Annotated in this window: 62 protein-coding genes, 2 other RNA genes and 2 pseudogenes (1 of these 66 only partly in view); 27 read left to right on the forward strand and 39 right to left on the reverse strand. The window is 68.1% G+C overall.

Annotation, left to right across the window (positions count from 1 at the left end; translation table 11 throughout):
* The 3 genes and pseudogenes from VFQ64_RS03075 to carA all read right to left on the reverse strand — a co-directional run.
* Positions 1–577 (reverse strand): annotated as a pseudogene (locus tag VFQ64_RS03075) (carbamoyl phosphate synthase large subunit); the annotation flags it as partial.
* Positions 577–999, reverse strand: a complete 423-nt coding sequence (locus VFQ64_RS03080) for a hypothetical protein (RefSeq protein WP_325101834.1) — start codon at positions 997–999, stop codon at positions 577–579. The pseudogene VFQ64_RS03075 and the gene VFQ64_RS03080, both read right to left, overlap by 1 nt.
* Entirely contained in the window at positions 996–2,306 is a 1,311-nt protein-coding gene (gene carA / locus VFQ64_RS03085) for a glutamine-hydrolyzing carbamoyl-phosphate synthase small subunit (RefSeq protein ID WP_325101835.1), read from the reverse strand. The genes VFQ64_RS03080 and carA overlap by 4 nt, the downstream gene beginning before the upstream one ends.
* 97 nt (positions 2,307–2,403) lie before the next feature.
* Between carA and VFQ64_RS03090 the strand changes: the two genes are divergently transcribed.
* The 5 genes from VFQ64_RS03090 (at position 2,404) to VFQ64_RS03110 (ending at position 9,031) form a co-directional block, all read left to right on the forward strand.
* Positions 2,404–2,856 (forward strand): GatB/YqeY domain-containing protein, encoded by a 453-nt coding sequence (locus tag VFQ64_RS03090; RefSeq protein WP_325101836.1) that lies wholly within the window; start codon positions 2,404–2,406, stop codon positions 2,854–2,856.
* Between the two features lie 219 nt (positions 2,857–3,075).
* The gene (dnaG, locus tag VFQ64_RS03095) at positions 3,076–4,947 is read left to right on the forward strand and encodes a DNA primase (protein ID WP_325101837.1); all 1,872 of its coding nucleotides are present in this window, start codon (positions 3,076–3,078) and stop codon (positions 4,945–4,947) included.
* Positions 4,947–6,977, forward strand: a complete 2,031-nt coding sequence (gene rpoD, locus VFQ64_RS03100; protein WP_325101838.1) for an RNA polymerase sigma factor RpoD — start codon at positions 4,947–4,949, stop codon at positions 6,975–6,977. Before dnaG ends, rpoD begins: the two co-directional genes overlap by 1 nt.
* 116 nt (positions 6,978–7,093) lie before the next feature.
* Positions 7,094–7,264 carry a hypothetical protein gene (locus VFQ64_RS03105; protein WP_325101839.1) on the forward strand — a complete coding sequence of 57 codons (171 nt, stop codon included), beginning with the start codon at positions 7,094–7,096 and terminating at the stop codon, positions 7,262–7,264.
* 408 nt (positions 7,265–7,672) lie between these two features.
* Positions 7,673–9,031 carry a DUF418 domain-containing protein gene (locus tag VFQ64_RS03110; RefSeq protein ID WP_325101840.1) on the forward strand — a complete coding sequence of 453 codons (1,359 nt, stop codon included), beginning with the start codon at positions 7,673–7,675 and terminating at the stop codon, positions 9,029–9,031.
* Positions 9,032–9,108: 77 nt separating this feature from the next.
* On the opposite strand, the gene rplS is transcribed toward VFQ64_RS03110, so the two are convergent.
* The 6 genes and pseudogenes from rplS to VFQ64_RS03140 all read right to left on the reverse strand — a co-directional run bounded on the left by rplS (position 9,109) and on the right by VFQ64_RS03140 (position 12,474).
* A complete protein-coding gene (gene rplS / locus VFQ64_RS03115; protein ID WP_325102107.1) occupies positions 9,109–9,501 on the reverse strand; it encodes a 50S ribosomal protein L19 in 393 nt (130 codons plus the stop codon).
* A 5-nt stretch (positions 9,502–9,506) separates the two neighbouring features.
* Positions 9,507–10,235 carry a tRNA (guanosine(37)-N1)-methyltransferase TrmD gene (gene trmD, locus VFQ64_RS03120; RefSeq protein ID WP_325101841.1) on the reverse strand — a complete coding sequence of 243 codons (729 nt, stop codon included), beginning with the start codon at positions 10,233–10,235 and terminating at the stop codon, positions 9,507–9,509.
* 7 nt (positions 10,236–10,242) lie between these two features.
* Complete coding sequence (locus VFQ64_RS03125) at positions 10,243–11,076, reverse strand: serine hydrolase (RefSeq protein WP_325102108.1); 834 nt, start codon at positions 11,074–11,076, stop codon at positions 10,243–10,245.
* A pseudogene (locus VFQ64_RS03130) lies at positions 11,027–11,764 on the reverse strand (serine hydrolase domain-containing protein); the annotation flags it as partial. The gene VFQ64_RS03125 and the pseudogene VFQ64_RS03130, both read right to left, overlap by 50 nt.
* Positions 11,765–11,827: 63 nt before the next feature.
* Positions 11,828–12,202 carry a type II toxin-antitoxin system VapC family toxin gene (locus VFQ64_RS03135; RefSeq protein WP_325101842.1) on the reverse strand — a complete coding sequence of 125 codons (375 nt, stop codon included), beginning with the start codon at positions 12,200–12,202 and terminating at the stop codon, positions 11,828–11,830.
* A complete protein-coding gene (locus VFQ64_RS03140; protein WP_325101843.1) occupies positions 12,199–12,474 on the reverse strand; it encodes an AbrB/MazE/SpoVT family DNA-binding domain-containing protein in 276 nt (91 codons plus the stop codon). Before VFQ64_RS03140 ends, VFQ64_RS03135 begins: the two co-directional genes overlap by 4 nt.
* A gap of 86 nt (positions 12,475–12,560) precedes the next feature.
* Here VFQ64_RS03140 and VFQ64_RS03145 point away from each other — a divergent pair, with 86 nt between their 5' ends.
* On the forward strand, positions 12,561–13,469 hold the full coding sequence (locus VFQ64_RS03145) for an NAD(P)/FAD-dependent oxidoreductase (RefSeq protein ID WP_325101844.1): 909 nt from the start codon (positions 12,561–12,563) through the stop codon (positions 13,467–13,469).
* 41 nt (positions 13,470–13,510) lie between these two features.
* Here the strand turns inward: VFQ64_RS03145 and rimM are convergent, their stop codons facing one another.
* The 4 genes from rimM to ffh form a co-directional block, all read right to left on the reverse strand.
* Complete coding sequence (gene rimM / locus VFQ64_RS03150; RefSeq protein WP_325101845.1) at positions 13,511–13,951, reverse strand: ribosome maturation factor RimM; 441 nt, start codon at positions 13,949–13,951, stop codon at positions 13,511–13,513.
* A gap of 76 nt (positions 13,952–14,027) precedes the next feature.
* Positions 14,028–14,180, reverse strand: a complete 153-nt coding sequence (locus tag VFQ64_RS03155) for a hypothetical protein (protein ID WP_325101846.1) — start codon at positions 14,178–14,180, stop codon at positions 14,028–14,030.
* 51 nt (positions 14,181–14,231) lie between these two features.
* Entirely contained in the window at positions 14,232–14,690 is a 459-nt protein-coding gene (gene rpsP, locus VFQ64_RS03160) for a 30S ribosomal protein S16 (protein WP_325101847.1), read from the reverse strand.
* Between the two features lie 31 nt (positions 14,691–14,721).
* Positions 14,722–16,215, reverse strand: coding sequence for a signal recognition particle protein (gene ffh / locus VFQ64_RS03165; protein ID WP_325101848.1), 1,494 nt, complete (start codon positions 16,213–16,215; stop codon positions 14,722–14,724).
* A gap of 297 nt (positions 16,216–16,512) precedes the next feature.
* On the opposite strand from ffh, the gene VFQ64_RS03170 reads away from it, so the two are divergent.
* The 3 genes from VFQ64_RS03170 to VFQ64_RS03180 all read left to right on the forward strand — a co-directional run bounded on the left by VFQ64_RS03170 (position 16,513) and on the right by VFQ64_RS03180 (position 19,398).
* Entirely contained in the window at positions 16,513–17,679 is a 1,167-nt protein-coding gene (locus tag VFQ64_RS03170; protein WP_325101849.1) for a MiaB/RimO family radical SAM methylthiotransferase, read from the forward strand.
* Positions 17,679–18,614 carry a signal recognition particle-docking protein FtsY gene (gene ftsY / locus VFQ64_RS03175; protein ID WP_325101850.1) on the forward strand — a complete coding sequence of 312 codons (936 nt, stop codon included), beginning with the start codon at positions 17,679–17,681 and terminating at the stop codon, positions 18,612–18,614. The genes VFQ64_RS03170 and ftsY overlap by 1 nt, the downstream gene beginning before the upstream one ends.
* A gap of 106 nt (positions 18,615–18,720) precedes the next feature.
* On the forward strand, positions 18,721–19,398 hold the full coding sequence (locus tag VFQ64_RS03180) for a septation protein A (RefSeq protein ID WP_325101851.1): 678 nt from the start codon (positions 18,721–18,723) through the stop codon (positions 19,396–19,398).
* Between the two features lie 169 nt (positions 19,399–19,567).
* Here the strand turns inward: VFQ64_RS03180 and VFQ64_RS03185 are convergent, their stop codons facing one another.
* Both VFQ64_RS03185 and pspF read right to left on the reverse strand, forming a co-directional pair.
* Complete coding sequence (locus VFQ64_RS03185; protein ID WP_325101852.1) at positions 19,568–20,173, reverse strand: superoxide dismutase; 606 nt, start codon at positions 20,171–20,173, stop codon at positions 19,568–19,570.
* 42 nt (positions 20,174–20,215) lie between these two features.
* On the reverse strand, positions 20,216–21,232 hold the full coding sequence (gene pspF, locus VFQ64_RS03190; RefSeq protein WP_325101853.1) for a phage shock protein operon transcriptional activator: 1,017 nt from the start codon (positions 21,230–21,232) through the stop codon (positions 20,216–20,218).
* Positions 21,233–21,401: 169 nt separating this feature from the next.
* On the opposite strand from pspF, the gene VFQ64_RS03195 reads away from it, so the two are divergent.
* From VFQ64_RS03195 to VFQ64_RS03235, 9 genes are all read left to right on the forward strand, one after another.
* Entirely contained in the window at positions 21,402–21,539 is a 138-nt protein-coding gene (locus tag VFQ64_RS03195; protein ID WP_325101854.1) for a hypothetical protein, read from the forward strand.
* Positions 21,540–21,610: 71 nt separating this feature from the next.
* On the forward strand, positions 21,611–22,282 hold the full coding sequence (gene pspA, locus VFQ64_RS03200; protein ID WP_325101855.1) for a phage shock protein PspA: 672 nt from the start codon (positions 21,611–21,613) through the stop codon (positions 22,280–22,282).
* Positions 22,283–22,286: 4 nt separating this feature from the next.
* On the forward strand, positions 22,287–22,586 hold the full coding sequence (gene pspB, locus VFQ64_RS03205) for an envelope stress response membrane protein PspB (RefSeq protein WP_325101856.1): 300 nt from the start codon (positions 22,287–22,289) through the stop codon (positions 22,584–22,586).
* Position 22,587: 1 nt separating this feature from the next.
* Positions 22,588–22,965: an envelope stress response membrane protein PspC gene (gene pspC / locus VFQ64_RS03210; RefSeq protein WP_325101857.1), complete on the forward strand. Its 378-nt coding sequence runs from the start codon at positions 22,588–22,590 to the stop codon at positions 22,963–22,965.
* Positions 22,966–22,991: 26 nt separating this feature from the next.
* A complete protein-coding gene (locus VFQ64_RS03215) occupies positions 22,992–23,303 on the forward strand; it encodes a hypothetical protein (protein WP_325101858.1) in 312 nt (103 codons plus the stop codon).
* A 28-nt stretch (positions 23,304–23,331) separates the two neighbouring features.
* The gene (locus VFQ64_RS03220; protein ID WP_325101859.1) at positions 23,332–23,661 is read left to right on the forward strand and encodes a hypothetical protein; all 330 of its coding nucleotides are present in this window, start codon (positions 23,332–23,334) and stop codon (positions 23,659–23,661) included.
* A gap of 8 nt (positions 23,662–23,669) precedes the next feature.
* Positions 23,670–23,975 (forward strand): hypothetical protein, encoded by a 306-nt coding sequence (locus tag VFQ64_RS03225; protein WP_325101860.1) that lies wholly within the window; start codon positions 23,670–23,672, stop codon positions 23,973–23,975.
* Complete coding sequence (locus tag VFQ64_RS03230) at positions 23,975–24,214, forward strand: hypothetical protein (RefSeq protein WP_325102109.1); 240 nt, start codon at positions 23,975–23,977, stop codon at positions 24,212–24,214. The genes VFQ64_RS03225 and VFQ64_RS03230 overlap by 1 nt, the downstream gene beginning before the upstream one ends.
* Positions 24,215–24,419: 205 nt before the next feature.
* Positions 24,420–24,821: a SufE family protein gene (locus VFQ64_RS03235; RefSeq protein ID WP_325101861.1), complete on the forward strand. Its 402-nt coding sequence runs from the start codon at positions 24,420–24,422 to the stop codon at positions 24,819–24,821.
* 191 nt (positions 24,822–25,012) lie between these two features.
* Here the strand turns inward: VFQ64_RS03235 and VFQ64_RS03240 are convergent, their stop codons facing one another.
* From VFQ64_RS03240 to VFQ64_RS03285, 10 genes are all read right to left on the reverse strand, one after another.
* A complete protein-coding gene (locus VFQ64_RS03240) occupies positions 25,013–25,543 on the reverse strand; it encodes a J domain-containing protein (protein WP_325101862.1) in 531 nt (176 codons plus the stop codon).
* Between the two features lie 47 nt (positions 25,544–25,590).
* Positions 25,591–25,951: RNase P RNA component class A (rnpB, locus tag VFQ64_RS03245), an RNA gene on the reverse strand.
* Positions 25,952–25,962: 11 nt separating this feature from the next.
* A complete protein-coding gene (locus VFQ64_RS03250) occupies positions 25,963–26,646 on the reverse strand; it encodes an N-acetylmuramoyl-L-alanine amidase (RefSeq protein WP_325101863.1) in 684 nt (227 codons plus the stop codon).
* Positions 26,647–26,684: 38 nt separating this feature from the next.
* Positions 26,685–27,524 carry a protein-glutamate O-methyltransferase CheR gene (locus VFQ64_RS03255; RefSeq protein ID WP_325101864.1) on the reverse strand — a complete coding sequence of 280 codons (840 nt, stop codon included), beginning with the start codon at positions 27,522–27,524 and terminating at the stop codon, positions 26,685–26,687.
* Positions 27,521–28,573 carry a chemotaxis protein CheB gene (locus tag VFQ64_RS03260; protein WP_325101865.1) on the reverse strand — a complete coding sequence of 351 codons (1,053 nt, stop codon included), beginning with the start codon at positions 28,571–28,573 and terminating at the stop codon, positions 27,521–27,523. The genes VFQ64_RS03255 and VFQ64_RS03260 overlap by 4 nt, the downstream gene beginning before the upstream one ends.
* A 9-nt stretch (positions 28,574–28,582) precedes the next feature.
* Positions 28,583–28,945 carry a response regulator gene (locus tag VFQ64_RS03265; protein ID WP_325101866.1) on the reverse strand — a complete coding sequence of 121 codons (363 nt, stop codon included), beginning with the start codon at positions 28,943–28,945 and terminating at the stop codon, positions 28,583–28,585.
* Positions 28,946–29,005: 60 nt separating this feature from the next.
* On the reverse strand, positions 29,006–29,446 hold the full coding sequence (locus VFQ64_RS03270; protein WP_325101867.1) for a chemotaxis protein CheW: 441 nt from the start codon (positions 29,444–29,446) through the stop codon (positions 29,006–29,008).
* 4 nt (positions 29,447–29,450) lie between these two features.
* Positions 29,451–31,727, reverse strand: coding sequence for a chemotaxis protein CheA (locus VFQ64_RS03275; RefSeq protein WP_325101868.1), 2,277 nt, complete (start codon positions 31,725–31,727; stop codon positions 29,451–29,453).
* 54 nt (positions 31,728–31,781) lie between these two features.
* Positions 31,782–32,426, reverse strand: a complete 645-nt coding sequence (locus VFQ64_RS03280; protein WP_325101869.1) for a histidine phosphotransferase family protein — start codon at positions 32,424–32,426, stop codon at positions 31,782–31,784.
* 178 nt (positions 32,427–32,604) lie between these two features.
* The gene (locus VFQ64_RS03285; RefSeq protein WP_325101870.1) at positions 32,605–33,006 is read right to left on the reverse strand and encodes a M67 family metallopeptidase; all 402 of its coding nucleotides are present in this window, start codon (positions 33,004–33,006) and stop codon (positions 32,605–32,607) included.
* 19 nt (positions 33,007–33,025) lie between these two features.
* On the opposite strand from VFQ64_RS03285, the gene VFQ64_RS03290 reads away from it, so the two are divergent.
* From VFQ64_RS03290 to mtgA, 3 genes are all read left to right on the forward strand, one after another.
* Positions 33,026–33,961, forward strand: coding sequence for an RluA family pseudouridine synthase (locus VFQ64_RS03290; protein ID WP_325101871.1), 936 nt, complete (start codon positions 33,026–33,028; stop codon positions 33,959–33,961).
* A 68-nt stretch (positions 33,962–34,029) separates the two neighbouring features.
* Positions 34,030–34,935, forward strand: coding sequence for an RNA polymerase sigma factor RpoH (gene rpoH, locus VFQ64_RS03295; RefSeq protein ID WP_325101872.1), 906 nt, complete (start codon positions 34,030–34,032; stop codon positions 34,933–34,935).
* A gap of 110 nt (positions 34,936–35,045) precedes the next feature.
* Positions 35,046–35,720, forward strand: coding sequence for a monofunctional biosynthetic peptidoglycan transglycosylase (gene mtgA / locus VFQ64_RS03300; RefSeq protein WP_325101873.1), 675 nt, complete (start codon positions 35,046–35,048; stop codon positions 35,718–35,720).
* A 146-nt stretch (positions 35,721–35,866) separates the two neighbouring features.
* On the opposite strand, the gene VFQ64_RS03305 is transcribed toward mtgA, so the two are convergent.
* The 7 genes from VFQ64_RS03305 to VFQ64_RS03335 all read right to left on the reverse strand — a co-directional run bounded on the left by VFQ64_RS03305 (position 35,867) and on the right by VFQ64_RS03335 (position 41,472).
* Entirely contained in the window at positions 35,867–36,196 is a 330-nt protein-coding gene (locus VFQ64_RS03305; RefSeq protein WP_325101874.1) for a YbaB/EbfC family nucleoid-associated protein, read from the reverse strand.
* A 21-nt stretch (positions 36,197–36,217) separates the two neighbouring features.
* Positions 36,218–37,831 (reverse strand): DNA polymerase III subunit gamma/tau, encoded by a 1,614-nt coding sequence (locus VFQ64_RS03310; protein WP_325101875.1) that lies wholly within the window; start codon positions 37,829–37,831, stop codon positions 36,218–36,220.
* Positions 37,832–38,105: 274 nt separating this feature from the next.
* An RNA gene (gene ffs, locus VFQ64_RS03315) (signal recognition particle sRNA small type) lies at positions 38,106–38,199 on the reverse strand.
* A 182-nt stretch (positions 38,200–38,381) separates the two neighbouring features.
* The gene (locus VFQ64_RS03320) at positions 38,382–38,657 is read right to left on the reverse strand and encodes a hypothetical protein (protein ID WP_325101876.1); all 276 of its coding nucleotides are present in this window, start codon (positions 38,655–38,657) and stop codon (positions 38,382–38,384) included.
* 108 nt (positions 38,658–38,765) lie between these two features.
* Positions 38,766–39,053, reverse strand: coding sequence for a 2Fe-2S iron-sulfur cluster-binding protein (locus VFQ64_RS03325; RefSeq protein WP_325101877.1), 288 nt, complete (start codon positions 39,051–39,053; stop codon positions 38,766–38,768).
* Positions 39,050–40,276 carry a cysteine desulfurase family protein gene (locus VFQ64_RS03330; protein ID WP_325102110.1) on the reverse strand — a complete coding sequence of 409 codons (1,227 nt, stop codon included), beginning with the start codon at positions 40,274–40,276 and terminating at the stop codon, positions 39,050–39,052. Before VFQ64_RS03330 ends, VFQ64_RS03325 begins: the two co-directional genes overlap by 4 nt.
* An 11-nt stretch (positions 40,277–40,287) precedes the next feature.
* Positions 40,288–41,472, reverse strand: a complete 1,185-nt coding sequence (locus VFQ64_RS03335; protein ID WP_325101878.1) for an aminotransferase class V-fold PLP-dependent enzyme — start codon at positions 41,470–41,472, stop codon at positions 40,288–40,290.
* A gap of 79 nt (positions 41,473–41,551) precedes the next feature.
* On the opposite strand from VFQ64_RS03335, the gene VFQ64_RS03340 reads away from it, so the two are divergent.
* The gene (locus VFQ64_RS03340) at positions 41,552–42,208 is read left to right on the forward strand and encodes an alpha/beta hydrolase (RefSeq protein ID WP_325101879.1); all 657 of its coding nucleotides are present in this window, start codon (positions 41,552–41,554) and stop codon (positions 42,206–42,208) included.
* 100 nt (positions 42,209–42,308) lie between these two features.
* On the opposite strand, the gene VFQ64_RS03345 is transcribed toward VFQ64_RS03340, so the two are convergent.
* From VFQ64_RS03345 to VFQ64_RS03355, 3 genes are read right to left on the reverse strand one after another with little or no spacing between them, the layout of a single operon-like run.
* Positions 42,309–42,467 (reverse strand): hypothetical protein, encoded by a 159-nt coding sequence (locus VFQ64_RS03345; RefSeq protein ID WP_325101880.1) that lies wholly within the window; start codon positions 42,465–42,467, stop codon positions 42,309–42,311.
* The gene (locus VFQ64_RS03350) at positions 42,467–42,859 is read right to left on the reverse strand and encodes an endonuclease domain-containing protein (RefSeq protein WP_325101881.1); all 393 of its coding nucleotides are present in this window, start codon (positions 42,857–42,859) and stop codon (positions 42,467–42,469) included. The genes VFQ64_RS03345 and VFQ64_RS03350 overlap by 1 nt, the downstream gene beginning before the upstream one ends.
* A complete protein-coding gene (locus VFQ64_RS03355) occupies positions 42,859–43,869 on the reverse strand; it encodes a threonine/serine dehydratase (protein WP_325101882.1) in 1,011 nt (336 codons plus the stop codon). The genes VFQ64_RS03350 and VFQ64_RS03355 overlap by 1 nt, the downstream gene beginning before the upstream one ends.
* 136 nt (positions 43,870–44,005) lie before the next feature.
* Between VFQ64_RS03355 and VFQ64_RS03360 the strand changes: the two genes are divergently transcribed.
* The 5 genes from VFQ64_RS03360 to VFQ64_RS03380 all read left to right on the forward strand — a co-directional run bounded on the left by VFQ64_RS03360 (position 44,006) and on the right by VFQ64_RS03380 (position 48,091).
* Positions 44,006–45,241 carry a type III PLP-dependent enzyme gene (locus tag VFQ64_RS03360; RefSeq protein ID WP_325101883.1) on the forward strand — a complete coding sequence of 412 codons (1,236 nt, stop codon included), beginning with the start codon at positions 44,006–44,008 and terminating at the stop codon, positions 45,239–45,241.
* Between the two features lie 174 nt (positions 45,242–45,415).
* Positions 45,416–46,471, forward strand: a complete 1,056-nt coding sequence (locus VFQ64_RS03365) for a 1,9-bis(guanidino)-5-aza-nonane synthase (RefSeq protein ID WP_325101884.1) — start codon at positions 45,416–45,418, stop codon at positions 46,469–46,471.
* 97 nt (positions 46,472–46,568) lie between these two features.
* Entirely contained in the window at positions 46,569–47,015 is a 447-nt protein-coding gene (locus VFQ64_RS03370) for an MAPEG family protein (RefSeq protein WP_325101885.1), read from the forward strand.
* Complete coding sequence (locus VFQ64_RS03375) at positions 47,015–47,197, forward strand: hypothetical protein (RefSeq protein WP_325101886.1); 183 nt, start codon at positions 47,015–47,017, stop codon at positions 47,195–47,197. The genes VFQ64_RS03370 and VFQ64_RS03375 overlap by 1 nt, the downstream gene beginning before the upstream one ends.
* On the forward strand, positions 47,198–48,091 hold the full coding sequence (locus VFQ64_RS03380) for a hypothetical protein (protein WP_325101887.1): 894 nt from the start codon (positions 47,198–47,200) through the stop codon (positions 48,089–48,091). It abuts the gene before it with no gap.
* Positions 48,092–48,232: 141 nt separating this feature from the next.
* Here VFQ64_RS03380 and VFQ64_RS03385 read toward each other — a convergent pair whose 3' ends face one another.
* The 4 genes from VFQ64_RS03385 to VFQ64_RS03400 all read right to left on the reverse strand — a co-directional run.
* A complete protein-coding gene (locus VFQ64_RS03385; RefSeq protein WP_325101888.1) occupies positions 48,233–50,116 on the reverse strand; it encodes an XrtA/PEP-CTERM system amidotransferase in 1,884 nt (627 codons plus the stop codon).
* Between the two features lie 151 nt (positions 50,117–50,267).
* Positions 50,268–51,869: an exosortase A gene (xrtA, locus tag VFQ64_RS03390; protein WP_325101889.1), complete on the reverse strand. Its 1,602-nt coding sequence runs from the start codon at positions 51,867–51,869 to the stop codon at positions 50,268–50,270.
* A complete protein-coding gene (locus VFQ64_RS03395; protein ID WP_325101890.1) occupies positions 51,866–53,041 on the reverse strand; it encodes a TIGR03087 family PEP-CTERM/XrtA system glycosyltransferase in 1,176 nt (391 codons plus the stop codon). The genes xrtA and VFQ64_RS03395 overlap by 4 nt, the downstream gene beginning before the upstream one ends.
* A protein-coding gene (locus tag VFQ64_RS03400; RefSeq protein ID WP_414712855.1) for a FemAB family XrtA/PEP-CTERM system-associated protein crosses the window boundary here: on the reverse strand, positions 53,038–53,532 show its final stretch. Its footprint extends 552 nt past the window's final position; only the last 495 of its 1,047 coding nucleotides appear in the window; its start codon lies off the right edge, out of view; the stop codon is at positions 53,038–53,040. The genes VFQ64_RS03395 and VFQ64_RS03400 overlap by 4 nt, the downstream gene beginning before the upstream one ends.

Below are 53,532 nucleotides of genomic sequence, written 5' to 3' on the forward strand. Positions count from 1 at the left end.
ACTCGGTGCGATTGTAGGCGATGCCGCCGCCGGTGCCGGCCAGCGTGAAGGACGGCCGGATGATGGAAGGCAGGCCGATGAAGGCGATCGCCTCGCGCGCCTCGTCCAGGTTCCGCACCACGCGGCTGCGCGGGCTGGTGAGGCCGAGCTTGTCCATGGCGTTGCGGAACAGCTGCCGATCCTCGGCCTTGGCGATGGCCTCGCGGTTGGCGCCGATCAGCTCGATGCCGAGACGCTCCAACGTTCCATTGTCGGCCAGCGCCATCGCGGTGTTCAGCGCCGTCTGCCCGCCCATGGTCGGCAGAAGCGCGAAGCCCTCGGCGCGGTCGCCGCGTTCCTTCTCGATGATCTTCGCCACGATCTCCGGCGTGATCGGCTCGACATAGGTCGCGTCCGCTAAGTCCGGGTCGGTCATGATCGTCGCCGGGTTCGAATTGACCAGGACGACGCGGTAGCCTTCTTCACGCAGCGCCTTGGCCGCCTGCGTCCCCGAATAATCGAACTCCGCCGCCTGCCCGATGACGATCGGGCCGGCACCGATGATGAGGATGGAGGAAATGTCGGTGCGTTTTGGCATTACTCTTCTTTCACGAGCCGAAGGCCGGGGCGCTCCATTGAACGGACGCAACCAGATTGCTGCGCAGTTAACCCGGGCGAACCGATCCAGAGCATGGCCTGACCGTCAGTTGCACTTTGCAGAAAGGCTTTGCCCAACCTGCACCGCGACACGATCACATCGAGCACCTGACCCGCATCAGGCAAAAAGATGTGAGCTCCGGGCATACCTGGTGGGCCGGGTCCAATCGATACTTCAATCCGCCAGTTCTTAGCCTCGCCGAAGATGCACTCGTTGATCTTCTCCTCGGCGCGTTTGCGCATGCACGATCGACCATGCTGGGAATCTAGAGTATCCACCACGATGATATGGCTGGCGCTCACCGTGCTGCCGCATCCTTGCAGGATAAAGAAGAAGACCGTCAGGGCGACGGCGATCCTCACCCCATCATCCCCACAAACCGTTGGAACAGATACATACTGTCCTGTGGCCCCGGGCTCGCCTCCGGATGATATTGGACGCTGAACGCCCGGCCGCCGTCCAGCTCCAGCCCCGCGTTGCTGCCGTCGAACAGCGACACATGCGTCTCCGTCACCCCCGCCGGCAGCGACTGCCGCTCGACCGCGAAGCCGTGGTTCATGCTGGTGATCTCGACCCCGCCGTCACTCAGCCGCTTGACCGGGTGGTTGGCGCCGCGATGGCCCTGGAACATCTTGGTCGTGGTCGCGCCCACCGCCAGCCCGAGCAGCTGATGCCCCAGGCAGATGCCGAACAGCGGCAGCTGCGTGCGCAGCATGTCGCGGATCACCGGCACCGCATACTCGCCGGTCGCCGCCGGATCGCCCGGCCCATTGGACAGGAAGAACCCGTCCGGCGCCAGCGCCATCACGTCCTCGAACGAAGCCGTCGCCGGCACCACCGACACCCGCGCGCCGGCCAGCGCCAGGTTGCGGAAGATGTTGTGCTTGGAGCCATAGTCGATCGCTACGACGTGGGGCTTGTCGCTCGCCGCCGCGGCGCTCCCCTCCCGCTCGCGGGAGGGGTTGCCTTCTGCTCCCCTCCCGCTTGCGGGAGGGGTTGGGGGAGGGAATGTCACGGGGGCGTCGCTCGCGGACATCCCCTCCCCTAGCCCCTCCCGCAAGCGGGAGGGGGACTCCTCTGCGGCAGGAGCATACCCAAACCCCAGCCGCCAGACGCCGCCCTCCCAGCCGTAATGGGTCGCGGTCGACACCTCCCTGGCGAGGTCCATGCCCTCCAGCCCAGGCCAGCTTCGCGCCATCGCTAGCAGCGCGGCCACGTCGAACTCACCGGTACCCGAATGCGCCACGACCCCGTTGGGCGCACCCCCACCCCGAATGCGGCGCGTCAGCGCCCGCGTATCCACACCCGCCAGCCCGATCCGCGAATGCCGCGCCATCCACCCATCCAGCCGTTCCACCGCCCGAAAATTGCTCGGCGCGGTCACGTCCTCGCGCACGATCATCCCCAGCGCATGCGGCCGGTCCGCCTCGATATCGTCCGGGTTGGCGCCGACATTGCCGATATGCGGAAAGGTGAAGGTGATGATCTGCCCGGCAAAGCTCGGGTCGGTCATGATCTCCTGATAGCCGGTCATGGCGGTGTGAAAGCACACCTCGCCCACCGCCTCGCCTTCCGCGCCGAAGCCACGCCCCCACACGACCTCGCCGCTCGCGAGCACGAGCACGCCGGTGGCTCCATCGGGCGCGCGAAAAGAGGCGGCGTCGGCCATGATCGGGCGGGCACTCCGGTTTGAACAGCGATGTCGCTAGGCCACGTCGGCTAGAGACGACCCCCGGCCGCGTCAATCCATGCTATCGGCTCCGCGCATGATTCGAGACCAGATCAAAGCCGCCCAGATCGCCGCCATGAAGGCCGGCGACAAGGACACCCGCAACGCCGTCAGCCTGATCCAGGCGGCGGTGAAGAACCGCGACATCGAGGCGCGCACGCAGGCCAATGCCCCTGATGACGACGCGCTCGTCGTTGAAGTGCTGCAGAAGATGGTCAAGCAGCGCCGCGAGTCGATCGCCATGTACCGCCAGGGCGGCCGCGAGGAACTCGCCCGCGCCGAGGAGACCGAGGTCGCGGTGATCGAACGCTTCCTGCCGCAGCAGATGACCGAGGACGAGACCCGCGCCGCGATCGAGACGATCAAGGCGGAACTCGGTGCCACCGCCATGAAGGACATGGGCCGCGTCATGGCGGAGCTCAAGGCGCGCCATGCCAGCGAACTGGACATGTCAAAGGCGAGCGCGCTGGTGAAGGCGGCGCTGAGCTAAGGGCTGTCCTACAAGGAGCGGGCGGTGCTACCCGATCGTCACCCGGCTTTCAGCCGCGGAAGGCCGACCGCATTCTCATTGGCGGGGCCTGCGAACAGACGTGAATGCCGGCAACTTCGACAACTTCCGCGGTGCGAACTACCGTGAATTGCAGCAACTTCGGCAACTTCGCCATTCCGCGCTTGCCCGCTATGGCCGGGTGATGAGCGAATCGGCGCCATGACCCTCACCCCCCAATTCCTCGACGAGCTCCGCGCCCGCACCTCGCTCTCGGCGTTGATTGCCAAGACGACCAAGCTGCAAAAGGCCGGCCGCGAGATGCGCGGCTGCTGCCCGTTCCACAACGAGAAGACGCCCAGCTTCTACGTCAACGACGACAAAGGCTTCTACCACTGCTTCGGCTGTTCCGCGCATGGCGACGCGATCCGCTGGATGACCGACCAGCGCGGCCTGCCCTTCATCGATGCGGTCAAGGAGCTCGCCCAGGCGGCCGGGCTGGAGATGCCCGCGATGGACGCCCGCGCGGCCGAGAGGCAGGAGCGCGCGAAGTCGCTGCACGACGTCATGCAAGCCGCCGCCGACTGGTTCGAGCAGCAACTCGGCGGCCTCGACGGCGGTGAGGCGCAGGAACTGCTCAAGCGCCGTGGCGTCGACGACCGGACCCGGCGCGCTTTCGGCATCGGCTACGCCCCCGATGCGCGCGGCAAGCTCCGCACCGCGCTCCGCGACTTCGGCGACGTCATGCTGGTCGAGGCCGGTCTGCTCATCCAGGTCGAGGGGAAGGAGCCGTACGACCGCTTTCGCGGCCGCCTGATGATCCCGATTAAGGACGCGCGCGGCCGCGTCGTCGCGTTCGGCGGCCGGGTGATCGGGGACGGCGAGCCGAAGTACCTCAACTCGCCGGACACCCCCCTCTTCGACAAGGGCCGCACCCTCTACAATCTGGACAAGGCCGCCTCCGCGGCCCGCAAAACTGCCCGCGTGATCGTCGTCGAGGGCTATATGGACACCATCGCCCTCACCCGCGCCGGCATCGCGGAGGTGGTCGCCCCGCTGGGCACCGCGCTGACCGAGGCGCAGCTGGAGCGTCTCTGGCGCATGGTCGACGTGCCCATCTTGTGCTTCGACGGCGACACCGCCGGGCAAAAGGCGAGCCTGCGCGCCGCCCACCGCGCCCTCCCCCTGCTCCAGCCCGGTTGCTCGCTCCAATTCGCGATCCTCCCGCCCGGCCAGGACCCCGACGACCTGATCCGCGCGGGCGGCCCGCAAGCGATCGAGCCTGTGCTCCGCGCCGCGGAGCCGCTCGTCCAGCGCCTGTGGACCAGCGAACTGGCGGCTGAACCGCTCGACACCCCCGAACAGCGCGCAGGTCTGCGCCATCGCCTGACCGAGCTCGCGCAAGGCATCCAGCACCCCGGCGTCCGCACCGAATATCTCGCCGATTTCCGCCGCCGTTTCGACGCCCAGTTCGCGCCGCAGCGCCGCCCCTTCATGCCGCGAGCACCCTACAAGAAGGGGGCTAAGAGCAACTGGAAGGAACCGATCGCCCCCGCCACGGCCGAGGCCAAGGCGGTCCGTGCCGCCGGTATCGACCGCGTCCTTGCCAAGGCCGTGCTCGCCGGCCTGATCCGCCACCCGGCAGAGATCGCCCGCCACATGGAGGTGCTGGGCAGTCTCAAGCTCGCGGACGGCGCGCTCGGCCGCCTGTTCGAAGCAGTGGTCGATGTCGGGATCGAGGATCAGGCGGTTGATAGCGCTGCGCTTCGCACCATATTGGCGAAGTCCGGGTTCGACGGCATCGCCGCCGATCTGCTGCGGGCCGACACCATGCCCTACTCCTTCACCCAGGCCGATGGTGACCCGCTGCGGGCCAGCGCCGATCTGGACGAGGCGATCGCGATCATGGTCGCGGGCCCGGAGGTGGACGCGGCGCTGGCGGAGGCGACGAACGCGATGCGCCAGCGTTTCGATGACGAGGCGTTCGAGCGGCAAGTGGCGCTGGTAAAAGAGAAAGGGGCGTTGGAATTGCGCCTTGCAAACCTATGTCAGGCGAACGAAGACGCCCGGCAAGCTGTAATCGAGGGAAGTTAATGGCGGCGAAGGCTATGGCGACCGAGACGGCCGAGGCTCCCGACACGGGCGACCAGCCCTTGCTCGACCTCAACGACGCGACGATCAAGAAGGTCATCGCGCGCGCCAAGAAGCGCGGCTACATCACCTATGACCAGCTCAACGAAGCCCTGCCCCAGGGCGAGATGACCTCCGATCAGATCGAGGATGTCAGCGCGGCTCTGTCCGACATGGGCATCAACATCGTCGAGAACGACGAGGCCGGCGAGGACGGCGACGAGCCCGATCAGCCCGAGGACGAGGTCGAGACCGTCGACGTCGAGCAGGACAATTCGCCTGCGCCCGAAAAGAAGAAGGAGGTCGTCGACCGCACCGACGATCCTGTCCGCATGTACCTGCGCGAGATGGGAGCGGTCGAGCTGCTGTCGCGCGAGGGCGAGATCGCGATCGCCAAGCGCATCGAGGCCGGCCGGGATACGATGATCCTGGGGCTGTGCGAATCTCCCATCACCTTCAACGCGATCATCGACTGGTCGACGCAGTTGAATGAAGGCACCATGCAGTTGCGCGAGATCCTCGATCTCGACGCCATGCTGTCCAAGGGTCCGTCCGCCGAGCAGGTCGAGGGCGCCGAGGACGACACCGGCGAGATTAGCGAAAAGACCGCGGGCGCGACCTTCAAGGAGGAGGCCGAGCCCGAGGAGGTCGCCGTCGCCGACGAGGACGAGGAGGAGCTGACCGAGCGCCGCGCTCCGCGTCCATCCGACGACGAGGACGAGGACAACACGCTCAGTCTCGCGCAGATGGAGGAGCAGCTCAAGCCGCAGGCGCTGGAGCGCTTCGCCAACATCACCGCGCTCTACAAGAAGTTCTCCAAGGTCCAGCAGAGCCGCCTGTCGGCGATGTCCGCCGGCGGCGAGTTGTCGGGCGGCGACGAGCGCAAGTACCAGAAGCTGCGCGAGGAGCTGACCGCCGAAGTCGAGAGCGTCCAGTTCCACAACGGCAAGATCGAGTATCTCGTCGACCAGCTCTATGCCTATAACCGCCGCCTGACCGCGCTGGGCGGGCAGATGCTGCGCCTGGCCGAGCGCCACAAGGTGCCGCGCAAGGACTTCCTCGACCGCTATGTCGGCCACGAGATGGACGACACCTGGCTGCAATCGACCGCCAAGCTCGACAAGAAGTGGACCGCCTTCGCCACCAACGAGGCCGATGCGGTGGACCGCATCCGCGTCGAGATCAGCGAGATCGGCCAGCAGACCGGCATGGCGCTGGTCGAGTTCCGCCGCATCGTCAACACGGTGCAGAAGGCGGAGCGCGAGGCACGGATCGCCAAGAAGGAAATGGTCGAGGCGAACCTGCGCCTCGTCATCTCGATCGCCAAGAAATACACCAACCGCGGGCTGCAGTTCCTGGACCTGATCCAGGAAGGCAACATCGGCCTGATGAAGGCGGTGGACAAGTTCGAGTATCGGCGCGGCTACAAGTTCAGCACCTATGCGACGTGGTGGATCCGTCAGGCGATCACCCGCTCGATTGCCGACCAGGCGCGCACAATCCGCATCCCGGTCCACATGATCGAGACGATCAACAAGCTGGTGCGGACCAGCCGACAGTTCCTCCACGAGCAGGGCCGCGAGCCGACGCCGGAGGAGATGGCCGAGCGGCTTTCGATGCCGCTCGAGAAGGTCCGGAAGGTGATGAAGATCGCCAAGGAGCCGATCAGCCTCGAAACGCCGATCGGCGACGAGGAGGATTCGCATCTCGGCGACTTCATCGAGGACAAGAACGCGGTCATCCCGGTCGATGCCGCGATTCAGGCCAACTTGAAGGAAACCGTCACCCGCGTGTTGGCGTCGCTGACGCCACGAGAAGAGCGCGTGCTGCGGATGCGGTTCGGGATCGGGATGAACACCGACCACACGCTGGAGGAGGTCGGGCAGCAGTTCTCGGTCACCCGCGAGCGTATCCGCCAGATCGAGGCGAAGGCTTTGCGGAAGCTCAAGCATCCGAGCCGCAGCCGAAAGATGCGGAGCTTCCTGGACCAGTGACGGCGGCGCGACCGCCTCACGGTCAGCCGTTAATCTGATCGCGGGCTTTGGGTGCTAGCGCTACCTTGACCCCCCGAGCGAGTTGGAAGGACACGCCCGGCGACAGGAGACCAGCCATGAAGTTTGTCGAACTCAGATCGTTCGGAGGCGACTACCGGGTCGTGGCGGCCAACGTGGCCTATCTGCGTAACGAGGAGAATGGGCAGACCAAGGTTGGCCTGGTCGGAGGGGACTCGCTGCTCGTCGTGGGCACCATGGACGAGGTCGCCGCCCAGCTCGAGGGCTGACAACCTGCACCGACGTGGCGCAAGGGTGCGCCACCCCGCAGCCGCCAACCGCTCCTAAAAAAAGAGCCCCGCCGTGACGGCGGGGCTCAGTTTCTGTTCGGGAGAACAGCGACCGTCGTCACCGAGGCCGAACGAGGCGAACCGACGCGCCGGAGCAGTGTTCCACGAACAGCTTAATAACCCTGTTTGCCGACGAGTTGGTCGATAGGCGGGCCTATTTCGCCGGCGTCTGCTGTCGTTGATCCTCCCGGTTCGGCCGGATGGCGACGGCGACCTTCGCTATGATCTCGATCGCAGACTCAATCGATTCGCCGGCCGAAGGCAACATCAACGCACGCGTGCTTGCAGCCTGTGTAGCGTCGGTCTAACACACCATTGGCTCGGGGGAGCCGCGAGGGGGATAATGCTGTGACCGACGCGACCATGCCTGCGGTACAGCCGCCCGCAGAGCCGGATGGCGCGGCCCGCGTGGCGGTACTCGATATCCTGCGCGGGATCGCGATCCTCGGCATCCTGTTCATGAACATCAACGACATGGGCGGGTCGATCCACGTCCTGTTCGGCGGCGACTTCCGCCATTTCGGCTGGGGCGTGGCCGACCAGATCGTCTGGTGGTTGCGCGAGGTGCTGGCCAACGGCACCGCGCGCTGCCTGCTCGAGATGCTGTTCGGCGTCGGCATGGTGATCCTGACCGACCGCGGGGCGGCGAGCTTGGGCAAATGGCAGGTGCTGCGCGCCTATTGGTGGCGCAACATCGTGCTGTTCCTGTTCGGGCTGGCGCATGTCTGGATCTTGCTGTGGCCGGGCGACATCCTCCACACCTATGGCTTGGCGGCACTGGTGGCGGTGCTGTTCCGCAACTTTCGCGTGCGCTGGTTGCTGATCATCGGGCTGTCGCTGGCGATGCTGCAGCTGGTCGGCGCGGGCATCGGCGTCGAGATGGCGAACCGGCAGCATGCCGGCTTGGCGGCGGTGGCGGCGAAGCAGGCGGCTGGGCAGCCGATCACGACGGCAGAGAGCAACACGCTGGTCGAGTACAACAAGTCGGCCACAGCTGGCGCGAAGCGTCGGGCCGAGACAGCCGCGCGGGTGGCGGCGGAGGACAAGACCCGCACCGGCGACGGGCGCAGCTGGGCGCAAGCGGCCTGGGACGCGTGGCTGTTCATCCAGGTGCGAGGGCTGGAATTGCTGTTCGTCTGGGAGGCGGCGGGCACGATGCTGATCGGCGCCGCGCTGTACAAGCTGGGCATCATCCAGGGCGCGCGGAGCCGACGCTTCTACGCCAATCTGGTGATCGTCGCCTATGCGATCGGGCTTGGGTTCCGGGTTTGGGGCACTTGGGGGATGACGCGCTTCGACCATCTCATCCGCTTTCCCGACGCCGCGCAGGAGGTGTCGCGGCTGGCGACTACGCTGGGCCATGTTGCGCTGGTCAACTGGCTGGTGCTGACGGTGGTCGGGGCGCGGCTGCTGCGGCCGTTCGAGGCGGCGGGCAAGACCGCGCTGTCTGTCTATATCGCCCAGACGCTAATCTGCCTGTGGGTGCTGTACCCGCCCTGGGGCCTAGCATTGTACGGCGACCAGAGCTGGTGGCAGTTCATGGTAACCGCGCTGGCCATCAACGCTGTGCTGCTGATCGGCGCGAACTGGTGGGTGCGGTACTATGCGATCGCACCGGTGGAGTGGGCATGGCGATCGATCGTTGCGGGCAAGCGGCTGCCGTTCAGGCCGCTGGAGCGTTCGACCTCGGCGGTGGCGGAAGCCTGAAACGAAACCGCCGGCCAAGGGTGTTCCCCTGACCGGCGAACTTTCGATCACGCGGCGGCCACACGACCCCCGAGTGCTTACTCGGCGGCGACGGTGCCCTTGGCGGGGCGGGTATCGCGGCGCTCGGCGATGCGGGCCGACTTGCCGGTGCGGCCGCGCAGATAATAGAGCTTGGCGCGGCGGACGGCGCCCTTGCGGACCACCTCGATCGCGTCGATCGACGGCGAGTAAAGCGGGAAGACGCGCTCGACGCCCTCGCCGAAGCTCATCTTGCGGACGGTGAACGACGAGCCCATGCCCCGGTTGGAGCGGGCGATGCACACGCCCTCATAAGCCTGGACACGGGTGCGGTCGCCCTCGACGACCTTGACGCCAACACGCAGCGTGTCGCCGGGACGGAAATCGGGGATGGCGCGGGCCGCGGTCAGCTTGGCGATCTGCTCGGCCTCGAGCTGCTGGATCAGGTTCATGGTCTTCATTCGTCCGTTTCGTGCCGCGCGCCAGAGGGCGACCCGACCCGAGCGCCCTCGTGGCGCTCCCAAAGGTCCGGCCGCCTTAGCCGTGTATCGGTCTCGGCCATCGACTTTCGCCAGGCCGCGATCCTCGCATGATCCCCCGATCGCAGCACTTCGGGGATCGTGCGCCCTTCCCATGAAAATGGTCGGGTGTAATGCGGGTATTCGAGCAGCCCCGTTTCGAAGCTCTCGTCCACGCCGCTTTCCGTCGCGCCCATTACGCCGGGCAACAGCCGAACGCAAGCGTCGAGCAGGACGAGCGCGCCCATCTCTCCGCCCGACAGGACATAGTCGCCGATCGACACCGGCTCGATGGCGCGGGCCTCGAACAGCCGCTCGTCGAAGCCCTCGAACCGGCCGCACAGGATGATCGCGCCTGGGCCGGAAGCCAGGGTACGAACGCGGGTCTGGGTGAGCGGGGCACCGCGTGGGGTCATGGCAAGGATGGGCCGGGTATGCGTCACGCTGTCGAGCGCAGCGGCGACGACGTCGGCGCGCAGCACCATGCCGGCGCCACCGCCAGCGGGCGTGTCGTCCACCGAGCGATGTCGATCGGGCGCGAAGTCGCGGATCTGCACCGCGTCGAGACGCCAGCGGTCCTCGCGCAGCGCCCTGCCCGCTAGCGACTGGCCGAGCGGGCCGGGGAACATCTCCGGGTAGAGAGTGAGGACGGTGGCAGCGAAGGCCATCCCAGGTTCAGCGGTTCGCGGGGGTAAAGTCGAGCACCTGCAGGCTGAGCGCCGGTGTCGGCGCGCGCTGGACGCGGCCTGCGACACGACCCTTGGCACAGGTCCACGTGAAGCTTCCCTCCATCGCCGAGATCGGTACCACCGGCTCCGCCATCGAGCAGTCGCCGACATTTGCCTTGAGCGCGGCGATGTCGGCGCGGCGACGGGTGGCGTCGCGGTCCAGAAGGACGTTCCCGGCGAGCGGCGCGCGTTGCGGGTCGCCGGTGCTCCACGCGGTCTTGGCCGCCGCATAGGCCGCCGTGAGGCCGGTGCTGACCGGCTCCGTGCGATCGGGTGCGAGCCCCACCTCACGTAGCGCCAGCAGCGCGCGCCACGCCTGCTGGCCGGCGCCGGTATAGCTGCGGTTGGTGAAGGCGAAGATGCCCACACCGGCATCGGGGAGCATCATGACGATAGAACCAAAGCCCGGATAGCCGCCGCCATGCGTGACCACGCGGCCGAGGTCGCAATCGTCGACCACGCTCCACCCCATCGCGTAGCTGACCGCCTGACGACAGGCGCTGCCGAGCGACGGCGGCCGCATGCGCGCCTCGGTGAAATTGGAGCCGCGGACGATCTCGCGCACGGTGGCGCGGGCGACCGGCCCGGCATCGGCGCCGTCGCGGGCCGGCCAGGCGGAGAGCAGGAACGCCACCCAGCGCCAGTAATCGTTGGCGGTGGTCTCCACCCCCCCCCATCGCGCCGAACGCGCCGTCGGCCATGTCCGGCTCGCGGACCCAGGTCTCGTCCTGCCAGCGGAAGCCGCGCGCGCGTTCTGCGCCCAGATTGGCGAAGATGTCATAGCCGGAATTGCGCATCCCGAGCGGGGCGAGCAGCTGGCGTCCGATATAGTCCTGATAGCGCACGCCCGATACGTTGCCGACGATGCGGCCGAGCAGCGCATAGCCGAAATTGGAATACTCCATTCGAATGCCGGGCGCGTTGGCGAATGCGACGCCCGCGTCCAGCATGGCCGAGAAGCCGTCCTCCGACAGCGGCTGCTGACGGTCGCCCCAGGGATTGTCCTCGACGAAGCCGCCGCTGTGGTGGAGCAGGTCGCGCACGGTGATCTTGGGGCTGTCGCTGGTCGGGTAGCGCCAGCCCTTCAAGCGGTGGACATAGGTCTCGGCGGGAGCGTCGAGCGACAGCTTGCCGGCGTCGCGCAGCTTCAGGCTCGCCATGGCGGTGAACGCCTTTGACATCGACGCGATGCGGAAGCGGGTGTCGGGCGTCGCGGGCAGGCCGCGCTCGGCATCGCGCAGGCCGAGCGCGCGGACGTGGAGAAGGCGGCCGTCCTTGACGATGCCATAGGCGAGCCCGGGGACGCGGCGCTCGCGGACCAGTTCGTCGAAGATCGCGTCGACGCGGGCGATGGCGTCGATCGCGGCGGCGCGCGAGGGCTGCTGCTGAGCGGCGGGTGCGACTTGCGCCAGCGCGGCGAACGGCGCTGATGCGGCCGCCATCAGCAATGCCCATGAACATAGCTTCATTCGCTGCTCCTCAGCATTGTCGCAGTGCGCCGCCAACCTGAGCTAGCGGCCGGACGCAGGCAGTCATCGCATCCAGTTCTCGACGCGAACACCCGGCAGGCGCTCGAAATCTTCCGTATTGGCCGTCGCCACCGCCAATCCGAGCGCGAGGGCGTGCCCAGCGATCAAATGGTCATAGCGATCCCGCTCGAAGGGCAATCGCGCATAGGACATCGCCGCCGGCTGATCGAAGTTCAACACAGGCACATCGGCGAGGAATTGATCCAGCACCTCGATTGCCGGCGCTTCGCCTCGCAACGCTCCGAGCGCGACTTCCGCATAAACGATGGACGAGGTCACCAGATCGCCCTCGTCACACGCGGCCATGCGCGCGCGGAGCGGAAGGTGGGCGCCGCGCAGCGCCGCGATGATGATGTTGCTGTCGAGCAGGTATCTCACTCGGGCGTGTAATCTTCATCCCGGAGGAGCGGGCGATGCCTAAGCACGCGATCTTCGGAAGCGATCGGCTTCAGGCCGAGGTGCTTGCCGATGCCCCAGACTTTGTCGATCGGGAACTTGCGCTTGGGCGCCTCCTTGACGCGCAGCACGAGTTCGCCATCGCGTTCCTCGAGTGTCCAGTCCTGGTTAGGCTCGATGCCGAGTGCCGCCGGAACGCGAATCGCGATGCTGTTGCCCGACTTGAAGCTGCGCGCCGGCCATTGCTTGCCCATGCCGTCCTCCGTATGCACAGGCTGTATATACGCGCGGGCGGATCGGCACAAGGAACATTGCGCCCCTCCCCTGCGTCCCTGCCGGCATGATCGACTGTCTCGTGATCGGCGGCGGCCCGGCTGGGGTGACGGCCGCGATCTATCTCGCCCGCTTCCACCTGTCCGTCCGCGTGGTCGATGCCGGGCAGAGCCGCGTCACTTGGATTCCGAAGACGCACAATCATGCGGGCTACCCCGGCGGGATCAAGGGTACCGAGTTGCTCGAGCGGATGCGCGCGCAGGCGGCGGAGTTCGGGGTCACGGTTGAAACAGGCGTGGTCGAGCATCTCGGGCGGGCCCAGGCTGGATTCGAGGCGCGGCTGACCGAAGGCGAGACGCTCGCGGCCCGCTCGGTGCTGCTCGCCACCGGCGTCGTCAACAAGCAGCCGCCGATCTCGCCCGAGCTGCACCCCGTGGCGCTAGAGCGTGGACTGATCCGCTACTGCCCGATCTGCGACGGATATGAGGTGACGGACAAGCGGGTCGGGGTGATCGGCAATCGCACCCATGGCTTCAAGGAAGCGGTGTTCCTGCGCACCTACACGAGCGACGTGACGCTGATCGCGCCCGATCAGGACATCGAGTTGTCCGACGAGGAACATGTCAAGCTGGACGAACTCGGGATCGAGGCGGTCGCCGGACCGTGCGCGAGCCTGCGCATCGAGGGCGAGCGGATCGTCGCGCCCACGCCCAGGGGAGAGTTGGAGTTCGACAGCATCTATCCGGCGCTGGGCTCGGTGATTCGGTCGGAACTGGCGATGGCGCTGGGCGCGGAGGGCTCGTCGGACGGCTGCCTGGTGGTCGACGATCACCAGCGCACCAGCATCCCTGGGCTTTACGCGGCCGGCGACGTGGTAAAGGGGCTCGACCAGATCAGCCACGCGATGGGCGAAGGCGGCGTCGCGGCGACGACAATCCGCAACGACCTGGCCGAACGGCGCAGCCTGGCGCGCTAGCTGGCCGCGCCAGGAGCGGCTCGTCCACCGACACCGGCGCCCTAGGCGATCTCGACAAAGGCGCTGTCGATGACGGCGGTGTCGCCGATCGCGCAGGCGGTGATCGGGACCATGAAGCGTCTGCCAGTGGGTCGCTCAATTTCGAGGATGTCGCCCGCACCAAAATTCTCGACGGTGACGACGTGGCCCAGCGGCTCACCGTCGACAGAAGCAGCCGCGAGGCCGATCAGGTCGGCGTGGTAATATTCGCCATCGGCGAGCGGCGGCAGTTGCGCGCGGGGGACGGTAAGCGTCGTTCCGCGCAGGCGTTCGGCAGCCGTACGGTCGGTGACCTCGGCAAAGCGGGCGACCTGGCCGCGCAGCGAGGTGAGCGTCAGGGCGCCGTCGTTGAAGCGCGTATAGCGCGAGAGGTCGTCGGTGAAGAGCTTGAGTTTAACCTCGCCGGTGAGGCCATGGGCGCCCATGACGGCGGCGAGGGTCACGACTTCTGGACTCCGCCTCTCCCCTCGCCGCTGCGCGGCTTCGCCCCTCTCCCCTGAAGGGGCGAGGGATACGGCATCATCCGGGGCTGCCTTCGGTGGGCGCGTCATCGGCGCCTTCGACCGGTGTGGTCGCCGAGCGGCCTTCGTTGGCGGCGGGTTCCCCCTCGGGTCTTTCATCGTCATTGGCAGTGCGAGGGTCCGGAAGCGTCGGCTGGGGGTCGGCGGTCATGGGTTGCTCCTTTGCGAGCATCATGAACGCGCGATCCCCAGCTTCGCTGCCTCAGGCCTCGGCCGACTCGGTCGTTTCGGAAGCCTCGTCCGCCGCGGGCGTCTCCGCGGCCGTCTCTGCGACCGGCTCCGGCGCAGGCGCGGCAGCTGCGGCGGCGGCGGCTTCTTCCGCGGCCTTCTGCTTCTCGGCCCGCTCCTCGGCGCGTTCGGTCGCCTTCTCGCCCGGCTTGCCCTTGTTCGGGTTCTCACGCGACGCGCGCTCGCGGATGCCGGCGACGTCGAGGAAGCGGGCGACGCGGTCGGTCGGCTGCGCGCCGACGCTCAGCCAATGCTTGGCGCGGTCGTTGTCGAGCGTGACGCGCTTCTCGTCGTCCTTGGCGAGCAGCGGGTTATAGGTGCCGATCTTCTCCAGATACTTGCCATCGCGGGGCGAGCGGGCGTCGGCGACGACGATACGGTAATAGGGGCGCTTCTTGGAGCCGCCGCGCGACAGACGGATGGAAATTGCCATGTAGAAAAGGTCCTTGATTGTAAGTGAGTTACTATTTCTTCGTAAACTTCTGGAAACCCGGCGGCAGCTGCTGACCGCTCGGCAATCCCGGGAGGGAGCCCGCGGGCCCGCCCATCTTGCCCATCATCTCGCCGAGCTCTGGGCCGCCCATCGCGTTGCCGAGCCCCCCGAGGCCACCCTTGCCCAGCATCGCCATCATGCCCTTGAGCCCGCCCATCTTGCGGAGCTTCTTCATCGCGGTGGCCATTTCCTGATGCATCTTCATCAGCTTGTTGACCTCCTGCACCGTGGTGCCGGAGCCCTTGGCGATGCGGATCTTGCGCTTGGCGTTGATCAGTTCGGGCTTGCCGCGCTCCTTCACCGTCATCGAACCGATCATCGCGTCCATGTGGACCAGCACCTTGTCGGTGCCGGGCGCGTCCGCCATCGCGGCCTGCGCCTTCTTCATGCCGGGGATCATGCCGGCGAGCGCGCCGAGGCCGCCCATGCGGCTCATCTGCTGGAGCTGCGCGCGCAGGTCGTTCATGTCGAACTGACCCTTGGCCATCTTGGCGGCCATGCGCTCGGCGTCTTCGACCTGGATGCTCTCGGCGGCGCGCTCGACCAGCGAGACGACGTCGCCCATCCCCAGGATGCGGCCGGCGACGCGCTCGGGGTGGAACGCCTCCAGCGCGTCCATCTTCTCGCCGGTGCCGGCGAACTTGATCGGCTTGCCGGTGACGGCGCGCATCGACAGCGCAGCACCACCGCGCGCGTCGCCGTCCATGCGGGTCAGCACGACGCCGGTCAGCGGCACCTGCGCGGAGAAGTTGGTCGCGACGTTGACCGCATCCTGGCCGGTCAGCGCATCCACGACGAGGAGGATTTCCTGTGGCCGCGCCACGTCGGCGACGGCGCGCATCTCGTCCATCAACGCCTGGTCGATGCTGGTACGACCGGCGGTGTCGAGCATGAGGACGTCGAAGCCCTGCAGCTTCGCCGCCTGCATCGCCCGCCTGGCGATGTCGACCGGCTGCTGGCCGGCGACGATCGGCAGCGTCTGGACGTCGACCTGCGCGCCCAGCGTCGCGAGCTGCTCCTGCGCGTTGGGGCGGTTGACGTCGAGCGAGGCCATCAGGACGCGCTTGCGATCTTTGCCGAGCCCGCCGCCGGAAAGGCGTCGCGCGATCTTGGCGGTGGTAGTGGTCTTGCCCGAACCCTGCAGGCCGACCATCATGATGATCGCCGGCGGGGTGACGCCGAGTTCGAGCTCGCTGGCGTCCGCGCCGAGCATCTCGATCAGCGCGTCGTGGACGATCTTGACGACCTGCTGCCCCGGCGTGACCGAGCGCAGCACGTTCTGGCCAATCGCCTTTTCGGTCGCCTTTTCGACGAACGCGCGCGCGACGGGGAGCGCCACGTCGGCCTCGAGCAGCGCGATACGGACTTCGCGCATCGCGGTGCGCACGTCGGCCTCGGTCAGCGCGCCGCGACCGCGCAGGCGGTCGAAGACGCCGCCAAGCCGGTCGCTCAAGCTCTCGAACATGCCTTCGTGACCCTCAACAATAAGCCGAACGCAAGAAACGCCGGCGGACGAAACCTCGTCGGCCAGCGTACGCGCTCCGTCGGGCGGAGGCGCGTTTCGTGCGTTCAGCAGCGGAACGTGGGTGGGCCCGTAGCGGATTGTGCCAACAAAGGCAATTCTCGTCATGCCGGGCTCGACCCGGCATCCAAGGCGCCGCGGGCGGCGTCGCCTGCGGAGAGTTGGACCCCGGCTCAAGGCCGGGGTGACGGGCTCCGGGCGGGCGTGGACTTGCCCCCTGCCCGTCCCTAAGTCGCGCCGATGCAAGCGCCCTCCCCCGTGGTCAGCCTCGGCTGCCGCCTCAACATCGCCGAGAGCGATGCGATCGCGGCGATGCTGGGGGCCAATGGCCTTGGGCGGGACGTGGCGGTGGTGAACAGCTGCGCGGTGACGGGCGAGGCGGTGAAGCAGAGCCGGGCCGCCGTACGCCGGCTGCGCAGGGCCCGTCCCGGCGCGGAACTGATCGTCACGGGTTGTGCGGCGACGATCGATCCGGCTGGGTTCGCGGGGCTGGCGGACCGGGTGGTATCGAATGCGGCCAAGCTGCTGCCGACCAGCTGGGGCGCCACCCGCGCGATCACGCCGATGGCGCGCCATGCCCGGGCGTTCGTGCCGGTGCAGAACGGGTGCGACCATGCGTGTACCTTCTGCATCATCCCGCAGGGTCGCGGCGCCAGTGTGTCGGCGCCGGTCGAGCAGGTGGTGGCGCGGGTCGGGGCGCTGGTGGCGGCGGGACATCGCGAGATCGTGCTGACCGGCGTAGACCTGACCAGCTATGCGCCCGCGCTGGGGCCGCTGTGCGAGCGGCTGCTGCGCGATACGGGAGTGGAGCGGCTGCGGCTGTCTTCGGTGGACGGGCACGAGATCGACCCGGTGCTGTTCGAGCTGCTGGCGAGCGAGCCCAGGATGATGCCGCATCTGCACTTGTCGCTGCAGGCGGGAAACGACCTGATCCTCAAGCGGATGAAGCGGCGCCACAGCCGCGCCGACGCCGTGGCGCTGGTCGCGAGGCTGAAGATGCGGCGCGACGTGGCGGTGGGCGCGGACCTGATCGCGGGTTTCCCGACCGAAACCGAGGCGATGTTCGCGGACACGCTGGCACTGCTGGACGATTGCGACATCGTCCATGCCCATATCTTCCCCTTCTCCCCGCGCGAGGGCACACCGGCGGCGCGGATGCCGCAGGTGGCGCTGGAGGTCCGGCGCGCCCGCGCGGCGCGGCTGCGCGAGGCGGCGGCGGAGCGGAAGGCGCGGTGGCTCGGATCGCTGGTCGGGACGGTGCAGGACGTGCTGGTCGAAAAGCCGGGTGACCGCGGGCACTCCCCACAGTTCGCAGAGGTACGGGTCGCGCCGGCGACGGTGGGGAGTGTGCAGCGGGTGACGATCGACAGGCTGACCGACGGCCAACTCAGCGGGACGGCACAATAATGGCGATCACCCCCTCGTGGCACGAGAAGCTGCTCGGCGGCTTTCGGCGGACCTCGGACCTGCTGGTCGGCAATCTGGCGGGGCTCGGCACCGGGCGGCTGACCGACGAGACGCTGGACGAGATCGAGGAGGCGCTGATCGCGTCCGACCTGGGCCCGGAGACCGCCGCGCGCATCCGGGCGCGGCTGGCGGAGGTCGGCGTGGAGCGCAACATGGAGGAGCTGGGCGTCCGGCTGGTCGTCGCCGAGGAGGTCGAGCGCGCGCTCGCCAAGGTCGCAAAACCGTTGGAGATCGAGGCGTTTCCGCGGCCGCAGGTGATCCTGGTGATCGGCGTCAACGGATCGGGCAAGACGACGACGATCGCCAAGCTGGCGCATCTGTTCGCCGAGCAGGACTACAGCGTCATGCTGGCGGCGGGCGATACGTTCCGCGCCGCCGCGATCGGGCAGCTCGCGACCTGGGCCGAGCGCGCGGGTGTGCCGCTGGTCGCGGGCAAGGAGGGCGGGGACGCGGCCGGGATCGTCTTTGAGGCGGTCAAACAGGCGACCGCGACCGGGATCGACGTGCTGATCGTCGACACCGCCGGCCGCTTGCAGAACAAGCGCGAACTGATGGACGAGCTGTCGAAGATCCGGCGTGTGCTGGGGCGGCTCAATCCCGCTTCGCCGCATGATGTCGTTCTCGTGCTGGACGCGACGACGGGACAGAATGCGCTCAACCAGATTGAGGTGTTCCGGGACATGGCGGGCGTGACCGGGTTGGTGATGACCAAGCTGGACGGGACGGCGCGCGGCGGTGTGCTGGTCGCGGCGGCGGAGCGGTTCGGATTGCCGATCCATGCCATCGGGGTCGGGGAAGGCATGGGCGATCTGCGGCCGTTCGATGCCAACGAGGTGAGCCGGATCATTGCGGGTGTGGAAGGGGTGCGGAAGTGAGTTCTTTTCGTCATCCCGGCCTCGAGCCGGGGTCCATCTCTCCACGCGCGACGCCGCCTGCGGCACCATGGATGCCGGCTCAAGGCCGGCATGACGGGATTGGGCTATGAGCACAAAGGCCCCCTCGCCCGGCCTGCGGATGGCGGTGGACTACGCGCCGCTTGTGGTGTTCTTCCTCGTCAACTTCGTGGCGCCGGCCGAGCCGATGATGCGGCTGGTGGCGGCGACGACCCCGTTCCTGGCGGACGGCGACCGGGTCGGCGCGCTGGTGATCGCGCGGGTGATCTGCGCGACGGCGGCGTTCATGGCGGCGACGCTGGTCGCCATCGTCGTGTCGAAGGTGAAGCTCGGCCATGTCTCGCCGATGCTATTGATCTCGGGCGCGCTGGTCGGCGTGTTCGGCGCGTTGACCATCTATTTCCATGATCCTCTCTTCATCCAGATGAAGCCGACGATCGTCTATTCGACTTTTGCCGCGCTGCTGGCGTTCGGGCTGCTGACCGGACGGCCGCTGCTGGAGGGGTTGCTCGGCGCCGCCTATCCGGGGCTGAGCGCGGAAGGCTGGCGCAAGCTGACGCGGAACTGGGCGCTGTTCTTCATCGCCATGGCGCTGCTCAACGAGGCGGTGTGGCGGAGCACGAGCTGGGATTTCTGGGTCGGGTTCAAGCTGTGGGGCGCGATCCCGCTGACGCTGGGCTTCGCGCTCGCCAACGTCCCGATGCTGATGCGGCACGGGTTGCTGGTGGAGGATGGGGCGGCGGCGAAGGAACTGCCGCCGGAGTAAACTCGCTTCCCGCTTGCGGGACATAGCCTTCTTCTCCCCTCCCGCTGGCGAGAGGGGTTGGGGGGAGGGCTTGTCCGACAGGCGTGGCAGCGGCCGACATCCCTCCCCTAGCCCCTCCCGCAAGCGGGAGGGGAAGACAGAGCGCCCCTCCAGCAAGCGGGAGGGGGACTTACGCCACCGCCTCGTAGCGACCGCCGACCGCCTCCCAGTCCACGACATGCCACCATGCCTTCAGGTACGCCGCACGGTCGTTCTTGTAGGTGAGGTAGTAGGCGTGCTCCCACACGTCGTTGCCGAGCAGCGGGGTGCCCTTGTCGGCGGCGACGTCCATCAGCGGGTTGTCCTGGTTGGGGGTGCTCGTGACCTTCAGCGTGCCGCCCGTGTCGGCGATCAGCCATACCCAGCCCGAGCCGAACTGGCCGACGCCCTTGGCGTTGAAATCCTCCTTGAGCTTGTCGAGACCGCCATAGGTGTCGATCGCGGCGGCGAGCTTGCCCGATGGCTGGCCGCCGCCCTGCTTCATGCTCTTCCAGAAGAAATCGTGGTTCCAGAACCCACCGCCATTGTTGCGGATCAGCGGCGGCTGCGTCGAAGCGGTGGCGAGGATCTCCTCGATCGACTTGCCGGCGAGCTTGGGATCGGCGGCGACACCCTCGTTGAGCTTGTCGGTATAGGCCTTGTGGTGCTTGTCGTGATGGACCGTCATCGTCTCCTTGGAGATGGTCGGCTCCAGCGCGTCGTAGGCATAGGGCAGCGGGGGGAGTTCAAAGGCCATGATGCTTCCTCGCATAAGTGTCGGACAGGGGAACGCCGCTCCTTACGGCGTCGTTCCGATCAAGTCATGCCGCCTGAGCGCGTGGCGGAGCTGGTCATAGGTGAGGCCGAGCGCCTGTGCCGCGGTGCGCTGGTTGTAGCGGTTCGCCGCCAGCGCGCGGGTGAGGAGCCGGCGTTCGTAGCCGTGGACGGCGGACTTGAAGTCGCTCGGCTCGGGTTCGGCGGGGGTCGGTTCGGAGCTCTCGGCGGCGGCGGGCATTTCTCCGCGCGGCACTGAGCGTGGGCGGTGCGGCGAGGCGAAAGGATCGAGCTCGATCGAGTCGACCGGCCCCTCCCCGTCCCAGCGATAGACGGCGCGCTCAACGACATTGCGCAGTTCGCGGACGTTGCCGGGCCAACTGTGGCCATCGAGCTGCTCGATGGCATGTCGGCCGAAGCCGGGCCAGCGCTTCCAGCCGATCTCGGCGGCCATGCGGCGGCCAAAATGCTCGGCGAGCACCATGATGTCGTCGGGGCGCGCGCGCAGCGGCGGCAGCGTCACCACCTCAAACGACAGCCGGTCGAGCAGGTCGGCGCGGAACTCGTGGCGCGCCACCTTGTCGGGCAGATGTTCGTTGGTGGCGGCGACGATGCGGACATCGACTCGCAACGGACGCGACGAGCCGATGCGGGTGATCTCGCCATATTCGACGGCGCGGAGCAGCCGGTCCTGTGCGGCCATCGACAGCGTCCCGAGTTCGTCGAGGAACAGCGTGCCGCCATCCGCTTCCTCGAACCTGCCCTGACGGGCTTTGGTCGCGCCGGTGAAGGCGCCCGCCTCATGCCCGAACAGTTCGGCTTCAATCAGCGTCTCGGGCAGTGCGGCGCAGTTCATGATTACCAGCGGCTGGTCCCAGCGTGGGCTGAGGCGATGGAGGCGTTCAGCGACCAGCTCCTTGCCGGTGCCGCGCTCGCCGATTACCAGCACCGGCCGATCGAGCGCCGCGGCGCGGCTGGCGCGCTCCAGTGCGTCGAGGAACGGGCCCGACTGGCCGATGAATTGGGTTGTGCGCTCCGCCATCCCCAAGCAATGGCGCAAATTCCCGACACTTGGCAAGGTACAAGCTCGAGCGCTTGGGTGTCCGACGGTCAAGCCATTGTGAATATGGGATTTATGGACTTGGCACGGCACCTGCAAAGCGAGTTGCAACACCGCGTCGGCGGTCAATCGAACCACTAGGGAGCAAATCATGTTCGGGAAATTGGGCCAACAGTTCGCCGCGATCGTCTGCACGGTGCTGGTAAGCACCGCCTGTGTCGTCGCCGCGGTCGGCCCCGCCACCACGGTCGGACAGTCGGTGCCGATGACAGCGCGAGCCTTCGCGTGATAATGGATCAGATCGAGCGCCGTCCGGCCCGGCTCTCGTCCGCGCCCCCGACCATCAGGAGCAGTTTCGCGATGAGCATCTTTTCCCGCACCCGCGACATCGTCGCCGCCAACATGGCGGACCTGCTCGAGAAGGCGGAAGATCCGGCCAAGATGATCCGCATGATCATCCTGGAAATGGAGGAGACGCTGGTCGAGGTGCGCGCGTCCGCCGCACGCACCATCGCCGACCAGAAGGAGATGCGGCGTCACATCGCAAAGCTGGACGGCCTGCAGGCGAGCTGGACCGAGAAGGCAGAGCTGGCGCTGAGCAAGAATCGCGAGGACCTGGCCAAGGCGGCGCTGGTCGAGCGGCAGAAGGCCACCGACATGGCCGAGCAGCTGACGGTCGAGATCCAGGTGCTGGACGATGCACTGCGCGCGTCGGAGGAGGACATCTCCAAGCTGCAGGCGAAGCTGCGCGAGGCCCGCTCGAAGCAGGCCAACGTCCAGACCCGGCTGGAGAGTGCCACCAATCGCGTCAAGCTGCGCGAGATGTACGCGGGCGCCAAGACGCAGGACGCTTTCAGCCGGTTTGACGTGCTGGAGCGCCGGGTCGACGACGCCGAGGGCCGCGCGGAGGCGATGGGCCTGGGTGCGGTAAAGACGCTGGACGAAGAAATCGCCGAGCTGCGCCAGTCCGACCGCGTGGATGCTGAGCTGGAGGCGCTGAAGGCGCGTATCTCTGCACGCAAGGAGGGCTGAGGCGATGGAGGATATATTTGGACCGGTGCTGGTCTGCCTGATCCTGTTCATCGGGCTTCCCTGGATCGTCTTCCACTACATCACGAAGTGGAAGCAGGCGCCCAAGATCACGGTCGAGGACGAGCAGCTGCTCGACGACATGTTCAACCTGGCGCGGCGGCTCGAAGAGCGGCTGATCACGGTGGAGCGGATCGCCGCGGCGGATCATCCCGATTGGAAGCCGGGGCTGAACGCTCCCACTCCAGAGTGGCAGGGCAGCCTCAATGCGCCCCACTCCACCTACCCTGTTGACCGGAGGAACTGAGATGTCCGAGCGTCGCACGAAATTCTACCTCGACAAGCAGAACAAGAAGGTCGCGGGCGTCTGTGCCGGGATCGCGGACTATACGGGCGTCGACGCGACGCTGGTGCGGATCGCGATGGTGCTGCTGACGGTAACGACGGGCGGGCCGTTCATCCTTGCCTATATCATCGCCGCCTGGATGGCGCCGGAGAAGCCGACCGGACTGTACAGCTCGGACGACGATGCAAAGTTCTGGCAGGGCGTGCGGTCCAATCCGCGCCGCTCGACCGCCGAGGTCCGGTCCAAGTTCCGCGACGTCGATCGCCGGCTCGCCGATATCGAGACGCTGTACACCAGCCGCAACACGCAGCTGGCCAACGAGATCGAGAGCCTGCGCTAACCTCCGGAAAGACAAGGAACAGGGTCATGCATTGGGGTGGACCGGAGTTCGTCCTGTGGATCGTCGCGCTGGCGATCGGGGCAGGCATCATCAAGACGTGGATCAGGGCCAAGCACGGCTATCCGCTCGAAGATCGCGGTCGCAAGCACGAGCGGCGGATGCGGCGCGCGCAGGAGCTAGACGGGCTGGACGACACCCGCAAGGTAGCGCTGCTGACCACGGAGAACGAGCGGCTAAACGGCCAGGTCGGCCGGTTGGAAGAGCGGCTGGCGGTGCTCGAGCGGATCGTCACCGATCCGGCCGAGCGCACCGCCCGCGAGATCGACGCGCTGCGCTGAGCCGCGGGCGCTAAAAGGGGGGAAGCTTATGTCACCTGAGAAGTTCGCGATCGCACAGACGTTGTTCACGTCGATCGGGGTGGTCGGCGTGGCGGGGATGGTCGGCTGGGTCGTCACGACCTGGATGCGGATCAAGAACGGTTATCCGCTGGATGGGGCCTGGAGCCAGGCGGTATATCCCAAGCGCGACGACGAGACGGTGGAGCGCGTCAAACTGCTTTCGCAAGAGAACGGCCAACTCCGCGCCGAACTTGGCGCCGTCAAGGACCGGCTCGCCAATGTCGAGCGCATCGTCACCGATGGCGCGGGGCGGTTGTCGCACGAGATCGATCAGCTCCGCCTCGGCGGCATCAACTAGGACCCGACATGAGCCCTCTCATCATTCCGATCTTCGCGCTGCTGATCCCGATCGTGGCGATCCTGTCGAAGACCGTGTTTCAGCCCTGGATGCGGCTGAAGGAGCGGCAGATGGAGCTGTCGAGTTCGGCGGCGGCGGAAAAGGCGGCGCAGTACGCGGCGCAGACCGAGCGGCCGGAACAGCGCGTCCGCGTGCTGGAACGCATCGTCACCGACCGGGGCCAGGACCTGGCGGGCGAGATCGAGCGGCTGCGCGACGTCCAGTCGCCGGCCTTGGGTTTCACTTCAACGATCAAGGATGGGGAGCGAGCATGATGATCGACCCTTATGTGACGGTGGCCGTGTCGCTGTCGGCACTGGCCGGGACGGCGATGATGACGGCGGCGACGCTGGCGGGCTGGCGCGGCTGGTTGCAGCTGAAACGGACCGAGCTGGACCAGCTGCACGGGCATCAGCCAACGGCGCAGGCAGGTGCCGGCGCCCGGATCGAGATCGCGGACCTGCGCGAGCGGATCAGGAAGCTGGAGGCGATCGCGGCGGGCGTGGAGCTGTAGCGCAGCCGGCACGCCAGCAAGGCCCGTCCGACGTCACGACGCGGCCCTTCGGCTGCCTGCAGGGCAAGCGCTAAGGAGAGCCTTTGCCGCGGCAGTATAGGATACCCTCATCTTCCGCCGCCGGGCGCCTCCCTCTTCTCCCGCGAGGGCGGGAGAGGCTTGCGCAGCGGTTGCCCGGAGCGTGCCCGGCCCCTACCTCGCCGCCATGTCCCTTGCCGATATCCATGAGGAATACGCCTTCCTCGACCCCGACGACCGCTATCGCCTGCTGATCGACCTCGGGCGCGCGCTGGAGCCGATGCCGGCGGCGTTGAAGACCGAGGCGACGCTGGTCAGGGGGTGTTCGGCGTCGGTGTGGATCTATCCGACACGCGACGATGCCGGTCGGCTGCATTTCCTGGCCGACAGCAACGCAGCGATCACCAAAGGACTGGTGGCCCTGGTGCTGGAGGCGGTGCAGGATCGCGCGCCGGCGGAGATCGCGGCCACTGATATCGAGGGTGAACTGGCGCCGTTCGAGTTGCAGCGTCAGCTGAGCAGCAACCGGACGCAGGGGCTGCCGAACATGATCGCGCTGATCCGGGAGACGGCTGGACGGATGCTTTGACGGACTAGGGCTGAGGTAGCAAGTCACCAGCTTTGGCAGCAGTTTCGCAGCCGAAGGCCGGGGTCCAGCTTCGTTTTTCTCAGTGGGACGGTCGGCCTCTCCAACTCAGCTCATAGCACCCTGGGCCCCGGCCTTCGCCGGGGAAGATGGCTAGGTAACCGGAGCCCTGTTACCCGCTCCCTGCTACCAGGCTATCCCGCCCTCGCCTCTTCCGCCGCCCGCAAAACCTCGTACGCCGCCTGGATCTGCTGGAAGCGGGTCGCCGCCTGGGCGTCGCCCGGACGGAGATCGGGGTGGTTCTCCTTGGCGAGGGTGCGCCAAGCGGTGCGGGTTTCCTCGAAGGTTGCGTCGCTCTCCAGGCCCAGTGCGCTCAGCGCGCGCATCTCGTCGCGTGAGCGGGTGCCGTCGCCGGGGCCGCCCCAGCTGTAATGCTTGGCCCCGGCATAGCCGTCGGCGGTCCGTTGGTCGGCGGCCTCGCGCTCGGCGGCCTCCTCGGCGCTCAGGCCCTCGAAGTAATTCCAGCCGCGATTGTACTCGGCCGCATGGTCCATGCAGAAATACCAGCGGTCGGGGCTGTTGGGCGATTTGGGCGCCGGGCAATTACCAGGCTGTTCGCAGCCGTGACGGTCGCACAGCCGCACCTTGGTCGCCTCCGACGCCGAGCCATAGCCGCGCCAGCGGGGAAAGCCCCAGTCGTTCGAGCGGGAGGTGGTGCGCGCCATACGGGGGGCACTTAGGCGGTGGCATCGGACAATGCCACCGCCGGAAGAAGGCTAGAAGGTCTGTAAGCCGGGTTCTGTCCACCCCTTGCGGGGCTGGGCGACCATTCCTCTAGGCGCGCCGTCGCCGACGCGCTCCAGCAACCAACCCGGGCGCCTGGTGGGAACACACCGTGCGACGCCCCTATTCGGTCTTGCTCCCGGTGGGGTTTGCCGTGCCGCCCCTGTCACCAGGCGCGCGGTGCGCTCTTACCGCACCCTTTCACGATGGCGTCGCCGAAGCGGGCGCCGTCTGCTCTCTGTGGCACTTTCCCTGGGGTCGCCCCCGGCGGGCGTTACCCGCCACCGTCGTTCCGCGGAGCCCGGACTTTCCTCGCGCGGCAAGCCGCCCGCGGTCGCCCAACCTTCTAGCGGAGCGGGCCCTACTCGTCTCCGGTAGGCTTGGGAAGCAGCAAGGCAAGCAGCATCATACGGCACTCCGCGTCGACCTCGCCGTCGATCAGCTCGGGGCGGAAGCGGCGCTGGAAGGCCATGATTGCGGCCATGGGCTCGGTGACGTCATAGCCGAAACGCTCGAGAGCGAGCAGGAACCCGGCCTCCGTCCATTGCGGGTCCATCAGGTTCTTGGTCGGGCGCGGCAGCGCCAGCCGGCGGCGAGCGAGTTCGTGCCAGGGGAACAGCTCGCCCGGATCGCGCTTGCGGGTGGGGGCGATGTCGGAATGGCCGACGATGTTGCCGCGGGTGATCTCGTGGCGGCCCTTGACCTGCATCACCAAGCGGACGACCGCGTCCACCTGCTCGGGCGGGAACGGGCGATAGCCCCAGTCGTGGCCGGGATTGACGATCTCGATGCCGATGCTTGCGGAATTGACGTCGGTGATCCCGCGCCAGTGCGCGCGGCCGGCGTGCCAGGCGCGGCGTTGCTCATCGACCAACGCGTGGACGGTGCCATCCTCCTCCACCAAATAGTGCGCGGAAACCTTCGCTTCCGCATCGCAGAGCCGCTCGAGGGCTTCGGCGGCGGTAGGCATGCCGGTGTAATGGAGCACCATCATGGTGATCCGCAACGCGCGCTCGTCATGATTGGGCGAGAGCCGGGACGTCATTTCGCCCCCGTGGCGCGATAGTTGATCGATGTAAACCGTCAGGCCGCGGCCTTCGCGGTGGCCGCGGCCTTTGCATAGAGGCCGCGCACCGTGCGGCTCGGCTCGAATACCCGAGTCTGGCCGATCACGGTTTCGCCGGCGCCCAGCACCAACAGCCCCTCGGGACGCAGCGCGCCGGCGAGCGTGTCGAATACCGGCTGCTTCGCCTGCGGGGTCAGATACAACAGCACGTTGCGGCACAGCACCAGATCAAAACGTCCCGGCGGGGCGGGATCAGCGACGAGATTAGCGCGGCGGAACTGGACGTGGCGGACCAGTTCGGACTTGGCGGTCCAGTCGGCGGTGCCGTCGCCGTCGAACCACTGCATCAATCGGCGGATCGGCAGGCCGCGCTGGACCTCGAACTGGGTATATCGGCCGGAGCGCGCCCGCGCGATCGCGGTCTCGGACACGTCGGTGGCGACGATCTCCGGCATCGGTGCGCGCCCGCCATCCCTGACGCGCTCGGCGAACAGCATGGCGAGCGACAGCGGCTCCTGACCAGTCGCGCAGCCAGCGCACCAGATCCGTGGTCGGCGGCCCGTGCTTTCCACCGCGCCGACCGCCGCGAGGATCAGATCGAACACGGCTGCGTCGCGGAAGAAGCTGGTTTCGCCATTGACCAGCGCGTCGACCACCTGATCGCCTGCCCTCGGATCGCTGCCCTCGTGCAGCAGCGCCACCAGTTGGTCCAGCGTCTGGAGATTGCGCGCCTTGAGCAAGGGCTTCAACGCGGTGTCGAGCCGCCAGGAACGATAGCTGGCGAGTTCCTGCCCCGTCCGCGCCTGCAACAGCGCGGTGAGGTAGCGGACCGTGGCGGGCGCGTGCGACGGCGTCATGGCCGGCGGCGCTCGGCCAGGAGGCGGCCGATCGCGTCAGGCGGCAGCACCGCTTCGGCGAGGCCAAGTGCCGCGACCGCGCCGGGCATGCCCCAGACGACGGAGCTGTCGCGATCCTGCACCACCACCGCGGCGCCCGCTTCGCGCAACGCGCGCGCGCCGTCGGCGCCGTCACGGCCCATGCCGCTCAGCACCACGCCGATCGCGTGCGGGCCGAAGGTGGCGGCGACGCTGGCGAACATCGGATCAGCGGACGGCATGCAACCGCTTGCCGCCGCGACCTTCGACAGGCGGATGCAGGTGCCGCCATCGGTGAGCCGCATCACGCAGACATGCGCGTCGCCGGGCGCGACGATCAGCCGACCGGGGCGGATCCGCAGCCGATCGGTCGCGACGTCGCAGGCGCGGCCCGTCAGCGCCGCGAGTTGAGCCGCGAAATAGTGCATGAAGGTGGTGGGCAGATGCTGGGTGATCAGCACCGGCAGCAGGAAGCTCGCCGGCAGTTCGCGCAACAAGCGGCTCAGCGCATGGATGCCGCCGGTCGAAGCCGCGATCGCGACCAGTTCGTAGACCTCCGAACGCCGGCTCGTCGGCAACGGCGCAGGCGGCGCGCTCGCGATCGGCGCTGCCTCGCCAAGCCGATCCAGCTTCTCGAGCAGCGTCTGGCCGAAGCGAGTCGACAGACCTTCCGGCTTGGCCATGGTGTCGGCGGCACCCAGCGCCAGCGCCTGAACCGCCTGCACCGCGCCGTCCTCGGCCGAGGAGGACACGATCAGGACCTTCGCGTCACCGCCGGCGGCGAGCAGGTCGGGCAAGGCGGTGATGCCGTCAACGCCCGGCAGATGAATGTCGAGCAGGATGTAGTCGACCCGCGAGCGCGCGAGGAACGCCAGCGCCGCACCCACGTTGCTGACCGCGCCCGTCACCGCATATCGCCCGCTGCCGTCGACCACGCGGCTCATGACGGCGCGCGCGACCGCCGAATCGTCGACGATCAGGATGCTGGACAGGTCACCCGCAGCGACTGCCCGGAGAGCGGCATGGCGCATGATCCGCGCCTACGCGCCGACGATGTGAAGCTTGGATTCGAGCGTGTCGCGGTCGAACGGCTTCATCACATATTCGTCCGCTCCCGCCTGGATCGCCGCGCGGATGTGCGCCATACCGTTCTCGGTCGTGCAGAAGACGACCTTTGGCCGGGTCGGGATGTTCGACTCCCGAAGAGCCTTGAGGAACTCCATCCCGCTCATGACCGGCATGTTCCAGTCGAGCAGCACCACGTCGGGCGGCGACGCCATGCACTGGTCGAGCGCGTCGCTCCCGTCCACCGCTTCGCTCACCCGATAGTCCAGCGTCTCCAGAATGTGCCGGGCGACCTTGCGGATCACCTTGGAGTCATCGACGACGAGGCAGGTCTTCATGGGCTGGGGCTTTCACGCGGGAACGACCAACGGTCTAAGCGGCAAAGGGTTTGCGCGGAGTTAAGCCGCGAGTGCTGGCGTGTCGGGCGCGGCGACCCCCGGCAGCAGGCGGGTGAGATCGATGATCAGCACTGGCTCCCCGTCATGTTCGATCAGTCCGGTGCCCGCGGCCGCCCAGCCATGCCTCAGGTAGAGACCCGCAAGCGGATGCCTGGTAAACGGAGCGACATCCTCCAGCGCGTCGACGAGGACGGCGTAGTGGTGCCCTTGGACCCTCGTCACGATCGCGCGCCGGATCGCGGCGGGCGTAGGCTCCAGCCCCAATGCGAGACCGGTATCGACGACTGTCATCACCCGGCTGCGCAACGCCGCCAGTCCGCGCACCGCACCGACCGCGCCCGGGACGGGCACGATCTCTCCCAGGTCGACCACCGAATCAACCTGGTCGGCCGGTACCGCGATGACCCGCCCGGCGACATGGCCGACGAGGAACAACTCCATGCCTTCAGGCTCCGATACGGCTGGCGACGGCGGCGATCAGGGCGGCGCGGTCATAACGATAGACGCTGGTATCGCCGCCCATGACCTCACGGCGGAGCTGGACGACATTCTCGAACACCGGCGCGACGATCCCCTGCTCGGCCATGACCAGGGTCACGGCGGCGCTCTCACCTGGAGCTAGAGCTGTCGTGCACCGATAGCCGGCGCCCTCCAGCGTAGGTCTAAGAAAGGCGTCCATCCATCCCGAGCCGTCACAGCTGAGCAGGCAGAGCGGTCGCTCCCCGGTCGCCTGCCCGCCGCCCGCGAACAGCGCATGAGCATCGACCATCTCGATCTGCTCGCCAGCGAGCATGGCGACGCCCGCGATCAGCCCGGTGCCGACGGGCGAGAGCTGGGCGGGAACCTCGACGATCTCGATCGCCTCGGCGATGGCGTAGGCGATTTCCGACATGCCGTCGCTAAGCCGCAGCACGGCCACCTCGTTGCGGCCCGCCAGCGATCCCATCAGGTGAAGCGGGACCGCGCGGTCGCCGACCGAGAGGCGGTGGCGGCCGCCGGTCAGGCGAATCCTGTCGACATCGACCGTTTCGATCCGGTCGACCGCGGCGAGCGCGATCAGCCGGCGCTGACCGTCGAGATCCTGGATCAGTAGCGCCAACAAGCTCCGCTCCGGCGCAGCACTTTCCTCTTCGGGGGCGGACTTCTCGAACCTGAGACCCGCGGCGGCGGCGAGGCCGGCGCCGTCGAGCAGCAGCATCGGGCGGCCACTGTCCGGTAATGTCATGCCGGCATAAAAGCCGGTGGCCATGACCGCGGGCGATGCGGGCTTGACCACCAGTTCCTCCGTGTCGAGCACCTCGTCGACGGCCAGTGCATAGTCGCCATCGCGTGTCGCGATGATGGCCAGCGTGTTCGCGTCACGGCCATCAGGCACTCCGATCAGCTCGGCCAGATTCAGCAATGGCCGCCGTCGCCCGCGCACCGTCGCGACCGCGGTGTCGCCGACGATGTCGAGCCGCACCGCGCTGGAGCGCGAGGTGACGATCTCCTCCACCGCCGAGCGCGCCACTGCGAAGCGTTGCGAACCGGCGCGGACGATGATGGTCGACAGGATCGAGAGCGTCAGCGGCACATGAATGGCTATCGCCAAGCCCCGGCCGGGACGATTGCGAAGCGCGACGCGGCCACCGATCTGTTCGATGTTGGCGCGGACCACGTCCATGCCGACGCCGCGACCGGAGACGGCAGTAACCGTGTCGCGACTCGATAGCCCGGGTTCGAAGACAAGCTCGGCCGCCTGGGATTCGGTAATCGCCGCCAACTCCGCATCGGGCCGCAGCTTGCGCTGGCGCGCTTTGGAGGTCAGCCGCGCGGTGTCGATACCGCGCCCGTCATCGGTGATCTCGATGACGATGTGATTGCCCGACTGTCGCGCGGAGACGAGCAGCTCGCCGCTCTCCCGCTTGCCGATCGCGCGCCGCTCGTCGGGTGATTCAAGGCCATGATCGACCGCGTTGCGGATGATGTGCGCCAACGGGTCGCGGATCAGCTCGATCATCTCTCGATCGAGTTCGACGTCGCTGCCCTGAACGCTCAGCGTCACCGACTTGCCGAGTTCCGCGGCGGTATCCCGCACGATGCGCGGCAGCGCCGCGAACAACGCATCGACCTTTTGCATGCGGGCGCGGGTCACCGTGTCGCGCATGTCGGCGACGGTCAGGGAGAGGCGCTCCAGCGCGGCTTCGATGTGCGGCTCGAGAGGCCGATCGCGCAGCGTCCGGGCAAGCTCGTTGCGGGCCAGCACCATGTCCGACATACCGCTCATCATCCGGTCGAGCAGCTCGACGTTGAGGCGGATCGAGCGGCTGACCGCGCGGACCGGCACGGCGGCTGGCGTCGGCGCGGCGGGGGCGGCATCTTCGACCAGTGCCGCAATTAGCAGCTCGTCGCTGCCGCTCTCCAGCGCGCCGCCGGACGCGATCGCCTCGACCAGCTCGCCGATGCGATCGACGATGGCGAGAACGGCGTTGACGAGCGTCGTGTCGGGGGTGCGGCCGCCGTCGCGCACCGCGCCCAGCACGTCCTCGGCGGCATGGCTCAGCCGGGCGAGGCGGGGCAGGTCGAGGAACCCGCAGCTGCCCTTCACCGTGTGGACGAAGCGGAAGATCGCGTCCAGCCGGGCTCGGTCGGACGGATCGGCCTCCCACGCGACGATCTCGCCGCTGAGCGCTTCCAGCGTCTCGCGGGTCTCTGAGATGAACTCCTGGAGCAGCTCGTCCATGCGCCGGCTATGCAGCCCGACAGGTAAAGGGTGCGTTTACCGCCCTCGTGGCGGCTAGCTCAGGTTCAGTGCCGCGCCGAACAGCATCACATTGTCGGCCGGCTCGGTGATCTGGACGCTGCCCCCCGTCTCGCGCGCCAGCGTGTGCACCAGATAGGCGGCGGCGACGCGGGGGGTGATGCCCTCGTCGCCTTCGCCGTCGGTGAGCGTGCGGCGGATATCGGGGTCGAGGATGAGGCGCGTGCCCTCGGCGCGGAGCACGATCTCTAGCTGGCCGCCATTCTCCTCGCCGCCGATGTCGAGCCGACCGCCGCGGACCAGGGCGTCCCCGGCGATCATCGCGAGGTTGAGCAGCACCTTGGCGGCGGGCTTGGGCAGCTGCTCGGCCTCGACCAACCAGCCGAGCTCGACCTTCCGCCCGCCCGACAGCAGGCCCTCGATCGCGCCGCGGCACTCGCGCGCATCGACCAGATCGCCGAAACCGCCTGCAGCGCCGAACGCGAGGCGAAAGAATTTAAGCTTGTTGGCGGACGTGCGCGCGCTCTCCGCGAGCAGGTCAAGGCAGCGTTGACGCATGGCCGGATCGGTCTCGTCGGCGAGCAGCTCGAGCCCATTATTCAGGGCGCCGACGGGGGAGAGGAGGTCGTGGCACAGACGCGAACAGAGGAGGCTAGCGAAGTCGACAGGGGTGACGGTCATGGAAGCCCTTTGATTTTGCGGCATAGTGGCGGCGCCGGCGCACGGGTGCAAGGTGAGGCTTTGCAGATGCGACGCTACACCTTTCCCGGCGGAAGCCGGGCCCAGTCGGCCCCGCCGGAATACAGCCGAGGATTTCGTCGGATGATCGCATCTGGGCTCCGGCTCCCGCCGGGGAGGATCACCGCTGCGAGGCTATGACCTCATCGAAGCGGCCGTGGAGTGCGCCACCCTGCACCGTTCGGAACAGCCGCGCCCCCCCTGCCCCGACGATCAGCCATAGCCAGCCGTTCGGCTCGGCGTCGGCGGCATCGCGGGCTGAAGGTATGGCGTCACCGGATGGGTGGGAGTGATAGCAGCCTACCAGCCTCGGCCCGCCAGCCCGCGCGGCGCGGTGGGCGGCGAGTAGCGCGACGGATTCGATCTCGAAGCGGCGGCGGGGATCGGCGGCGACGTTGCGGCAGGGCTCGGCTGCGTCGATACGATCTAACGCGCCGAACAGGAGCCCGCAGATCTCGTCGCGCGACGACGCCGCTTCGGCCCGGATACGCGCCAGCAGCGCGCTTGAAATTGCCACCTCCATGCCCATCTTCGCCTAGCGAATGGACCGGGGGGTTTCCATCATCGAAGCGACGATCGCACCGGCGGCCGATGGCTGGCGGCTGGATCGCGCGCTCGCCGACGCCGCGCCGACGCTGTCGCGCGAGCGGCTTAAGGTGCTGATCAACTCCGGTCAGGTCTCTCGCGCAGGCCAGCCGGTGCGCGATCCGGCCAAGCGCGCGGCTGCGGGCGAGGTGTTCGCGGTGACGGTCCCGCTCCCGACGCAGCCGCACAACGAGGCTCAGGACATCCCGCTCGTCGTCACATTCGAGGACGAGCATCTCATCGTGATCGACAAGCCGGCGGGGCTGGTGGTGCATCCCGCGGCAGGCAATCTTGACGGGACGCTGGTCAATGCGCTGCTGCATCATTGCGGCGGCTCGCTGTCCGGGATCGGCGGCGTCGCGCGGCCGGGCATCGTCCACCGCATCGACAAGGACACCTCCGGGCTGATGATTGCGGCCAAGACCGACCGGGCGCACGAGGGATTGGCCAAGCAGTTTGCCGCACACAGCATCGAGCGCCGTTATCTCGCGATCACGCGCGGCAAGCCGTCGCCGGCAGCGGGCGTTGTCGACAAGCCGCTGGCCCGCTCGCCCGCCAACCGGCAGAAGATCGCGGTGGTAGCGGGCGGCAAGCGCGCGGTGACGCACTACCGCACGCTCGAACCGCTGACCGGCGCGGCGTTGGTAGAGTGCCGGCTGGAGACCGGGCGGACGCATCAGGTCCGCGTCCACATGGCCTCGCTCGGCCATCCGCTGATCGGCGATCCGGTCTATGGCGGTGCGCACCCGGTGGCGACAAGAATTGGTTTTCGCCGGCAAGCCTTGCATGCCGCGCGGCTGGGCTTCATTCATCCTATAACGGGTGCAACACAGGTTTTCGACAGCGCGATGCCCGCAGATATGCAGGAACTGTTCAGGGCACTCGCCGTATAAGATCGTACGTTTCGGCTCGCCGTGTTGCGGTGAGCGCAACCTGCGGAATTTTGGGGAGTTTTTGGATCATGGCAAAGAACAGCAACCTCCCCGCGACGATTCCGGCGCTCGGCAGCGAGGCGGGGCTCAACCGCTATCTGGCGGAGATCAAGAAGTTTCCGCTGCTCGCACCCGAGCAGGAGTACATGCTCGCCAAGCGTTTCTCGGAGCATGGCGATCCCGACGCGGCGGCGCAGCTGGTGACTTCGCACCTGCGGCTCGTGGCCAAGATCGCGATGGGTTACCGCGGCTATGGCCTGCCCACGTCCGAGCTGATTTCCGAAGGTAATATCGGGCTGATGCAGGGCGTGAAGAAGTTCGAGCCCGATCGCGGCTTCCGCCTCGCCACCTATGCGATGTGGTGGATCCGCGCGTCGATCCAGGAGTACATCCTGCGCTCGTGGAGCCTGGTGAAGATGGGCACCACCGCGGCGCAGAAGAAGCTGTTCTTCAACCTGCGGCGGATGAAATCGAAGCTCGACGCATTCGAGGATGGCGACCTCAAGCCCGAGCACATCACCAAGATCGCGACCGATCTGGGCGTGGCCGAGAGCGATGTGGTCAGCATGAACCGGCGCATGGCGATGGGCGGCGACACGTCGCTCAACGTCTCGATGCGCGAGGATGGCGAGGGTCAGTGGCAGGACTGGCTGCAGGACGATGCGCCCTTGCAGGACCATGTCGTCGCCGAGGCGCAGGAGGCGGACGTCCGCCACACCATGCTGGTCGACGCGATGGACGACCTCAACGACCGCGAGAAGCACATCCTGACCGAGCGGCGGCTGACGGACGACCCCAAGACGCTCGAGGAGCTGAGCCAGGTTTACGGTGTCAGCCGCGAGCGGGTGCGGCAGATCGAGGTGCGGGCGTTCGAGAAGCTGCAAAAGGCCATGATGCGGCTCGCCGGGGAGAAGCGGCTGCTCGTCGCCGCGTAGCGGTGCCGAAGGCACCGGCGAGTTCGGCCGGCGGGTCAGCGGGTTGCCTCCGAACCTGTCCCACGATGCGGGCTTTGCCCGCGGCGCACCTCGCCTGCTAGGCAGTCGCGATGTTCCGCTTCGCCCGCCTGTTCCTCAAGGCCGTGCTGGTCTTCGTGCTCTTCACCGTGCTGTGGGTCGGGTTGTACCGGTTCGTGCCGCCTCCGGTCACCTTCACCATGCTGGGCGGCGTCGTCGGCGGGCGGGGCATCACCAAGGACTGGATGAGCCTGTCGGAGATCGACCCGGACATGGCGCGCGCGGTGATCGCGGGCGAGGATTCGAAGTTCTGCTCGCATCGCGGGTTCGACTTCCGCGCGATCGCCGGGGCGGCGTATCGCAATGCGCAGGGCGGGCGCATCCGCGGCGGGTCGACGATCAGCCAGCAGACCGCGAAGAACGCGTTCCTGTGGCAGGGCGGCGGCTACCTGCGCAAAGGGTTGGAGGCATATTTCACGGTGCTGATCGAGGCGCTGTGGGGGAAGCGGCGGATCATGGAGGTGTACCTCAACATCGCCGAGACCGGCATTGGCACCTATGGCGCGAACGCCGGGTCGCAGCGCTATTTCGGTCATGACGCCAGCCGGCTGTCGACGTTGGAGGCGGGGCGGATCGCGGCGGTGCTGCCGCTGCCCAAGCGGCGCGAGGCGGTGGAGCCGCGCGGGTTCGTGCGGCGGCATGGCAACAAGCTGGCCCGATATGCGGGGGTAGTGCGACGCGAGGGGTTGGACGGGTGTTTGAGGTAATCGTCACCTGCCGAAGCATCCACCCCGGCGAAGGCCGGGGTCCAGGCTCGGCCCTTCGCATTGGAGAAGGCCACCCGCTGCTACTTAGCAGCTTGTAACTGGATCCGGCCTTCGCCGGGGTGGATAATATCCCGGTCAGCCGCTCATCAAAACGGCAATTTAAACCCCGGCGGCAAGGGCAAGCCGCTGGTCATCTTGCTCATCTCCGCGCCGGACACCGCGTCGGCCTTGGCGCGGGCGTCGTTGAAGGCGGCGGCGAGCAAATCCTCCAGCATCTGCTTCTCCGATAGCTGCATCAGCGAGTCGTCGATCGCGATGTTGATGATGCGGCCCTTGGCCGACGCCTTGACCTTGACGATGCCGCCGCCGGCGACGCCCTCCACCTCGACCGTGTCCAGCTTCGCCTGCGCGTTCTGCAGCTCGTTCTGGACGTTCTGCGCCATCTCCATGATCTTTTTCATCTGGTCGTCGTTCATCATGCACTCCGTTGATGCGGGTTAGCCGCTGCGCTGGCCGGGCCAGCTTTCCAGTTCCGCCTCGGGGAACGCCTCGAACGCGGCTTTGATCATCGGCGAGTCGAGGATCGCCTGTTTTGCGGCGGCCTCGGCAGCGCGCTCGCCCTCGGCCAGCGTCGGCGCGCCGGGTTCGTCGGTGAAGCTCACGCGCCAGGGCTGGCCAGTGGATGCCTTGAGCGCGTCGGTCAGATCGCGCAGCGCGTCGGTGGACCAGGGCCGCGCACCGCTGAGCACCAACTCCGGCGGGGCGTAGCGGACGACGCTGGCATTGGCGTTGAGCCGGGTCGCGACGAAGCTGTGGCCACGCTCGTCTAGCCAGCCGGGCAGTTGGGCGAAGGCGGGCGGCGCGCCAGCGCGCTCCGGCACGGCCGGCGTCGGTGCAGGAGCAGGCGCGGCGGCGGGCGGCGCGCCGGACGCGAGCTGGCGCGCGAGGTCCCCCGGGTCGGGCAGCGTGGAGGCGTGGATCGCGCGGAGCAGCGCCATCTCGGCGGCCTCGATCGGCAGCGCGGCGCGGCCGACCTCCTCATGCCCCTTCAGGAACAGCTGCCACAGGCGATGTAGCGCGGGAAAGGACAGGCCCGCCGCCCATTCGGCGCGAGCATTGCGCTCCTCGGCTGGCTGGGCGGTGTCGGGCGCGGCGCCGACCTTGGCCAGCGTGACGCCATGCACCGTCTCGAGCAGCGCGCGCAGAACCGACAGCGGATCGACGCCGAGATCATACTGGCGGCGCAGCTGGTTGAGTGCCGCGGCGGCGTCGCCAGCGAGCACGAAGCCGAACAGATCGCGCACCGCGCCGCGATCGGACAGGCCGAGCATCTCGCGCACCGCGGCGGCGGTGACGCCCGAACCCTCCAGCCCGGCATGAGCTATCGCCTGATCGAGGATCGACAGGCCGTCGCGGGCGGAGCCCTCCGCCGCGCGGGCGATGAGCGTCAAGGCCTCGGGTTCGGCCGTGACCTGCTCCTGCTTGCAAACGTTCAGGAAATGCTCGGCCAGCTTCTCCGCGGGAATACGGCGAAGGTCGAAACGCTGGCAGCGCGACAGAACGGTGATCGGCACCTTGTTCACCTCGGTCGTGGCGAACAGGAATTTGACGTGAGCGGGCGGCTCCTCGAGCGTCTTCAACAAGGCGTTGAAGGCGTTCTTGGAGAGCATGTGGACCTCGTCCACGATGTAGATCTTGTAACGCGCGGAAACGGCGGCGTAGCGCGCGGCGTCGATGATCTCACGGACGTCGTCGACACCGGTGTGCGACGCAGCGTCCATCTCGATCACGTCGATGTGGCGCCCTTCCGCGATGGCGCGGCAGGGCTCGCACACACCGCAGGGGTCGATGGTGGGACCGCCCCGTTCGTCGGGACCGATGCAGTTCAGCGCCTTGGCGATCAGCCGGGCGGTGGAGGTCTTTCCAACGCCGCGCACACCGGTCATCAGAAAGGCATGGGCGAGCCGCTCGCGCTTGATCGCGTTGCCGAGCGTCTGGACCATCGCGTCCTGCCCGATCAGCTCGCGGAACGTCTGCGGCCGGTATTTGCGCGCGAGGACGCGATAGGCCTCGCGCTGCGGCTGCGGGGGCTCGTCGAGGCCGAGGTCCATCAGCGGGCGACCCGAGTCGGACTGCGGAAGTTCACGAAGTACGCGACCCGTGTCGATCGAAAACGCTCCTCTAGCGGAGCCGCAACAACAGGACGATCGGAACAGAAGGTGATTCGGGTCACCGGGCGATTATGGCAGGTGATCGGGATGTAGGACAGGGGGAGTGGCCGACAGGGCGGGTCACGCGAATAAATCGCGTGACGTCGGACGGGCTGACGCCCGCCGGCCGCTCTACTGGGCGTGGAGCGCAGCATGCGCTCTCTCGTCCACGTCGCGGTGAGAGCCGGAACGACCCGGAGCGAAATCGTTGTGGCTGCTGCCTTCCGGCCCTGACCAGGTTGGCGACGACCCCGTCCGCCCGACTCTCGCGGCGTCATATGGCGGACGGCGGGAACAGGTTCAAGTCACCGGCTGGGTGGGAAGCCGACGGGTGGAGCAGGCCCGCCCCGGATCGGTGTTCGCGACGGAAGTCGGGGCCCAGTCCGCGGCGCGGCCGACTGGCTCCCGGCTTCCGCGGGGGAAGGTTTTATCAGCGCGTTTGCAGCTGAGCCTAGCGGCGGTAGGTGCGGACCCGGCGGCAGACGCGGCGGCGCTCGCCATAGCGATAGGTGGTGCGGCAGACGGTACGATAGCGCGGACGGTTGTAGTTGCGGCGCGTGGTCGTGCTCCGCTCGCGCACGGTGACGCGGGTGCGGGTCGCATTGGGGGTGACGACGGTGCGCTCGCGCACGACCACGCGGTCCTGGACGGGGGCGGCGGCGGCCGGGACGGCCGCGACACCGGTGACGGCGACCAAGGCGGCCGCGAACAGCGACAAGATCTTCATGAGGCTCTCTCCCTTCGCCGTGGCCCGGTAAGCGGCCGAACGGCTCGTTACGCGCCCGTCACCATCGGCGGGCAATCGCATAACCCATGTTGTACGCCGGAGTTCCCGTCAGGGCATACGGACCGACAGACCATCGAGTGCGGCGGTCAACCTGATCTGGCAGGCAAGCCTGCTGTGGCGGGTGGCGGCGTGGGCGAGGTCGAGCAGCTCCTCCTCCTCCGCGCTCGCGGGCGGCAGGCGTACGAAGTCGGCGGCATCGACGATGACGTGACAGGTGGCACACGCCATGTCGCCGCCGCAGGTTCCCTCCAGCGGCTGGCCGGCGCGCTGGGCGGCGTCGAGCAGGCGCTCGCCGGGGATGCCCTCGACCTCGGTCGTGCCGAACCGGACCTTCATGCCCGCTGCTCACGCGCGGCGGCGTCGATGCGGGTAACGGCGTCGGTCATCTCCGTTGGCGTGGTGTAGCGGCCGAAGCCGAGGCGGATCGAGGCGCGGGCCTGGGCATCGGACAGGCCGATAGCGCGGAGCACATGGCTGGGCCGGCCGGAGCCGCTGGCGCAGGCGGAGCCGGCGGAGAAGGCGAGGTCGCGGAGGTCGGACATCAGGCGGGCGACGTCTAAGCCGGGGAAATGGAGGCTGAGGTTGCCGCGGTAGCGATGGGTGGCGGCGCCGTTGAGGCGCCACTCTCCATTTTCCCCGCCGCAATTTCCATCCAGCCCCGCGCGATCTCCATCCACTTCCGCGCAGGCGGGGGTCCAGTTGCGAGATGCTTCGTGGAGCGGTGCGCCCTCACCAAATGTGCGCGCAGCAACTGGGCTCCCGCCTTCGCGGGGGACGAAGAGCGTCGCTGCGATGCTCCACAGCCGCTCGACATGGGCGCGATCCTCGTCCGCCCGTTCCTGCATCAGCCGCGCCGCGACGCCGAACCCCGCGCATAACGCCGGCGATAGCGTACCCGAACGGCCGCCTTCCTGATCGCCGCCGTGGAGCAGCGGCTCGAGGGCCACGCCGTCGCGGACCCACAGCGCGCCGATGCCCTTGGGGCCGTGAACCTTGTGCGCTGAGAGGGCGACGAGATCGACGTTGGCGGGGATCAGCACCCGGCCATAACCCTGCACCGCGTCGCACAGGAACAGAGCGCCCTTTTCGTGGGCGAGGTTGGCCAATTCGGCGATCGGCTGGATGACGCCGATCTCGTTGTTGACCAGCATCGCGGCGACCAGCCCGGTGTCGGGAACGATCGCCGCGCGCGCGATATCGAGGTCGACGAGGCCGTCCGGGCCGACCGGAAGCACGGTGACTGCCCTGCCCTTCGCCCCCTCGGCCGCGACGGTGTCGAGCACCGCGGCATGTTCTGTCGCTACGGTGACGATGGGGCCGCTCGTTCCCTTGATCGCCCAGTTGAGCGCCTCCGTGGCGCCGCTGGTGAAGACAACGCGGCCACCGGGCGGGAGCACGCCGGCGATCTGTTCGCGCGCGACCTCCACCGCTGCCTTGGCGACACGGCCGGCGCGGTGGGCGGAATGCGGGTTGGCGTGTTGGTCGCGGAGCCACGGCAGCATCGCCTCTAAGGCTTCGGGCGCGAGCGGGGTCGTTGCTTGGTAATCGAGATAGATCATGCCGGTCGGCGTCACGCCGCGAACTTGCGCGTGGCGCGGGCGATGTCGCGCCAAGCGGTGATGGCGCGCTCGACCTCTGCCTCGTCCGTCTCGCGGCCGAAGCTGATGCGGACGACTTCGCGGCCGGCGTCCTCGCTGTAGCCGAGCGCGGCGAGGACGTGGCTGGGCTTGAGGCTGCCCGACGAGCAGGCGCTACCGGCGGACACGGCGATGCCGGCCAGGTCGAAGCGGATCAACTGCGCCGCGGACGCCACGCCGGGCATCCGGTAGCTGCCGATCGCCGGATGGCGGGGGCTGTCGGCCGCGACGATCTCTCCCCCAGAGCGTGAGATCGCATCGTCGAGCCGCGCGCGCAGCTGGGCCCAGCGTTCCACCGGTTCGGGCTCGGCCAGTGCCGCGGCCCAGCCGAGCGCGCCGGGCAGGTTCTCGGTGCCGGGGCGATAGCCGCGCTCCTGCCCGCCGGTGGGGTTGAGCGTCGCCAAGTCGCGAACGAGCAGCGCGCCGATGCCAGGCGGGCCGCCATGTTTGTGCGCGGAGAGCGCGACGAAGTCGGCGTGCGCGGCGATGTCGGCCGAGACGGCGGGCAACTGCGCGGCGTCGACGAGAAGGAGGTGACCGGCGGCATGGACGGCCTGGGCGATGGCGGCGATCGGCTGGCGGACGCCGGTCTCGGAGTTCGCCCACTGGATGCAAACGAGGGCGCGGTCCCCTTCAATCCTCCCCCGGCGGGGCAGGTGGCGCGCGGCGTCAGCCGCGTGACGGAGGGGGTTCGCGGCAGTCGTTGAACGCGCCTCCCGCCCCCCTCCACCACCCGGCTGCGCCGGGCGGCCCCCCTCCTCCTCCGGGGGAGGATTGAAGACACCATCGCTGCCGACGGGGAGCACTTCCGCGTCAGGGCACACGCGCAGCACCGCGTCGTGCTCGACCGCACTGACCAGCCGCCGCGCCACCACGGCGCGGTCGAGCGCGATCGCCAGCGACTCGGTAGCGCCGCTGGTCAGCAGTACCTCGCCCGTCCAGCCATGCGCGCCGGCGATGCGCCCGCGCGCTTCCTCCAGCGCCGCCCGCGCGGCGCGGCCTTCGGCATGAGGGCTCGACGGGTTTGCCCATTGCGTCAGCCCTTCCATCATGGCCGCGCGCGCGGCGGTGGTGGCGGGCGTGGTGGCGGCGTGGTCGAGATAGAGGCGGTCGGGCAAAAAAATTCCAAACTCGGGCGTGGGCCCTATATAGCGCCAAGATCCGCAGGGTTCATCCCGCTCCAGTCAAGGTCTGTCCATGCCCGAAGTCATCTTTCCCGGCCCCGAAGGCCGCCTGGAGGGGCGGTTCGCGCCTGCCCCCCGCCCCCGGGCGCCGGTCGCGATGATCCTGCACCCGCACCCGTCGTCGGGCGGCACGATGAACAACCGCATCGTCCAGGAGCTGTACAAGACGTTCCAGCGGCGCGGCTTCGCGGTGTTGCGCTTCAACTTTCGGGGCGTCGGCAAGAGCCAGGGCGTATTCGACAACGGCGTCGGCGAACTGTCGGACGCGGCCAGCGCGCTCGACTGGGTGCAGTCTTTCCACCACGAGGCGTCGACGACCTGGGTCGCGGGCTTCGGCTTTGGCGCGTGGATCGGCATGCAGCTGCTGATGCGGCGCCCGGAGATCCGCGGCTTCATCTCGATTGCGCCGCCGGCCAACATGTTCGACTTCACCTTTCTGGCGCCCTGCCCTTCATCGGGCATCATCATCCAGGGTGAGAATGACGAGGTCGTCACCCCCGGCGCGGTGCAGAAGCTCGTCGATAAACTCCGCACCCAGCGGCACATCACCATCCACCACGACACGATCCCCAAGGCGAACCACTTCTTCGAGCACGAGATGCCGGACCTGATGGGCAGCGTGGACAAGTATCTGGACATGCGGCTCGACCCCAATTCACCAATCAGGTGACTTGGGAGCAGCAGATTAGCGTCAGCTAATGTGCGCCCGCGACGTCGAGCCCGGCCAGCGACGCTTCAGCGCCGTTCGACGACGCGGCTTTGCCGCGGCGCTACCACGTCCAGATCAGGACGTTGCCGATCAGCACGACCGCCATGACCAGCATCAGCACGCCCTTGGTGCGCTCGGGGCCGCGCCGGGCCAGCTTCGCGCCGAAGATCGCCAGCACGAAGGCGGCGAGCATGGCGATGGTGGGGGCGAGGGTCGCCATCAATCCTCCCCCGCAGGGGGAGGGGGACCGGCGAAGCCGGCGGCGCGGGCGGTCTCTACGATGTGGCGGAGAACGGAGTCGAGGTCGGCGAGCACCGCCGCTGCCGGGATCCGCAGCGGGCTGACGCCTCGACGCGACAACCAGACGTCCCGCTCGATGTCGCGGGCGGGTTGGCCGCCGCGGTTGTGAGCTTCCCCGTCGACTTCCACCGCGAGGCGCACCGCGTCGGCGTAGAAGTCGCGGATGTATGGGCCAGCCGGATGTTGGCGGCCAAGCTTGAGGCTAGCGGGGCGGGTGCGGAGCTGCTGCCACAGGATCACCTCCGGCAAGGACAGCGCGCGGCGCAGCTTGCGGGCCTTGCAGATGGTGCTGGTCGGGCCAGTGACCTCCATCAGCCCCCTCCACCATGCTTCGCATGGCCCCCCTCCCCCTGCGGAGGAGGATCAGCCAGCGCTTTCGCGTAGGCCTGTATATCGACATTGCCGCCCGAGAGGATCACCAGCATCCCCGCTTCTGCGCGCACCTTCCCGCTCAGCACCGCCGCGAGTGCCACCGCGCCGCCGGGTTCGAGCACGAGGCGGAGCTTTTCCGCCGCCCAGCGTTGTGCCGCCGCGATCTCCGCCTCGTTGACCGCCACCCCCTCCGCGCCGCGTCTCGACAGTACGTCAAAGGTCAGTTCCGACACCCGCGGCGTCTGCAGCGCGTCGCAGGCAGTGGGCGGTGGGTTGGGGCCGACGGGTTCGATCCAGCCGGCCTCTAGCGAGCGGCGCATGTCGTCCCAGCCTTCAGGCTCAACCACCGTGATCGCGGCGCCGGGCAGCGCCAGTGCCAGCCCCGCGGCTAGACCGCCGCCGCCGCAGGGTGCGACCACGCGGGTCGCCGGCGGCAGGCCCAGCGCCGCCATCTGCGCCGCCGCCTCGACGCCGGCAGAGCCCTGCCCCTCGATCACCCATGGATCGTCGAAGCTGGGCACCAACGTCGCGCCGCGCGCCTCTGCGAGTCGGCCGGCGATCTGTTCGCGGTTGTCGGTGGCGCGGTTATAGGCGACCACCTCTGCGCCGAGCGCCAGCGTCGCGTCACGCTTCACCGCCGGTGCGTCGGATGGCATCACGATGGTGGCGGCGATGCCGAGCCGCTTCGCCGCCCAGGCGACACCCTGTGCATGATTGCCGCTCGAAAAGGCGACCACGCCCTTGGCGCGCACCGATTCGTCAAGCGCGGTCAGACGGTGCCAGGCGCCGCGAATCTTGAAGGCGCCGACCGGCTGTAGAGATTCAGCCTTGAGCGCCACTTCGACCCCGCCGATCCGCGCGACGTAGAGGGGCGTCGGCGGCAGGATCGCCGCCACCTTCGCCGCCGCGTCGCGCACACCCGCACGGGTGGGTTGTCGTACGAGCGTCACAATTCGTCTCAACCTCCAATCAGCCGCTTTACAGGGGGGTCACCCCCCCTTATCTGACCCCCCGCTGCCCCATGGGACTTCCAACCGCAAGGCAGTGTTTTCACACTCGGCGAAAGCCACCCGGAGGTCCCTTGAATTGCATCAGCATCATAACGCGTTGGGGCTAGCTGCCCTGTCGGCTGTGAATTCCGCAGCCGAGATCGCCAAGACTGCGCCGGTTGAGCCGGTCACGCTCGTGCGTCCGCACGCTGCTGCGCGCGCGGCCCGCTTCTTCGTGGAGAAATTCCCGGGACGCTCGATGTATGCGGTGAAGGCGAACCCGTCGCCGGACCTGCTACAGGTGCTGTGGGATTGCGGCATCACCCATTACGACGTCGCTTCGATCGGCGAGGTGCGCCTCGTCGCGCGTACGCTGCCGGGTGCGACGCTGTGCTTCATGCACCCGGTCAAGGCCGAGGAAGCGATCCACGAGGCGTATTGGAAATATGGCTGCCGCACCTTCTCGCTCGATTCGATGGAGGAGCTGGACAAGATCCTCCGCGCAACCGTGCAGGATACCGGTGAGAACGCGGCTGACCTGACGCTGTGCGTCCGGCTGCGCGTGTCGTCGGAACATGCCAAGTACAGCCTCGCGTCCAAGTTCGGTGTGCTGCCGGGCGAGTCCAAGGCGCTGCTGTTCGCGGCGCGGCAGGCGGCGGATGCGCTCGGCATCTGCTTTCATGTCGGATCGCAGGCGATGACGCCGGACGCCTATGTGCAGGCGATGGAGCGCGTCCGCGCGGCGATCGTCGAGGCGGCGGTGACGGTGGACGTGGTGGACGTGGGCGGCGGCTTCCCGTCGACCTATCCCGGCATGGAGCCGCCGCCGCTGGAACTGTATTTCGACGCGATCGGGCGTGCGTTCGAAAGCCTGCCAATCTCTTATTCGGCAGAGCTGTGGGCGGAGCCGGGCCGGGCGCTGTGCGCGGAGTACAGCTCGCTGATCGTGCGCGTCGAGAAGCGCCGCGGGACCGAGCTGTTCATCAACGACGGCGCCTATGGCGCGCTGTTCGATGCAGCGCATATCGGCTGGCGCTTCCCGGTGACGCTGCTGCGCGAGCCGCAGTCGACGGTGCGCGACCACCCGTTCAGCTTCTACGGGCCGACGTGCGACGATCTGGACCACATGACCGGGCCGTTCCTGTTGCCGGCGGACGTGCAGGCGGGTGATTACCTGGAGATCGGGATGCTCGGCGCGTACGGCGCGGCGATGCGGACGCAGTTCAACGGCTTCGGATCGGCCAACACAGTGGTGGTCGAGGACGAGCCGATGGCGTCGTTGTATGTCGAGCTTGAAGACGAGCGCTTCGCGTCCAATGTCGTGAAGCTGTAACGGGCATCCGTCACCCCGGCCTTGAGCCGGGGCCCCGCTTCTTCTTCTGCGGGGCAAGGCAGCGGGACCCCGGCTCAAGGCCGGGGTGACGAAGTGTGGCGATCGCTGCCGCATCAAAAGTTTGGGTTTCCGCGTCCCCATAAACGACGGCGGGTCAAAGATGGACCTGAACCAATGAACGACCTTTCTAAGATCAACAGCAACCGCAAGGCGGAGCTGCTCTCCAAGCGCGTCGAGCATGTCGACATCCGCTCGTTCGACGCGCGGCCGATCATCGATTCGATGGAGAAGATGAGCTTCACCTCGCGCGACCTCGCGCGCGCGACGGGCATCTACAACCAGATGCTGGGCGACAAGGACTGCACCGTGTTCCTGGTGATCGCGGGCTCGACCTCGGCCGCCGGGTGCATGGACCTGTATGCGGAGCTGGTGCGCTCCAATATGGTCGACGGCATCGTCGCGACCGGCGCGACCATCGTCGACATGGATTTCTTCGAGGGCCTCGGCCACAAGCACTATCAGGCGCTGGAGATCCCGGACGACGACACGCTGCGCTCGCTCTACATCGACCGCATCTACGACACCTACATCGACGAGGAGGAACTCCAGCACGTCGACCACACGATCTTCGAGATCGCCGAGTCGCTGGAGCCGCGCGCCTATTCCAGCCGCGAGTTCATCCGCGAGATGGGCAAGTATCTGGTCGAGCACGGCAAGAAGGACAACAGTCTCGTCAAGCTCGCATACGAGCACGACGTACCGATCTTCTGCCCGGCGTTCGTCGACTCCTCGGCGGGGTTCGGACTGGTCAAGCATCAGGTCGACGCGGCCAAGGCGGGCAAGCCGTATCTGATGATCGACGCGGTCGCCGACTTCCGCGAGCTGACGCAGATCAAGATCGAGGCAGGCACCACCGGGCTCCTCATGATCGGCGGCGGTGTGCCCAAGAACTTCATCCAGGACACGGTCGTCTGCGCCGAGATCCTGGGGCATGAGGATGTCGCGGTGCACAAATATGCGGTGCAGATTACGGTCGCCGACGTGCGCGACGGCGCGTGCTCGTCCTCGACGCTGCAGGAGGCGGCGAGCTGGGGCAAGGTCAACACCGGCATCGAGCAGATGGTGTTCGCGGAGGCCGGCTCGGTGATGCCGCTGCTGGCGTCGGATGCGTGGCATCGCGGGCTGTGGAAGGACCGCGAGCCGCGGCGCTGGGCGAAGCTGTTCGCTTGATTTCGTCACCCGGTCTTGAGCCGCGGTCCCGCTTCTGTCAGCGCATGACGAGATAGCGGGATCTCGGCTCCGGGCCGGGGCGACGAAGGGAATGCACATGCCGACCATCAATCACGCCCTGCTTCAGCCCGTCGTCGCACTGGTCGGGTGGACGCTCGTGATGCTGTTCTGGCTGCTCGCGACGCGGCTGCCGGCGATGCGTAAGTCGGGCGTGAAGATGGGCGAGTTGGTCGGTACCAAGCCGGGCGACGCCGATCGCGTGCTGCCGCCGAGCGCGCAGTGGAAGGCGCACAACTACATGCACCTGTTGGAACAGCCGGTGCTGTTCTACGTCGTCGTGATCGTGCTGGCGCTGCTCAAGGTCGATGATTTCGAGACGCGGGTGCTGGCCTGGGGCTATGTCACCTTCCGCATCGTCCACAGCATCTGGCAGGCCACGATCAACCGGGTGGGGCCGCGCTTTTATCTGTTCGCGATCTCCACCGCGATCCTGGTCGCGCTGACGATCCGCGCGGGCGTCGAGGTCTTCGGGCACCGGTTCTGATGTCCAAGGAAGGCTTCGAGCGGCATCGCCAGCCCTGGACGACGGACGAGATCCAGAAGCTGCATCAGTTCGCCAAGAAAGGCATGGCGCTGAAGGCGATTTCCAAGGCGCTGAAGCGGTCCGAGGAGTCGACCAAGGACCGCGCCAAGGCCGACGGCCTTTCCATCGCGAAATTGCGTTAGGTGCGCGAGCGGCTCGTCCAACTGCGTAACGGGCGGGCCGGCGCCTATGCCGTCGCGCTCTTCCGCCGCGCGCAGTTCGAGGCGGCGCGGCGGAGCGGCGCGGTGACGTTCGATATCGACGGGCGCATGGGCATGGGCGCGGTGCTGACGCACATGACTCTGGTGCTCGCGCTGGCGGACCGGCTGCAGGTGCGGGCGGCGGTGCGATGTACCAACCGGCTCTATGCGAGCACGCCGGGCGAGGACTGGTTTCCGCGCTTGTTCGAGCGGGTCGACCCGGTACCGGACACCGGCCGGCGCATCGCCATCCGCAACGATGTCGAGCAGGAAATGCTGGGCAGCCCGTGGGGGATGTCGCTGACCGAGGGGCTGGCGACCTTCTCGCGGCACATCCGCTTCGTCCCCTTCCTGCACGACGAGGCGGCGGCGGTGCTGGCGCCATTGTCCGGACTTGATCCGCTAGGCGTCCACTATCGCGGCACCGACAAGCATAGTGAGGCGCTCCTCGTCGAACGATCGAGCGCGGTTGCCAAGGTGGTGCGGCGGGTCGAGCGCGGCGGGCACCACGCGATCTTCCTCGCCACGGACGTACCGGCGTTCGGCCGCGAACTGCGCGCCACGCTGCCGGAGCTGCCGATCGTGAGCTACGAGCGACCCGAACTGACCGTCGTGGAGGGGCAGCCGATCCACTTCTCCGATGCCGACGGCTATTGGAAAGGCGTCGACGCGCTGGTCAACATCCTGGCGCTCGCGCGGTGCGGAGCGGTGGTGCGGACCGCCTCGTTCCTGTCTGGGTGGGCCAAGGTGCTCAACCCGGCACAGCGGGTGCTGATGCTCAACCAACCGTACAGCGACGTACGCTTTCCCGATGCGCTGATCCGGTCGGATCTCTGATGATAGGGTCTTACTGATTGCACCTTCCCCGGCGGAGGCCGGGGCCCAGCTGCGGTATCCAACGACCGGCATAACTTTCACCCCGGCGCCGACTGGGCCCCGGCCTCCGCCGGAGAGGGATGTTCCGGCAGCAGGTCGCCGTCACGCGAACAGCCGCTTGAGGCTTCGCTCCAACATCAGGAATTGCCACAGGGTGCGGCCGTGTTCGGCGCGGCCGGTGCGGTGGTCCTCGGCGAGGCGGGCGAGGTGCGACAGATCGAACCAGCCGGTCTCCGCCAGCGTCTTCGATCGCGCGAGCGCTGCGGCATCGGCGGTAAGCGAGGCGCGGAACCAGGCGCTGACCGGGGTCACGAAGCCCATCTTGGGGCGATAGAGGATCTCGCGCGGCAGATAGGGTTCCAGCGCGCGCTTCATCAGCCATTTTCCCTGGGCGCCGCGCACCCGCATCGACGTGGGCAGCGTCGTGGCGAATTCGACGAGGCGGTGGTCGAGCAGCGGCTCGCGCGCCTCCAGCGATACGGCCATGCTGGTGCGGTCGACCTTGGTTAGCATGCCGCCGGGCAGCCAGCGGGTGAGGTCGGCATATTGCGCGCGGTCGAGCGGGTCGCGCGCGGGTGCTGCGCGCATGGTGGCGATCCAGGCGTCCTCGGCGCGGTAGCCGCCGAGTTGCGCGCGCGCCTCGGCGGAGAAGAGCGCGGCGCGGGTCTCAGGGGTGGTGACCCCCACGGCGCGCGCGTAAGCTTCGTCACCATCGGCGGCGAGTGCCAGCAGCGTCGTCTTGGCGCGCAGCGGGCGCGGCGCCCAATCGGCCTTGGGGTAGATCGCGCCAAGCCGCCCGCCAATTCTCCGGAGCGACGCGGGCATGAGTGCGCGGAGGCGCTCCTCGGCGTGCTGGAAGCGTTGGCGGCGATAGCCGGCGAACGCCTCGTCCGCACCGTCGCCCGACAGCGCCACCGTCACCGTCTCGCGCGCGAGTGCGGAAACCTGATAGGTGGCGAGTGCGCTGGCATCCGCGAAGGGCTCGTCGAACGCCTCGACTAGCGTATCCACCAGTTGCAGGTCGTTCGGATCGACGACGCGGGCGTGGTGATCGGTGTGGAAGCGTTGTGCGACGACATCGGCATAGGCGCGCTCGTCATGACCCGCCTCGTCGAAGCCGATGGTGCAGGTCTTGACCGCCTTGCCGCTCGCCTCCGCCATCAAGGCCACGACGGCCGAACTGTCGACCCCGCCCGACAGAAAGGCGCCGAGCGGCACGTCGGCGACGAGGCGACTGCGGACGGCGGTGCGCAGGTGGTCTATCAGTTCGTGCGCGAGGTCGTCCGCCGAACCCTTCGCGCGGTCGGCGAAGCTGACCTGCCACCAGCGGCGCGGGTTGGGCACCGGCTTGCCGCGTTCGAGCAGGAGGAAGTGGCCGGCGGGCAGCTTGCGGACCCCCGCGACGATGCAGGCGTCGTCGGGGACATAGCCCCAGGCGAGATAGTCCTCGACCGCGCGCAGGTCGGGGGCGCGGCGGACGAGCGGGTGCGCGAGCAGGCCCTTCAGCTCCGACGCGAACGCGACGGCACCGTCGCTGAGTTCGGCATAATGCAGCGGCTTCACGCCCAGCCGGTCGCGGGCGAGGAACAGCGCCTGCCGGTCGTCGTCGTGGAGCGCGAAGGCGAACATGCCGTGGAGGCGCGCGAGCATGTCCGGCCCCCAGGCACGCCAGCCATGGAGCAGGACCTCGGTGTCGCCGGAGGTGCGGAAGCGGGCGCCTCTCGCCTCCAGTTCGGCGCGGAGCTCGGCGAAGTTGTAGACTTCGCCATTGTAGGTGACGGTCAGCGCGCCGTCCTGCATCGGCTGCGGCGAGCCGGCGACGTCGATGATCGACAGCCGGCGGTGACCGAGCCCGACGCCCGGTGCGGTCCAGACCCCCTCCCCGTCCGGCCCGCGATGCGCGAGCGCGTCGACCATCCGCTGGATGCGAAGCGGGTCGACGGGCTTGGGGGTGCCCGGGTGGAACAGCCCGGCGATGCCGCACATCAGTCCGACCCGAGCACGACGATCTCCGCTGGTCCTGAGGAGCCGCTGAGCGAAGGCGAAGCGGCCTCTCGAAGGATATGTGGTTCGCAACGAGGCTTCGACAAGCTCAGCCTCTCCTCACCACGAACGGCGCTGATAAGAAGCCCCACGATCACTCCAGCCCGGCGGCGCGGGGCAGCGGTCCGAGGGCTTGGCGGAAGCGCGCGACCGTCGCGCGCGCGTTGCGGCCGGGCTGCACCTCGGCGGAGAGGTGGACGGCGATCGCACGGTTGGAGCCGCCCAGCAGGCGGGCTTGAGCTGTGTGCAACTTTACCTGCATGGGACCGGCGGCAGCGTCATCGCCGACCTGGTACCATGTCGCGACGACGCGCTCCACCGGGCCCGTGGCTTTCGCATTGGGCGCGGTAATCCGCATCGCGCGGCCGCCGGCGATGGCAGGCAGGTCGGCGACGCGGACCCAGCGGTCGGCCTCACGCAACACGCCGGTGCCGAAACCCACCAGTTCCGCGCCCTCGCGCTGGCGGGCGAAGACAGCGACGGCGAGATCGACGGTGCTGCCTTTCGCATTGGCATAGCGGCCGAACAGCGTGTGGTCGGCGCCCGGGTAGTGCGGTTGCCACGCCGCGGTGGTGGAGACCGGGACGCGGTGCCAGCCGGGCAGATCGGGCAGGTACAGCTGCGGCGGCAGCGCGGCCGGGCGGTTTGCCGCGGCGCTCCAGGCGGGGAAGACGGAGGCAAGCGCGAGCAGCAGCAGCGCGGCGACCGCGAGCGGCAGGGTGCGGCACACCGGACCCTGCAAGGTCGTCGCATCGAAGGCGGGCGCGTCGGGCGCACGGTCGAACCAGCGCCATGCGAGCGCGAGAACGCCCGCCATGACGACCGCGAAGAACACCCAGCCATAGACGATGTGGTCCGCGCCGGTGGCGGCCTCCAGCGTCGTCAGGTGCGCGGCATAGATGGTGCCGAACGCGCGCAGGCCGTTGGCGAGGACGGGCACGACGAGGCAGGTGAGGAGGAACAGCGCGCGGCGGCGCCAGCTGGTGAAGCACAGGTTTGCGACCAGCACCCCGAAGGCGAGCATGGCGATGACGAACTTCGCCCCAGAACACGCCTCCGCCACCTCGAACCAGTATCGCCCGGCGTGGATCAGGACGCCGTCGACCTCCGCCGGTACACCGGCCAGCGAGAGCAGTGGCATGACTTGGGCGACGGTGATCTGCTGCAGCGGCGGCTCCAGCTCCTCGCCGAACGGGACGAGGAAAGCGGCGTAGGCGAGTGGGAAGAGCAGCCCACGGGCGACATTCGGACCGAGCAGGGTGACGACCGCGCCTTGCAGCATCGCCACGAGCCCGGCGTGGCGGAGCACAGCGGTGGAAGCGGCGTCGCCGAGCAGCCACAGGCTTCCGCCGGCGCCGACCAGCAACAGGCCCGGCCACCAGGCGGTGGGCGTGAGCCGGGCGAGTTCCGCGCGGCGCTGCCACACCAACCAGGCGATCACTGGGCCGATGAAGAGGCAGTGGCCGAAGGTGGTGGAGGTCCACCAGATGTGGGCGAGATCGGCGGCGTCGCGGTGGAAGAGCAGGAGGAGCACGGCGGCGGTAAGGGTGAGCGCGATGAGGTGGGTTCGCCAGATCGTCCACCCTCCCCGGCGGACGCCGGGGCCCAGATCGGCCGCGCCGGCCCCATGCGTACCGTCGGTAGGAAACCCGGCATCCGGGCCCCGGCGTGCGCCGGGGAGGGTGAGATTGCTCATGCAGCCTTCCGCTCTACCGGCGACAGACCCATCAACGCGTCTAGCGGCTGGAGGCGCGCGTCCCAGTCGTAGCGGGCGATCACCTGCGCGCGAGCGTCTGCACCCTGCCCTGCCCCGTTTAGCGCCGCGCCGACCCGTTCGATCCATTGCTCCGCCGTGTCCGCGACCGCGATCGTGCCGCGATAGTCGATCCCCTCCGCCGCACTCGGCGAGGCAACGACGGGGCGCGCCATCGCCATCGCTTCCAGCACCTTGTTCTGGATGCCGCGCGCGAGCCGCAGCGGCGCGACGCAGACCGACGCCGCCGCCAGCCAGCCGCGCACGTCGGGCACCGCGCCGGTGACGATCACGCCGGGGAGCTTGGCCAGCGCCTGCACCGCGAGGGCGGGCTGGCGCCCGACGATGGCGAAGCGGGCTTGCGGGTGTTGCAGGCGCAGGGCGGGCAGCACGGCATCGGCGAACCATGCCACCGCGTCGATATTGGGCTGATAGTCCATCTGGCCGGTGAAGACGATCAGATGGCCGGGTTCATCGACCCGTTCGAATGCCGCGTCGGGGTCGAAGTGGCGGGCGTCGATGCCGTTCTCTACCGGCACGATTCTACCCGCGCCGCCGCCTTGTCGAAACAGCGCCGCTTCCGCTTCGGTGACGAACAGGCTCGCGTCCACGCAGCTCGCAACCTCGCGCTCGAAGCGGCCGAGCAGCTCGGCCTCGCGGCGGTAGAGGGGCCGCAGCGGCAGCGCAGCGGTGTCGGCGAGTTGCGCGAACTTGGCCGAATCGACATCGACGAAGTCCATGATCGTGCGGGCGCCTCTGGGCAGATACTGCGCCATCTGGCCGGAGAAGCAGTAGATCCCGTCGCAAACCGGCGCGGCGGCGACGGCGGCGTGCATGGCGGGATCGTCAAAGGCGGTGAGCGAGGCCGAACGCCCGCTCGCCAGCGCCTCCAGCGTCGCGCGCGCGCGGCCCTTGCGGCGAGGGATCACGGTGCAACTCGCGGTCAGCGCGCGCAGCTTCGGGTGCGGCTCGTAGTCGTCCGGATCGTCGGCAAAGGCGATCAGGTGCACCCGCGCCCTCGCCGCCAGATAACGGAGCGCGTGAAAGCTCCTGATCTTGTCGCCACGGTTCGGAGGATAGGGCACCCGATGCGCGAGGAAGAGGAGGTCGGTCACCCCAGTCCTCGCGCGATCCACGGTCCGGCGAGATTGGCAAGCCGCAGCGGCAGGCGTTTCCACGTCCGCACCATCAGCGCATATTTGGGGTCGAGCGGATTGACCGCGCGCGCCGGTCCATCGCTTTTCGACCAGTAGCGCAGCGGCTCGGGCGTGAAGCCGCAATTCTTCTTGAACGCCGCAGCCCCCGTGCCGACCTTCGAGCGGCCGAAATCGAAGCGGGTGCAGCCCCGCGCGCGGGCGTGGTTCATGAGCGCGAAGTACATCGCGTCGTTGGCGCGCAGGCCACGCGCCGCGTCGGTGCCGCCGCCCCAATAGGGGTAGACGGTACCGTCGAGATACAGGCTAAGGACGCTCGCGACCGCCCTTCCCTGATGGCGAACGATGAGGACGTCGGTGTCGAGGAGCTCGGCGGCGGTGCGGAGCAGCCCGGCGGGGAAGACAGGGGTGCCGAGATTGCGGACCGACTCCGCATAGACCTGGTAATGCTC

It is taken from the genome of Sphingomonas sp., assembly GCF_035714405.1.
Classification (GTDB): Bacteria; Pseudomonadota; Alphaproteobacteria; order Sphingomonadales; family Sphingomonadaceae; genus Sphingomonas.

Coding starts and splice junctions, on each gene's coding strand:
- carA (WP_325101835.1), bottom strand. CDS start 2,306: ATGGCCGACGCCGCCTCTTTTCGCGCGCCCGATGGAGCCACCGGCGTG.
- VFQ64_RS03090 (WP_325101836.1), top strand. CDS start 2,404: ATGATTCGAGACCAGATCAAAGCCGCCCAGATCGCCGCCATGAAGGCC.
- dnaG (WP_325101837.1), top strand. CDS start 3,076: ATGACCCTCACCCCCCAATTCCTCGACGAGCTCCGCGCCCGCACCTCG.
- rpoD (WP_325101838.1), top strand. CDS start 4,947: ATGGCGGCGAAGGCTATGGCGACCGAGACGGCCGAGGCTCCCGACACG.
- VFQ64_RS03105 (WP_325101839.1), top strand. CDS start 7,094: ATGAAGTTTGTCGAACTCAGATCGTTCGGAGGCGACTACCGGGTCGTG.
- rplS (WP_325102107.1), bottom strand. CDS start 9,501: ATGAACCTGATCCAGCAGCTCGAGGCCGAGCAGATCGCCAAGCTGACC.
- trmD (WP_325101841.1), bottom strand. CDS start 10,235: ATGGCCTTCGCTGCCACCGTCCTCACTCTCTACCCGGAGATGTTCCCC.
- VFQ64_RS03125 (WP_325102108.1), bottom strand. CDS start 11,076: ATGACATCTTCGCCAATCTGGGCGCAGAACGCGCGCGCGGCTTCCGCT.
- VFQ64_RS03140 (WP_325101843.1), bottom strand. CDS start 12,474: ATGGGCAAGCAATGGCCGGCGCGCAGCTTCAAGTCGGGCAACAGCATC.
- VFQ64_RS03145 (WP_325101844.1), top strand. CDS start 12,561: ATGATCGACTGTCTCGTGATCGGCGGCGGCCCGGCTGGGGTGACGGCC.
- VFQ64_RS03155 (WP_325101846.1), bottom strand. CDS start 14,180: ATGACCGCCGACCCCCAGCCGACGCTTCCGGACCCTCGCACTGCCAAT.
- rpsP (WP_325101847.1), bottom strand. CDS start 14,690: ATGGCAATTTCCATCCGTCTGTCGCGCGGCGGCTCCAAGAAGCGCCCC.
- ffh (WP_325101848.1), bottom strand. CDS start 16,215: ATGTTCGAGAGCTTGAGCGACCGGCTTGGCGGCGTCTTCGACCGCCTG.
- VFQ64_RS03170 (WP_325101849.1), top strand. CDS start 16,513: ATGCAAGCGCCCTCCCCCGTGGTCAGCCTCGGCTGCCGCCTCAACATC.
- ftsY (WP_325101850.1), top strand. CDS start 17,679: ATGGCGATCACCCCCTCGTGGCACGAGAAGCTGCTCGGCGGCTTTCGG.
- VFQ64_RS03180 (WP_325101851.1), top strand. CDS start 18,721: ATGAGCACAAAGGCCCCCTCGCCCGGCCTGCGGATGGCGGTGGACTAC.
- VFQ64_RS03185 (WP_325101852.1), bottom strand. CDS start 20,173: ATGGCCTTTGAACTCCCCCCGCTGCCCTATGCCTACGACGCGCTGGAG.
- pspF (WP_325101853.1), bottom strand. CDS start 21,232: ATGGCGGAGCGCACAACCCAATTCATCGGCCAGTCGGGCCCGTTCCTC.
- VFQ64_RS03195 (WP_325101854.1), top strand. CDS start 21,402: ATGTTCGGGAAATTGGGCCAACAGTTCGCCGCGATCGTCTGCACGGTG.
- pspA (WP_325101855.1), top strand. CDS start 21,611: ATGAGCATCTTTTCCCGCACCCGCGACATCGTCGCCGCCAACATGGCG.
- pspB (WP_325101856.1), top strand. CDS start 22,287: ATGGAGGATATATTTGGACCGGTGCTGGTCTGCCTGATCCTGTTCATC.
- pspC (WP_325101857.1), top strand. CDS start 22,588: ATGTCCGAGCGTCGCACGAAATTCTACCTCGACAAGCAGAACAAGAAG.
- VFQ64_RS03215 (WP_325101858.1), top strand. CDS start 22,992: ATGCATTGGGGTGGACCGGAGTTCGTCCTGTGGATCGTCGCGCTGGCG.
- VFQ64_RS03220 (WP_325101859.1), top strand. CDS start 23,332: ATGTCACCTGAGAAGTTCGCGATCGCACAGACGTTGTTCACGTCGATC.
- VFQ64_RS03225 (WP_325101860.1), top strand. CDS start 23,670: ATGAGCCCTCTCATCATTCCGATCTTCGCGCTGCTGATCCCGATCGTG.
- VFQ64_RS03230 (WP_325102109.1), top strand. CDS start 23,975: ATGATCGACCCTTATGTGACGGTGGCCGTGTCGCTGTCGGCACTGGCC.
- VFQ64_RS03235 (WP_325101861.1), top strand. CDS start 24,420: ATGTCCCTTGCCGATATCCATGAGGAATACGCCTTCCTCGACCCCGAC.
- VFQ64_RS03240 (WP_325101862.1), bottom strand. CDS start 25,543: ATGGCGCGCACCACCTCCCGCTCGAACGACTGGGGCTTTCCCCGCTGG.
- VFQ64_RS03250 (WP_325101863.1), bottom strand. CDS start 26,646: ATGACGTCCCGGCTCTCGCCCAATCATGACGAGCGCGCGTTGCGGATC.
- VFQ64_RS03255 (WP_325101864.1), bottom strand. CDS start 27,524: ATGACGCCGTCGCACGCGCCCGCCACGGTCCGCTACCTCACCGCGCTG.
- VFQ64_RS03260 (WP_325101865.1), bottom strand. CDS start 28,573: ATGCGCCATGCCGCTCTCCGGGCAGTCGCTGCGGGTGACCTGTCCAGC.
- VFQ64_RS03265 (WP_325101866.1), bottom strand. CDS start 28,945: ATGAAGACCTGCCTCGTCGTCGATGACTCCAAGGTGATCCGCAAGGTC.
- VFQ64_RS03270 (WP_325101867.1), bottom strand. CDS start 29,446: ATGGAGTTGTTCCTCGTCGGCCATGTCGCCGGGCGGGTCATCGCGGTA.
- VFQ64_RS03275 (WP_325101868.1), bottom strand. CDS start 31,727: ATGGACGAGCTGCTCCAGGAGTTCATCTCAGAGACCCGCGAGACGCTG.
- VFQ64_RS03280 (WP_325101869.1), bottom strand. CDS start 32,426: ATGACCGTCACCCCTGTCGACTTCGCTAGCCTCCTCTGTTCGCGTCTG.
- VFQ64_RS03285 (WP_325101870.1), bottom strand. CDS start 33,006: ATGGAGGTGGCAATTTCAAGCGCGCTGCTGGCGCGTATCCGGGCCGAA.
- VFQ64_RS03290 (WP_325101871.1), top strand. CDS start 33,026: ATGGACCGGGGGGTTTCCATCATCGAAGCGACGATCGCACCGGCGGCC.
- rpoH (WP_325101872.1), top strand. CDS start 34,030: ATGGCAAAGAACAGCAACCTCCCCGCGACGATTCCGGCGCTCGGCAGC.
- mtgA (WP_325101873.1), top strand. CDS start 35,046: ATGTTCCGCTTCGCCCGCCTGTTCCTCAAGGCCGTGCTGGTCTTCGTG.
- VFQ64_RS03305 (WP_325101874.1), bottom strand. CDS start 36,196: ATGAACGACGACCAGATGAAAAAGATCATGGAGATGGCGCAGAACGTC.
- VFQ64_RS03310 (WP_325101875.1), bottom strand. CDS start 37,831: ATGGACCTCGGCCTCGACGAGCCCCCGCAGCCGCAGCGCGAGGCCTAT.
- VFQ64_RS03320 (WP_325101876.1), bottom strand. CDS start 38,657: ATGAAGATCTTGTCGCTGTTCGCGGCCGCCTTGGTCGCCGTCACCGGT.
- VFQ64_RS03325 (WP_325101877.1), bottom strand. CDS start 39,053: ATGAAGGTCCGGTTCGGCACGACCGAGGTCGAGGGCATCCCCGGCGAG.
- VFQ64_RS03330 (WP_325102110.1), bottom strand. CDS start 40,276: ATGATCTATCTCGATTACCAAGCAACGACCCCGCTCGCGCCCGAAGCC.
- VFQ64_RS03340 (WP_325101879.1), top strand. CDS start 41,552: ATGCCCGAAGTCATCTTTCCCGGCCCCGAAGGCCGCCTGGAGGGGCGG.
- VFQ64_RS03345 (WP_325101880.1), bottom strand. CDS start 42,467: ATGGCGACCCTCGCCCCCACCATCGCCATGCTCGCCGCCTTCGTGCTG.
- VFQ64_RS03350 (WP_325101881.1), bottom strand. CDS start 42,859: ATGGAGGTCACTGGCCCGACCAGCACCATCTGCAAGGCCCGCAAGCTG.
- VFQ64_RS03365 (WP_325101884.1), top strand. CDS start 45,416: ATGAACGACCTTTCTAAGATCAACAGCAACCGCAAGGCGGAGCTGCTC.
- VFQ64_RS03370 (WP_325101885.1), top strand. CDS start 46,569: ATGCCGACCATCAATCACGCCCTGCTTCAGCCCGTCGTCGCACTGGTC.
- VFQ64_RS03375 (WP_325101886.1), top strand. CDS start 47,015: ATGTCCAAGGAAGGCTTCGAGCGGCATCGCCAGCCCTGGACGACGGAC.
- VFQ64_RS03385 (WP_325101888.1), bottom strand. CDS start 50,116: ATGTGCGGCATCGCCGGGCTGTTCCACCCGGGCACCCCCAAGCCCGTC.
- xrtA (WP_325101889.1), bottom strand. CDS start 51,869: ATGAGCAATCTCACCCTCCCCGGCGCACGCCGGGGCCCGGATGCCGGG.